General features: G+C 51.5%; 47 protein-coding genes and 2 tRNA genes (2 of these 49 cut by a window edge). 29 read left to right on the forward strand and 20 right to left on the reverse strand.

The window, feature by feature from the left end; translation table 11 throughout:
• Window positions 1–1410: the 3' portion of a UxaA family hydrolase gene (locus tag KKH3_RS01690; RefSeq protein ID WP_039355246.1), read on the forward strand. It extends 81 nt beyond the left edge of the window; only the last 1410 of its 1491 coding nucleotides appear in the window; the start codon falls outside the window, past its left edge; its stop codon occupies window positions 1408–1410.
• 89 nt (window positions 1411–1499) lie between these two features.
• Window positions 1500–2030: a YgjV family protein gene (locus tag KKH3_RS01695; protein ID WP_039355247.1), complete on the forward strand. Its 531-nt coding sequence runs from the start codon at window positions 1500–1502 to the stop codon at window positions 2028–2030.
• Between the two features lie 72 nt (window positions 2031–2102).
• On the opposite strand, the gene sstT is transcribed toward KKH3_RS01695, so the two are convergent.
• The 3 genes from sstT to KKH3_RS01710 all read right to left on the reverse strand — a co-directional run bounded on the left by sstT (window position 2103) and on the right by KKH3_RS01710 (window position 6009).
• Complete coding sequence (sstT, locus tag KKH3_RS01700) at window positions 2103–3350, reverse strand: serine/threonine transporter SstT (RefSeq protein ID WP_039355248.1); 1248 nt, start codon at window positions 3348–3350, stop codon at window positions 2103–2105.
• Between the two features lie 453 nt (window positions 3351–3803).
• Window positions 3804–4757: a TerC family protein gene (locus tag KKH3_RS01705; RefSeq protein WP_039313037.1), complete on the reverse strand. Its 954-nt coding sequence runs from the start codon at window positions 4755–4757 to the stop codon at window positions 3804–3806.
• 253 nt (window positions 4758–5010) lie between these two features.
• On the reverse strand, window positions 5011–6009 hold the full coding sequence (locus KKH3_RS01710; RefSeq protein ID WP_039355249.1) for a Gfo/Idh/MocA family protein: 999 nt from the start codon (window positions 6007–6009) through the stop codon (window positions 5011–5013).
• Window positions 6010–6170: 161 nt separating this feature from the next.
• Between KKH3_RS01710 and rlmG the strand changes: the two genes are divergently transcribed.
• Window positions 6171–7310, forward strand: a complete 1140-nt coding sequence (rlmG, locus tag KKH3_RS01715; RefSeq protein WP_039355250.1) for a 23S rRNA (guanine(1835)-N(2))-methyltransferase RlmG — start codon at window positions 6171–6173, stop codon at window positions 7308–7310.
• A gap of 141 nt (window positions 7311–7451) precedes the next feature.
• Here the strand turns inward: rlmG and KKH3_RS01720 are convergent, their stop codons facing one another.
• Complete coding sequence (locus KKH3_RS01720; protein ID WP_039355251.1) at window positions 7452–9491, reverse strand: NADPH-dependent 2,4-dienoyl-CoA reductase; 2040 nt, start codon at window positions 9489–9491, stop codon at window positions 7452–7454.
• Window positions 9492–9706: 215 nt separating this feature from the next.
• Here KKH3_RS01720 and KKH3_RS01725 point away from each other — a divergent pair, with 215 nt between their 5' ends.
• The 5 genes from KKH3_RS01725 (at window position 9707) to KKH3_RS01745 (ending at window position 15065) form a co-directional block, all read left to right on the forward strand.
• Window positions 9707–10003, forward strand: coding sequence for a hypothetical protein (locus tag KKH3_RS01725; protein WP_039355252.1), 297 nt, complete (start codon window positions 9707–9709; stop codon window positions 10001–10003).
• A gap of 233 nt (window positions 10004–10236) precedes the next feature.
• On the forward strand, window positions 10237–10725 hold the full coding sequence (gene spy, locus KKH3_RS01730; protein WP_039355253.1) for an ATP-independent periplasmic protein-refolding chaperone Spy: 489 nt from the start codon (window positions 10237–10239) through the stop codon (window positions 10723–10725).
• Window positions 10726–10934: 209 nt separating this feature from the next.
• Window positions 10935–12404, forward strand: coding sequence for a GGDEF domain-containing protein (locus KKH3_RS01735; RefSeq protein WP_039355254.1), 1470 nt, complete (start codon window positions 10935–10937; stop codon window positions 12402–12404).
• Between the two features lie 71 nt (window positions 12405–12475).
• Window positions 12476–12838, forward strand: a complete 363-nt coding sequence (gene copM, locus KKH3_RS01740; RefSeq protein WP_039355255.1) for a CopM family metallochaperone — start codon at window positions 12476–12478, stop codon at window positions 12836–12838.
• Between the two features lie 316 nt (window positions 12839–13154).
• Window positions 13155–15065: a beta-glucoside-specific PTS transporter subunit IIABC gene (locus tag KKH3_RS01745; RefSeq protein ID WP_039355256.1), complete on the forward strand. Its 1911-nt coding sequence runs from the start codon at window positions 13155–13157 to the stop codon at window positions 15063–15065.
• 69 nt (window positions 15066–15134) lie between these two features.
• Here KKH3_RS01745 and KKH3_RS01750 read toward each other — a convergent pair whose 3' ends face one another.
• Window positions 15135–16523 (reverse strand): glycoside hydrolase family 1 protein, encoded by a 1389-nt coding sequence (locus KKH3_RS01750; protein WP_039355257.1) that lies wholly within the window; start codon window positions 16521–16523, stop codon window positions 15135–15137.
• Window positions 16524–16594: 71 nt separating this feature from the next.
• Here KKH3_RS01750 and KKH3_RS01755 point away from each other — a divergent pair, with 71 nt between their 5' ends.
• The 3 genes from KKH3_RS01755 to KKH3_RS01765 all read left to right on the forward strand — a co-directional run bounded on the left by KKH3_RS01755 (window position 16595) and on the right by KKH3_RS01765 (window position 22141).
• Window positions 16595–16792 carry a hypothetical protein gene (locus KKH3_RS01755; protein WP_039355258.1) on the forward strand — a complete coding sequence of 66 codons (198 nt, stop codon included), beginning with the start codon at window positions 16595–16597 and terminating at the stop codon, window positions 16790–16792.
• A gap of 123 nt (window positions 16793–16915) precedes the next feature.
• The gene (locus KKH3_RS01760) at window positions 16916–17419 is read left to right on the forward strand and encodes a DUF1543 domain-containing protein (protein ID WP_039355259.1); all 504 of its coding nucleotides are present in this window, start codon (window positions 16916–16918) and stop codon (window positions 17417–17419) included.
• A 495-nt stretch (window positions 17420–17914) separates the two neighbouring features.
• Complete coding sequence (locus KKH3_RS01765) at window positions 17915–22141, forward strand: sulfite reductase subunit alpha (RefSeq protein ID WP_039355260.1); 4227 nt, start codon at window positions 17915–17917, stop codon at window positions 22139–22141.
• A 109-nt stretch (window positions 22142–22250) separates the two neighbouring features.
• Here KKH3_RS01765 and KKH3_RS01770 read toward each other — a convergent pair whose 3' ends face one another.
• Complete coding sequence (locus KKH3_RS01770; protein WP_039355261.1) at window positions 22251–23015, reverse strand: type 1 glutamine amidotransferase domain-containing protein; 765 nt, start codon at window positions 23013–23015, stop codon at window positions 22251–22253.
• Window positions 23016–23194: 179 nt separating this feature from the next.
• Here KKH3_RS01770 and KKH3_RS01775 point away from each other — a divergent pair, with 179 nt between their 5' ends.
• Complete coding sequence (locus tag KKH3_RS01775) at window positions 23195–24097, forward strand: LysR family transcriptional regulator (RefSeq protein ID WP_039355262.1); 903 nt, start codon at window positions 23195–23197, stop codon at window positions 24095–24097.
• A 70-nt stretch (window positions 24098–24167) separates the two neighbouring features.
• Here KKH3_RS01775 and KKH3_RS01780 read toward each other — a convergent pair whose 3' ends face one another.
• Window positions 24168–24533, reverse strand: coding sequence for a protease inhibitor I42 family protein (locus KKH3_RS01780; RefSeq protein ID WP_039355263.1), 366 nt, complete (start codon window positions 24531–24533; stop codon window positions 24168–24170).
• 19 nt (window positions 24534–24552) lie between these two features.
• Between KKH3_RS01780 and KKH3_RS22160 the strand changes: the two genes are divergently transcribed.
• Window positions 24553–24714 (forward strand): hypothetical protein, encoded by a 162-nt coding sequence (locus tag KKH3_RS22160; RefSeq protein ID WP_167371709.1) that lies wholly within the window; start codon window positions 24553–24555, stop codon window positions 24712–24714.
• 16 nt (window positions 24715–24730) lie between these two features.
• Here the strand turns inward: KKH3_RS22160 and KKH3_RS01785 are convergent.
• Window positions 24731–24806: transfer RNA gene (locus KKH3_RS01785), tRNA-Ile, on the reverse strand.
• Between the two features lie 140 nt (window positions 24807–24946).
• Between KKH3_RS01785 and mug the strand changes: the two genes are divergently transcribed.
• Window positions 24947–25450, forward strand: a complete 504-nt coding sequence (gene mug, locus KKH3_RS01790; protein WP_039355264.1) for a G/U mismatch-specific DNA glycosylase — start codon at window positions 24947–24949, stop codon at window positions 25448–25450.
• An 82-nt stretch (window positions 25451–25532) separates the two neighbouring features.
• On the opposite strand, the gene rpoD is transcribed toward mug, so the two are convergent.
• The 3 genes from rpoD to rpsU all read right to left on the reverse strand — a co-directional run bounded on the left by rpoD (window position 25533) and on the right by rpsU (window position 29647).
• Window positions 25533–27368, reverse strand: a complete 1836-nt coding sequence (gene rpoD / locus KKH3_RS01795) for an RNA polymerase sigma factor RpoD (RefSeq protein WP_039355265.1) — start codon at window positions 27366–27368, stop codon at window positions 25533–25535.
• 154 nt (window positions 27369–27522) lie between these two features.
• The gene (dnaG, locus tag KKH3_RS01800) at window positions 27523–29277 is read right to left on the reverse strand and encodes a DNA primase (protein ID WP_039355266.1); all 1755 of its coding nucleotides are present in this window, start codon (window positions 29275–29277) and stop codon (window positions 27523–27525) included.
• 154 nt (window positions 29278–29431) lie between these two features.
• Window positions 29432–29647, reverse strand: a complete 216-nt coding sequence (gene rpsU / locus KKH3_RS01805) for a 30S ribosomal protein S21 (RefSeq protein ID WP_001144069.1) — start codon at window positions 29645–29647, stop codon at window positions 29432–29434.
• A gap of 227 nt (window positions 29648–29874) precedes the next feature.
• Here rpsU and tsaD point away from each other — a divergent pair, with 227 nt between their 5' ends.
• Complete coding sequence (tsaD, locus tag KKH3_RS01810) at window positions 29875–30888, forward strand: tRNA (adenosine(37)-N6)-threonylcarbamoyltransferase complex transferase subunit TsaD (protein ID WP_039355267.1); 1014 nt, start codon at window positions 29875–29877, stop codon at window positions 30886–30888.
• Between the two features lie 98 nt (window positions 30889–30986).
• Here tsaD and argR read toward each other — a convergent pair whose 3' ends face one another.
• On the reverse strand, window positions 30987–31457 hold the full coding sequence (argR, locus tag KKH3_RS01815; RefSeq protein ID WP_039355268.1) for a transcriptional regulator ArgR: 471 nt from the start codon (window positions 31455–31457) through the stop codon (window positions 30987–30989).
• A 469-nt stretch (window positions 31458–31926) separates the two neighbouring features.
• Here argR and mdh point away from each other — a divergent pair, with 469 nt between their 5' ends.
• Complete coding sequence (gene mdh / locus KKH3_RS01820; protein ID WP_039355269.1) at window positions 31927–32865, forward strand: malate dehydrogenase; 939 nt, start codon at window positions 31927–31929, stop codon at window positions 32863–32865.
• 69 nt (window positions 32866–32934) lie between these two features.
• Here the strand turns inward: mdh and KKH3_RS01825 are convergent, their stop codons facing one another.
• Window positions 32935–33198 (reverse strand): helix-turn-helix domain-containing protein, encoded by a 264-nt coding sequence (locus tag KKH3_RS01825; RefSeq protein WP_039303153.1) that lies wholly within the window; start codon window positions 33196–33198, stop codon window positions 32935–32937.
• A gap of 187 nt (window positions 33199–33385) precedes the next feature.
• Here KKH3_RS01825 and KKH3_RS01830 point away from each other — a divergent pair, with 187 nt between their 5' ends.
• Window positions 33386–33772, forward strand: coding sequence for a DNA-binding protein (locus KKH3_RS01830; RefSeq protein WP_039355270.1), 387 nt, complete (start codon window positions 33386–33388; stop codon window positions 33770–33772).
• Between the two features lie 248 nt (window positions 33773–34020).
• Complete coding sequence (locus tag KKH3_RS01835; RefSeq protein ID WP_010283015.1) at window positions 34021–34395, forward strand: DNA-binding protein; 375 nt, start codon at window positions 34021–34023, stop codon at window positions 34393–34395.
• 76 nt (window positions 34396–34471) lie between these two features.
• Here KKH3_RS01835 and ispB read toward each other — a convergent pair whose 3' ends face one another.
• The gene (gene ispB / locus KKH3_RS01840) at window positions 34472–35443 is read right to left on the reverse strand and encodes an octaprenyl diphosphate synthase (protein ID WP_039355271.1); all 972 of its coding nucleotides are present in this window, start codon (window positions 35441–35443) and stop codon (window positions 34472–34474) included.
• 256 nt (window positions 35444–35699) lie between these two features.
• Between ispB and rplU the strand changes: the two genes are divergently transcribed.
• The 4 genes from rplU to cgtA all read left to right on the forward strand — a co-directional run bounded on the left by rplU (window position 35700) and on the right by cgtA (window position 38772).
• Window positions 35700–36011, forward strand: a complete 312-nt coding sequence (gene rplU, locus KKH3_RS01845; RefSeq protein ID WP_010283026.1) for a 50S ribosomal protein L21 — start codon at window positions 35700–35702, stop codon at window positions 36009–36011.
• Between the two features lie 19 nt (window positions 36012–36030).
• The gene (rpmA, locus tag KKH3_RS01850; RefSeq protein WP_005971498.1) at window positions 36031–36288 is read left to right on the forward strand and encodes a 50S ribosomal protein L27; all 258 of its coding nucleotides are present in this window, start codon (window positions 36031–36033) and stop codon (window positions 36286–36288) included.
• Between the two features lie 89 nt (window positions 36289–36377).
• Window positions 36378–37340 (forward strand): DMT family transporter, encoded by a 963-nt coding sequence (locus tag KKH3_RS01855; RefSeq protein WP_039355272.1) that lies wholly within the window; start codon window positions 36378–36380, stop codon window positions 37338–37340.
• 259 nt (window positions 37341–37599) lie between these two features.
• A complete protein-coding gene (gene cgtA / locus KKH3_RS01860) occupies window positions 37600–38772 on the forward strand; it encodes an Obg family GTPase CgtA (RefSeq protein WP_039355273.1) in 1173 nt (390 codons plus the stop codon).
• Window positions 38773–38839: 67 nt separating this feature from the next.
• Here the strand turns inward: cgtA and dacB are convergent, their stop codons facing one another.
• Window positions 38840–40273, reverse strand: coding sequence for a serine-type D-Ala-D-Ala carboxypeptidase (gene dacB, locus KKH3_RS01865; RefSeq protein ID WP_039355274.1), 1434 nt, complete (start codon window positions 40271–40273; stop codon window positions 38840–38842).
• 268 nt (window positions 40274–40541) lie between these two features.
• Between dacB and greA the strand changes: the two genes are divergently transcribed.
• Window positions 40542–41018 carry a transcription elongation factor GreA gene (greA, locus tag KKH3_RS01870; RefSeq protein WP_039355275.1) on the forward strand — a complete coding sequence of 159 codons (477 nt, stop codon included), beginning with the start codon at window positions 40542–40544 and terminating at the stop codon, window positions 41016–41018.
• Window positions 41019–41146: 128 nt separating this feature from the next.
• On the opposite strand, the gene yhbY is transcribed toward greA, so the two are convergent.
• Window positions 41147–41440: a ribosome assembly RNA-binding protein YhbY gene (yhbY, locus tag KKH3_RS01875; RefSeq protein WP_010283039.1), complete on the reverse strand. Its 294-nt coding sequence runs from the start codon at window positions 41438–41440 to the stop codon at window positions 41147–41149.
• A 143-nt stretch (window positions 41441–41583) separates the two neighbouring features.
• Between yhbY and rlmE the strand changes: the two genes are divergently transcribed.
• The 6 genes from rlmE (at window position 41584) to KKH3_RS01905 (ending at window position 47203) form a co-directional block, all read left to right on the forward strand.
• Window positions 41584–42213 carry a 23S rRNA (uridine(2552)-2'-O)-methyltransferase RlmE gene (gene rlmE, locus KKH3_RS01880; RefSeq protein ID WP_005971510.1) on the forward strand — a complete coding sequence of 210 codons (630 nt, stop codon included), beginning with the start codon at window positions 41584–41586 and terminating at the stop codon, window positions 42211–42213.
• Between the two features lie 56 nt (window positions 42214–42269).
• Complete coding sequence (ftsH, locus tag KKH3_RS01885) at window positions 42270–44210, forward strand: ATP-dependent zinc metalloprotease FtsH (RefSeq protein WP_039355277.1); 1941 nt, start codon at window positions 42270–42272, stop codon at window positions 44208–44210.
• Window positions 44211–44331: 121 nt separating this feature from the next.
• The gene (gene folP / locus KKH3_RS01890) at window positions 44332–45165 is read left to right on the forward strand and encodes a dihydropteroate synthase (RefSeq protein ID WP_039355279.1); all 834 of its coding nucleotides are present in this window, start codon (window positions 44332–44334) and stop codon (window positions 45163–45165) included.
• Window positions 45166–45172: 7 nt separating this feature from the next.
• Window positions 45173–46510 (forward strand): phosphoglucosamine mutase, encoded by a 1338-nt coding sequence (gene glmM, locus KKH3_RS01895; protein WP_039355281.1) that lies wholly within the window; start codon window positions 45173–45175, stop codon window positions 46508–46510.
• 249 nt (window positions 46511–46759) lie between these two features.
• Window positions 46760–47092: a preprotein translocase subunit SecG gene (secG, locus tag KKH3_RS01900; RefSeq protein WP_010302573.1), complete on the forward strand. Its 333-nt coding sequence runs from the start codon at window positions 46760–46762 to the stop codon at window positions 47090–47092.
• A gap of 24 nt (window positions 47093–47116) precedes the next feature.
• Window positions 47117–47203: transfer RNA gene (locus KKH3_RS01905), tRNA-Leu, on the forward strand.
• Window positions 47204–47265: 62 nt separating this feature from the next.
• On the opposite strand, the gene KKH3_RS01910 is transcribed toward KKH3_RS01905, so the two are convergent.
• The 4 genes from KKH3_RS01910 to KKH3_RS01925 form a co-directional block, all read right to left on the reverse strand.
• The gene (locus KKH3_RS01910) at window positions 47266–48282 is read right to left on the reverse strand and encodes an NADP-dependent oxidoreductase (protein ID WP_039355283.1); all 1017 of its coding nucleotides are present in this window, start codon (window positions 48280–48282) and stop codon (window positions 47266–47268) included.
• A 52-nt stretch (window positions 48283–48334) separates the two neighbouring features.
• Window positions 48335–48961 (reverse strand): hypothetical protein, encoded by a 627-nt coding sequence (locus tag KKH3_RS01915; RefSeq protein ID WP_039355285.1) that lies wholly within the window; start codon window positions 48959–48961, stop codon window positions 48335–48337.
• 64 nt (window positions 48962–49025) lie between these two features.
• Window positions 49026–53099, reverse strand: coding sequence for a non-ribosomal peptide synthetase (locus KKH3_RS01920; RefSeq protein ID WP_039355287.1), 4074 nt, complete (start codon window positions 53097–53099; stop codon window positions 49026–49028).
• Between the two features lie 77 nt (window positions 53100–53176).
• Window positions 53177–57671: the 3' portion of a type I polyketide synthase gene (locus KKH3_RS01925; protein WP_039355289.1), read on the reverse strand. Its footprint extends 1001 nt past the window's final position; 4495 of the gene's 5496 nt are visible here — the last part of the coding sequence; its start codon lies off the right edge, out of view; it ends in the stop codon at window positions 53177–53179.

Genomic DNA, 57671 nt, shown 5'->3' on the forward strand with positions numbered 1-57671 from the left:
GTGGATAGCCATACGGTGACACTTCAGCAACCTGTCGTGCGCGGGCATAAGTTCGCGCTGGAAACCATCGCACCGGGAGAAATGATTACCAAGTATGGCCTGCCAATCGGCCATGCTCTGGTGTCTATTGCTCCCGGAGAACACATCCATTCCCAGAATGCGAAAACCAATCTGAGCGATCTGGATGAATATCAGTACCAGCCTGAATTTCTCGAACTGCCACCGCAGATGGGCGATCGGGATGTACAGCTCTATCGTCGTCAAAATGGCGATGTCGGTATCCGTAATGAGCTGTGGATCCTGCCAACCGTCGGTTGTGTGAACGGAATTGCGCGTCAGATTCAGCAGCGTTTCCTCAAAGAAACCAACGATGCGGAAGGGATTGACGGTGTTTATCTGTTTAGTCATACCTTCGGCTGCTCACAGCTTGGTCAGGATCACGAAAACACCCGTACGATGCTGCAAAACATGGTGCGTCATCCGAATGCGGGTGCGGTACTGGTGATCGGTCTGGGATGTGAAAACAATCAGGTTGATGCATTCCGTACGACGCTGGGTGATTTTGATTCCGATCGCGTGACGTTCATGGTGTGCCAGCAGCAGGACGATGAAGTCGAAGCGGGTCTGGAGCGGCTGCATACGCTGTATGAGGCTATGCGCCATGACAAACGCGAGCCGGGTAAGCTGAGCGAGCTGAAGTTTGGTCTGGAATGCGGTGGCTCCGATGGGTTATCCGGTATTACTGCTAACCCGCTATTAGGCCGTTTCTCCGATTATTTGATTGAGAACGGTGGTACCACCGTGTTGACCGAAGTGCCGGAAATGTTCGGTGCGGAACGTATTCTGATGAGCCGTTGCCGTGACGAAGCCACGTTTGAGAAAACCGTGCACATGGTCAATGACTTCAAACAGTACTTCATCGCCCATAACCAACCGATCTACGAGAATCCATCGCCGGGTAACAAAGCGGGGGGGATCACCACGCTGGAAGAGAAATCACTGGGCTGTACGCAAAAAGCCGGACAGAGCAAAGTGGTGGACGTACTGAAATATGGTGAGCGCTTACATACCCCCGGGCTCAACCTGCTTAGTGCTCCGGGGAATGATGCCGTGGCAACCAGCGCGCTGGCGGGAGCCGGTTGCCATATGGTGCTGTTCAGTACTGGGCGCGGCACACCTTACGGCGGATTCGTGCCAACCGTAAAACTGGCGACCAACAGCGAACTGGCGAAGAAGAAACCGCACTGGATTGATTTCGATGCGGGGCGTTTGATCCACGACATGCCGATGGATGAACTGCTGAGCCAGTTCGTTGATCTGATTGTCGAGATTGCTGATGGCAAGCGTACGAAGAATGAGGTGAATGACTTCCGCGAATTAGCGATCTTTAAGAGCGGCGTGACGTTGTAAATACAATTCATTCCAATTAAAATAAAACGGTGTTTCATTTTTATAATGGCACCGTTTTTTTTCGCCACAACTTTTTAGAGGCAGGGATCATGACACATTATTGGATTGCCCAGTCTGTTGGTGTACTGGCATTTGTCGTCGGTATCACTATGTTTTTCAACCGTAACGATAAAAAATTCAAAATACAGCTCTCGGCATACAGCGCCGTCATTGGCCTGCATTTCTTCCTGATGGGAGCAAATGCCGCAGGTGCCAGCGCATTATTGAACTCGGCACGTACGCTCATTTCACTGAAAACACACAACATCCTTGTGATGTTTGTCTTTATCTCACTGACGTTGTTCTTTGGTTTATCAGGCATGAAGCATGCGATGGAACTGCTGCCGATAGCGAGTACGGTCGCCAGTACCTGGGCGCTGTTTCGTACTTCTGGGCTGACGACACGCTGCGTGATGTGGTGCTCAACCGCTTGCTGGGTTACGCATAATATCTGGCTGGGATCGATTGGCGGATCGCTGATCGAAGGCAGTTTCTTGCTGATGAATGGTTTTAACATCATCCGCTTCTGGCGTATGCAGCAGCGCGGTATTGATCCTTTTAGCGCGGAGAAGAAAGCGTAATTTCAGGTGTTTCTTGTCACGTTAACGCCGCTCGTTTTTAAACGAGCGGCCTGATAATCAATCCCAAATCGGTTACAGCAGATTCAAGCGCTCTTTTTCCGCCAATTTGGCGTCTTCCGCGTGACACACGGCGGCGATAAACATCACATCCGTTGAGGAGTTGACGGCGGTTTCTGCGGAATCTTGCAAGACGCCGATGATGAATCCGACCGCCACTACCTGCATGGCGATATCGTTGGAGATACCAAACATGCTGCACGCCAGTGGAATCAACAGCAGTGAACCACCCGCTACGCCCGATGCGCCACAGGCACACAGCGATGCGACGACGCTGAGCAGCAGCGCGGTCGGCACGTCAATCTGAATACCCAAAGTATGGGCGGCGGCTAGCGTCAGCACCGTGATGGTAATGGCGGCGCCCGCCATATTGATGGTGGCACCCAGCGGGATGGCAACAGAATAGGTGTCTTCATCCAGATTCAGCTTGCGGCACAGTTCCATATTTACCGGAATGTTAGCGGCAGAACTGCGGGTGAAGAATGCCGTCACGCCGCTCTCGCGCAGGCAGCGTAGCACCAGTGGGTAAGGGTTACTGCGAATCTTCCAGTAAACGATCAGCGGGTTGACCACCAGCGCGACCAGCAGCATACCGCCAATCAGCACCATCAACAGATGGGCATAGCCCCAGAGTGCGCCGAAGCCCGTTTCCGCCAGTGTTGATGCGACCAGACCGAAAATCCCCAGCGGCGCGAAACGAATCACCACGCGCACAATCATGGTGACCGCGTTCGAGGCATCAGTAATCATGCTTTTCGTACTGTCTGAACCGTGGCGGAACGCAATGCCCAAACCAACAGCCCAGACCAGAATACCGATGTAGTTCGCATTCAGCAGGGCGTGAATTGGGTTGGCGATGACGCTCATCAACAGCCCTTTCAGCACGTCGACAATGCCTGATGGCGGCGTGATGTCGGTGGCCTGGGCGCTGAGCGCCAACGTAGAAGGGAAGAGGACGCTGAGCACGACGGCAATCAGCGCTGCTGAGAAGGTGCCGATGAGGTAAAGAAACAGGATCGGGCGGATATTGGTTTTCTGCCCTTGCTGGTGGTTAGCGATAGACGCCATGACCAGCACCAATACCAGAACAGGCGCGACGGCCTTCAGGGCACCAACGAACAGGGTGCCCAATAAACCAGCGGCCAACGCGGCCTGCGTGGACAGAGAAGCCAGAATAATACCGGCTGCCAGCCCCAGAAGGATCTGTTTAACCAAACTGCCATGAGCAATGTACTGCAAGAAACGAGACTGTTGAGTGTTCATAATATTGACGGCGTAACCGTTCCGCTAAGTGGTTGTCTGTACGGATCTGGCACCTCTGGCATGAACCGGGTGACTTTTTATTTCCGTAACGAAATGTGTTTGCACGTGTCAGTATATGAAAATTTGTTTTTGAGAAAAGCGATGATGTGATTTTTTATGACGGACATCCTTGTCCGTCACCCTACGGGCCGTTGCTACGCAACGTTGAAAAACGCTCCTGACGTTTTTTTATGACGGGCATTTTTGTCCGTCACTCTGCGGGCCGTTGCTACGCAACGTTGAAAAACGCTCCTGACGTTTTTTTATGACGGGTATTTTTGTCCGGCACCCTGAGTGCCGTTGCGCTGCGCTGATTTTTGCCTGGCGCGTGTATAGGGACGGTTGAATATAGAAACGCGTGAATGAGGAAAGAGTCTCCACACGGTAGGAACCGTGCGGAGAGAAGGGGAAACATTAACGTTCGGCGCGCTTGTTCACCCAGACGTTGATCAACATGGTGATGATCAGAATGCTGGCAACAACGCCCAGAGAAATCGCCACCGGAATATGGAAAATATCGATGAGCATCATCTTGGTACCAATGAAGATCAGGATGACGGCCAGGCCATATTTCAACAGCGAGAAGCGTTCAGCCACGCCAGCCAGCAGGAAGTACATCGCACGCAGACCCAGAATAGCGAACAGGTTTGACGTCAGTACGATAAAGGGATCGGTCGTGACGGCGAAAATAGCCGGGATACTGTCGACGGCGAAAATCACGTCGCTGATTTCAACCATAATCAGCACCAGAAACAGCGGCGTGGCATACAGTATACCGTTACGACGGACGAAGAATTTTTCATTCTCGATGCTATCCGTCATGCGCAGACGGCTACGTAGCCAGCGCACCAGCGGCTTGTCGCCTATCGCTCCACCATCTTCTTTAGCCAGCGCCATTTTAAGGCCGGTGAACAGCAGGAACGCACCGAACACGTAGAGTAGCCACTGGAACTGCGTGACGAGCCAACTGCCGCCAAACACCATCAGCGTTCTGAGAACGATGGCACCCAACACGCCGTAAATCAGCACGCGACGTTGGTATTGCGGGGGAACGGCGAAGTAGCCGAATAGCATCAGCCAGACGAAGACGTTATCGACGGCAAGCGCTTTCTCGATCAAATAACCGGTCAGGAAAGCCAGAGACTGGGCGTTGGCAACCTCGCGACCCATCGTGCCATCCAGATACCACCAGAAACCGGCGTTGAACAGCAGAGAGAGCGTGACCCAGATGATAGACCAGACGGCAGCCTGTTTGAACGTCATTACCGTCGACCCTTTGCGCCCTTGATAGAGCAGGTCGATGGCCAGCATCACTATAACAATGGCAGCGAAGCTGCCCCATAACCATGGCGTGCCGATGGTGTGCATAGCAAGATCCTTAAATAGAAACAAAAACGGCCAACATCGGAAGGACGCTGGCCGCTTGTTATTAAAGCTGCAAATGCACCTCGCCTTCCGGCAAGGTCTCACTTACAACATTAATGAAGCTGTTTCATCAAGGTTGCCCAGTAACCGGATGCGGAACGCATCGTAATGACGATTAGCTGGCGGAAAAGTTACTCCCCTTTGCCTGACTGAAGATAGGTGAAAAGATGATCTTGGTCAAATAATTATCGCCGTCTTACTCCACATTTCCCGGCGTGGCGGCATCGGCAGGAAACACGACCCCGGTTTGGCGGCGAATTTCTGTCAGCAGCCCCGCGACGGTACGTGAGCGCGCCAGTTCCGCATGGTTAATGTCGCTATCGTTCACCAGCGTGGCGAAGACGTCAGCTTCGTACAGCATGCTGTTGATATGCTGCGGTTGGGTGAGATCCAGTTGCTTGCCTTCACGCGGGATGAATTTCACGTTATGGCATTCAGACACTTTTTCAATCACCAGCGAACCGTCTTCTCCCTGTATTTCGCTGGGAATAGCGGAGTGGCTGACTTTGGAGTGAACGATGGTCACATCGAAATCGCCGTAATTCAGGATGATACTGCCATGTGCGTCGACGCCGCTTTCCAGCAGTGTCGCGCTAGCCTGCGTGGTGCACGGTTCTCCCCACAGCGCGACGGCGAAGGCTAGACAGTAGTAGCCGATATCCATGATGGAGCCGTTGGAGAAGGCTGGATTGAACGTATTCGGGTTTTCACCAGCCAGATAGCGCGGGTAGCGCGAGGAATACTGGCAGTAATTCAGCACCACTTTACGCAATCTGCCGACTTTCGGCAGCGCCTGTTGTACCACGCTAAAGTTGGGCAGGCTGGCGGTTTTGAACGCTTCAAACAGCACGACCTGATTTTCTCTGGCACAGGCGATCATCTGTTCGACTTCATAACGGTTGGAAGCCAGCGGTTTTTCACAGATGACGTGCTTGCCGTGGCTGAGGAAGAGCAGAGCCTGTTCGCAGTGCAGGGAATTCGGGCTGGCCAGATACACTGCGTCGATAAGATCGGATTTCGCCATGGTTTCCAGTGAATCAAACAGCGTATCCACCATGTAATCGGCTTGAAACGGCTGTGCTTTTTCTGCCGTGCGTGAATAGATCGCGGTGAGCTTCAGTTTGCCGGTTTCATGGGCGGCATCAACAAACTGACGGGTGATCCAACTGGTTCCTACAATAGCGAAGCGAATCATAAGCGTTTGGTATCCTGAAGGCATTGGCGATGACTATGCAGATTATCACGGTGAAATGACAAGGCAACGTCAATCATTTCCCGTTCTGGCAGAGAAAAGCATTTACTGATGGGCTATTTTAAGGGATAAACAGCGCAAATTTTATGATGCAGGAGAGGCTAATGAGCCAACTCGAATTGGAAACGTGCAACCTGACGTTGGTGCGTTACCCTCAGGTCGCTGAAAACTCGGCGTTACAGGCGTGGGATGCCGCAGATGAATATCTGCTGCGTGAGCTCGCTACGATGGAAATTGCGCCGGGTCCACGCCTGATTTTCAATGATACGTTTGGCGCGCTGGCCTGCGGTTTACAGGCGCAATCGCCCGTCAGTATCAGTGACTCTTACCTCAGCCAACTGGCGACGCGGCACAATCTGGAATTGAACGGTTATGATGCCGATGCGGTAACGCTGTTAGATAGCATGGCGGAGTTGCCCGCGGCACCCGCGCTGGTAGTGATTAAAATTCCTAAAACGATCGCGCTGCTGGAACACCAGTTGAGAATGTTGCGTAAGGTCGTTACGCCGCAAACGCGCATCATCGCCGGAGCGAAAGCGAAAGATATTCACACCTCTACGCTGCAACTGTTTGAACGCGTGATGGGGCCGACGAAAACCTCGCTGGCCTGGAAAAAGGCGCGTCTGGTTCACTGTGAGTGGGCGGAACTAAAAGTCAGTGAGCAGTCACTTACTACTGAGTGGGAGCTGGATGGTTACGGCTATCGCATTCAAAACCATGCTAACGTGTATTCACGTAATGGGTTGGATATCGGCGCGCGTTTCTTTATGCAGCATTTGCCGGAACAGCTAGACGGTAAGATCGTCGATCTTGGCTGCGGAAACGGCGTGATTGGGCTGGCGGCGCTGAAAGCTAACCCGGAAGCCACTGTGGGTTTCTTCGATGAATCCTATATGGCGGTGGCATCGAGCCAGATGAACGTTGACGCCAACTGCCCGCAGGATGTCGAGCGCTGTAGTTTTGTGGTAAATAACGGATTGGCACGTGTTAAGCGCGATACGTTACAGGCCGTGTTGTGCAACCCGCCATTCCACCAGCAACATGCGGTGACGGATGAAATTGCCTGGCAGATGTTTATGGATGCCCGCCGCTGTCTTCAGGTTGGCGGAGAACTGCGCATTGTGGGGAATCGCCATCTGGACTATTTCCACAAGTTGAAGCGTCTATTCGGTAATTGTGAAACCCTCGCCAGCAACACGAAGTTCGCTGTTCTGCGTGCGGTGAAAACGGGGTCGTCCCGCTAAACTGAATTTGTCTATACCCTAAATAATTCGAGTTTCAGGCAGGCGGCAAGAGAAGGAATCCCGATGAGCTTACTCAGGTAAGTGATTCGGGTGAGTGAACGCAGCCAACGCACATGCAACTTGAAGTATGACGGGTATAAACTACAGCGTTAACGCCAGCCGGGTAGCCTGATCGATCGCCCGGCGAGCGTCCAGCTCCTGCACCACATCGGCGCCGCCAATCAGGTGAACGTGACATCCAGCGGTCAGTAAAGGCTCATACAGCTTACGATTAGGTTCCTGACCGGCACAGATAATGATGTTGTCCACAGGCAGACAGCGCATTTGCTGGTCGTGGATAATGTGCAGTCCCTCATCATCAATATGGTGATATTCCACGCCGCCCAGCAGCGTGACGCCGTGGCGCAGCAGCGTCGTGCGGTGTATCCAGCCTGTCGTTTTCCCCAGATTTTCACCGGGCTTGCCGGATTTTCGCTGTAATAACGTAATGTCCCGTTGGTGGGGAAGTTCACCAGATTGATGAGGCAGCAGTCCGCCCCGGTGCTGCAACTGCGTATCGATGCCCCATTCCGCATAAAAACTGCCGTGATGCTTGTTTTTCAGCAGATCGTTGTTGTGAAGAAGGTTGTTGTGAAGAAGATAGTGCGCGGTATCAAAACCGATACCTCCTGCGCCGATAATCGCTACCCGCTTGCCGACGGGCTTTTTGTCGCGCAGCACGTCCAGGTAGCTCAGCACGCGAGGGTGATCGATGCCTGCAATCGCGGGAGTTCGCGGCACGATGCCACAGGCCAGAATCACGTCATCAAAACCGAGTAAATCGGCAGCGGTTGCCTGCGTACTTAGACGCAGTGTGACGCCGAGCAATTCCAGTTGCCGACGGTAGTAGCGCAGCGTTTCATAAAATTCCGCTTTTCCGGGTACCTGTTTGGCAATATTGAACTGTCCGCCGATATAGGAAGACGATTCAAACAGCGTGATCTGATGGCCGCGTGCGGCGGCGTTGACGGCAAAAGCCATGCCCGCAGGCCCCGCGCCGACCACCGCAAAGCGTTTACCGACTCTGGCGGGTTGGATCGGCAGTTCGGTTTCGTGGCAGGCGCGCGGGTTGACCAGACAGGACGTGATCTTGCCAGCGAAAATCTGATCGAGGCAGGCCTGATTGCAGCCGATGCAGGTATTGATTTCATCGGCACGTCCCGATTGCGCTTTTGCCACTAGTTCTGCATCGGCGAGAAAAGGACGTGCCATCGACACCATGTCAGCACAGCCTTCGGCCAGCAGTTGTTCGGCCACGCCGGGATCGTTGATGCGGTTGGTGGTAATCAGCGGGATGCGGACTTTCCCCATCAGCTTCTGCGTCACCCAGCCGAAGGCACCGCGCGGCACCAGCGTGGCGATAGTCGGAATGCGCGCTTCGTGCCAGCCGATGCCCGTATTGATGAGGGTCGCGCCCGCCTGTTCAATGGCCTGCGCCAGTTGCACAATTTCTTGCCAGCTTGAGCCTTCTTCTATGAGGTCGAGCATGGATAAACGATAAATCAGAATGAAGTTCGGCCCTGTTCGCTCCCGCACCGCGCGAACAATCTCAAGCGCGAAGCGGCTACGGCGCTGAAAATCGCCGCCCCATTCGTCGTCGCGATGGTTGGTGTGCGTCACCAGAAACTGATTAATCAGGTAGCCTTCCGAACCCATGATTTCCACGCCATCGTAACCGGCCTGCTGCGCCAATGCGGCGCAACGAGCAAAGTCGTTGATGGTTTGCACAATCTCCTGCGTACTCATTTCTCGTGGCGCAAAGCGGTTAATCGGTGCCTGAATGGCTGATGGCGCGACTGGCTCGGGCTGATAGCTGTAGCGTCCGGCGTGGAGAATTTGCAGCGCGATTTTCCCGCCTGCGTTGTGTACCGCCTGCGTCAGTGCCCGATGATGCGTCAGCTGCGCCTCGTCATGTAAGGTCGCGCCGCCTTTGGCAACGGCACCTTTCGCATTGGGCGCGATTCCACCTGTGACAATCAGGCCAACGCCGCCTTGCGCTCGTTCACGGTAAAATGCCGCCAGCCTTTCGGTGCCGTCTGGGTGTTCTTCCAAACCCGTATGCATGGATCCCATCACTACGCGGTTCTTTAACGTCGTGAAGCCAAGATCGAGTGGGGAAAGCAGCGTAGGGTAGGCAGTCATTGCACTCTCCGGTGAAGTCAACTGGTCTGATGAGTTATAGTGTTCAATCTAGCGGTAATTGAGAGAGTTGTGAAATTTATGTTTATTTATTGTGATTGATGTCATTGCTAACCATGGGGAGAAGCGTGTGCAGACAAGGGATCGTGCGCTGGAGTGTTTGTTGTCGGGGGCGTGTGACATTATAATCCGCGAGTTTATTGGGCAAAGGTATCGTTATGCGGGTGGAAGAGTTGGAATATCGGCTGGATAGCGCACTTCGGGCGTTAGAGCAAAGCGTTCAGCGTCAGCAGCAGACGTGGCGTCAGGAACATCAGTCCCTCCAGCAGCAGTTGCTTCAGGCGAAAGAGCGTGACGTTTACCTTTGTGCGCAGATTGAACGGCTCTCTGCGCAACTGAGTGTCATGGATAGTTCGCCGGAGCGCAATCCACTGATTCAGAAAATGAAGGTCATTCATGCCCATCTTGATGTGTTGGCACAAGAAGCTAGCGCTTTTAGACGTTCACTGCGGTAATCGCACCGCAGTATCAGTATTATGATGATGCGTCGTTAACGCCCTATTTCGTTAACGTAATGCTTCCGCTTCCTTACACAATTCTTCCTCATTCTCCATAATTGCCGCAAATGTGGAGCCGACACTTGCAGAGATTTACCCTTGCTCTAATTAACTGAAGGTGTCGAGCCTATACTTTCTCTCGTAGCACGGCACTCGCCGTCGACAAATCAATTCAGAGAGAGGAATAGAATATGCGTAAACTCACTGCAATGCTGGTTGCTTCTTCTTTGGCATTGGGCGCGGCAGGTATCGCGCATGCTAATGACGCACCGAAAGGTCCTGGCCCGGAACACAAGATGATGATGAAAGAGGGTCGGGAGCATCGTGGCATGATGGGGCCGGATGCGATGTTTAAGGAGCTGAATTTGACAGAAGCGCAGAAGCAGCAAATTAAAGACATCATGAAAGCGTCTCGTGAGAAAATGCACAAAGCGATGCAGGATGACCGCCGTGATATGCATAGCCTGGTCGCCTCCGATACGTTTGATGCTGCAAAAGCCCAGGCGCAGTTGGATAAAGCCGACGCAGTGCACAAGGCCAGAATGCTTAACGGACTGGAAACCAAAAACAAAATTTACAACGTTCTGACGCCAGAACAGAAAAAGCAGTACAACGACAACTTTGAAAAACGGCTGACTCAACCGCCAAAACCTGACGACAAGCCTGTCCCAGCGGAATAACGCGTTATTTCATGAATTGACGCGATAGCTAAAATACCCAAGTTAGTAGACCACCGGATTGACGTATTACCTCATCGGTAATGCTTCGACCCGGTGGTTTTTTTATTTATTTTCACTCCAGCATCATACTGTGAGTAGGGAAATGATTAATGCTATTCTCATGCGGAGACAGCAGGTGAAATGATCGGACAGCGGGCGGTAAAGGACAGATGAATCAGGATTTGATGTTGAAAACGATAAAGTTCATGCCGTTTTTGTTCCTGACTACCCTGATAGTGAGCTGTCTGGGATTTCGGTTTCGAGTGTTGGATGAGCTGTCGCTGTTTTGGCCTGCCAACATTCTGGTTTTTTGCCTCATGATTAGTTTCAGAACCAGAAAAGGGGCGATAAAAGGTAAAACGCTCTCTGTCTGTATCGGTTTTCTGGTGAGTTATGCGGCGATGCTGTCGGCCGCGTTACTGATGGACAATAACTCACCGTTAAAAACCAAGGTGTTGTTATGTTTGTGCAACATGGTCTTTGTGGTATCGGCCTGGTGCGCCTTTTGCCTGTTGTGTCGGTTTACCGGAAAGTGGTCGACCTTTGAAAAATTCAGCAAATATTACGTCTATATTATTTTTGCTTCGACGTTTGTCGGTGCGTTCTTATCCGGCGTGGCGTATGGGTTGTATGCCTATGTCTATGATACGGGGAACCGCTATGCCGAGTTTATGGACTGGTTCAGCGAACAGTTGGGAACCGGCATTATCCTCGCGTTCTTTTTCCTACGCGGCAAAGATATCCTGCGTGCGCTACGGAATATTCCGCTGTGCCCTAAGCACATCAGAGAAAATATCTTTCCCCTTCTGCTCTTCATCATCTTCTTATTAGTGAGTCTGTTTTTTCTGGATGCCAGCCTGATTACGCTGTCCGTTATTCCACTCACGTTGTGTGCGTTCAATTACTCTTTTCCGGTCATGTCGTTGCTCTGTGCGATTACCGGCGTGATACTGAATTATCTCTATATTAATCAGGTCGGTATACTCATCGATTCGAATTCCGAAGCTTACATTAATTCGTTTCTGACCACGGCGCGGCTGAACATCGCGATGCTTATTATGGCGATGTTAAGCGTCTCCCATTTTGTCTCGATGAACCGGCGACTGATTAAAATTATTGAAAGCGGTAGCCGGAAGGATGCGCTCACCAATACTTTCAATCGTCGGGCGTTTCTCAGCATGTTGAATGGGAAGCAGAATGCACTGGAGTATAAGAAAAAGCGCCAATTAACACTGCTATTTCTGGATATCGACTATTTTAAGCAGGTCAACGATACCTACGGCCATGCCAGCGGTGATGAACTGATCGCTAGCTTTTCCCGTATGCTGAGCGCAAATATTCGGGCGAGTGACATTCTTTGCCGCTGGGGTGGCGAAGAGTTTGTCATTGCGGCTTATGATCTGACGGCTGAGCAATCTGAAGCGATGGCCGAAACGCTGCGGCATCTTACGGAATCCACAGCGCTTACGCTGCCGGATGGGCGGGAAATCCATTTTACGGTCAGTATTGGTGTTGCCGTATTTGCCCAGTATGAAGGCGATAATATTGACGATCTGATCGGGCTGGCGGACGAGCAACTGTACAAAGCGAAGGCGCAGGGGCGTAATCGTATCTGCATGCGTCTGGTCGAGGACGCTTGAATCTTCCCTTGACCTTCCCCTTACTGGAACGTCTACCCTCAAAACGTACTGTGACTGATTGAGAGGTTGTGATGAAGAAAGTCCATTTGTTATTAACGGCAGCATTGCTGGTTCCGTTTCTCTCGTTTGCCGCCGACAGCGCGCACAGCGGCCATGGTTCTGCGAACGACGCGTCGTCTTCCCAGCAGGCGTATAAGAAAGGGATGGATGCGATGCATAGCGAGATGATGGAAGGGATGCAGGCTACCGATCCTGATATTGCCTTCGCCAAAGGGATGATTGCGCACCATCGTGGCGCGATTGATATGGCGAAGACGGAACTGCAATATGGCAAAGATCCGGAATTGCGCAAGCTGGCGGAAGAGATTATTAAGGCCCAGCAGCCAGAGATCGACCAAATGGAAGCCTGGCTGAAGAAGCAGAGTAAGCCGTAACATTGCTGATGGTGCTTCTTTTGGGAAGCGCCATTCCGTTTTTACGGCGCCATAGGCAGGGCCATGTTGCCTAATGGGTAAAAATTTAGTGACTGTTTTCACAGAATAAAACGTGGAGATAGCTTTCTTCACATTAACTTGTTAGAAAACAGGAAAGGACGTCACCAGAATATTCTGGGCGAGACCTGGATAAAGCAGCGTATAGCACGTTGCTTTATCCAGGTTTTTTTTTGCTTATTTTCCAGCTGTCCAGCGGACAACAAGCGGGATGACGTGTATTAGGCAGTTGCAGCCATTGACGAAACGGGAAGTCATTATGAATAGCAAAGTGCTCGCTGAAAATATTCTGGAGTTAGTCGGAGGAGAGACGAACGTTTCTACTCTGGTGCATTGTGCAACACGCCTGCGCTTTAAGATTGTTGACCACAGCAAAGTGGATGTGGCTGCGCTGGAGGCGCTGGACGGCGTCATTACGGTGGTCAACGCGTCAGGACAATTGCAGGTGGTGATTGGTAATCGGGTGCCCGAGGTTTACCGCGCCTTTGGTTCAATCTCCAAACTGCTGGAGGACGGTGACGGTAAACGTCAGGCGACGGAAAGCGAGCAATCGACTTCAGCTATGGGACGACTGATTGATCTGGTTGCGGGGATCTTTACCCCATTGCTGGGGGCGATGGCGGCAGCGGGGGTGCTGAAAGGGGCGTTGTCCATCGTGCTGGCGCTCGGGTGGCTCAATGCCAAAGAAAGTACCTATGTCATCCTACATGCGGCGTCCGATAGCCTGTTCTACTTCCTGCCGATGCTGCTGGCGATTACCGCCGCGCGTAAATTTGAAACTAACATCTTTGTGGCCGTTTCGGTGGCTGGCGCACTGGTTTATCCGACGATTCAGGGGCTGTTTGATGCCGGTCAGCCTGTGACGTTCTTCGGGTTGCCCGTCGTGATGATGAAATACACCTCCTCGGTGATCCCGATTATCTTCAGCGTATGGCTGATGTCATATATCGAGCGTTTCCTGAATCGCCATATTCACGAAAGCGTGCGCAATATCCTGACACCGTTCTTCCTGCTGGTGCTGATGGTGCCGCTCACGCTGATGACCATCGGGCCGATTGGTATTTCGGCCAGTAAGCTCATTGCGTCGGTGTTCGTCGGTATCTATGAGTTCAATCCTATTCTTGCCGGAGCGCTGATGGCGGCGTCATGGCAGATCTTGGTGATCTTTGGCGTTCATTGGGGATTTGTCACCGTCTTCATCAACGATCTTTCCGTCATGGGGCACAGCTACCTTAAAGCGGCCTCCAGCCCGTCAGTCTTTGCCCAGTCTGGCGCACTGCTGGGTGTTATGGTGCGTACCAAAGATAAAAAGCTCAAAGCGTTGGCGGGCAGTACCTTTATCGCGTCGCTGTTTGGCATCACGGAACCCGGTGTATACGGCGTGACGCTGAAGCTGAAAAAACCGTTTATCTGCGCGGTAATCGCCGCTGCCATCGGTGGCGCTATCGTCGGCTATGCGAAAAGTTCAGCGGTCTCGATGGGAATGCCAGGCTTGCTGACGCTGCCGATTTTCTACGGAGAAGGCTTTGTCGGGTTCCTCATCGGGTGTGCGATTGCTTTCGTGGTGAGTTTTGTGCTGACGGTTATTGTTGGGTTTGACGATCCCGCTCAGCCTGTTGAGAAAACGCCCGCCCCAACGCACTCACCAACGGTTAAGCCTGCTGCGTCAGTATCACGCCAACACGCTAATGCCCAACCGCTGAAAGAAGCACCGGCGACGGCTGAACAGTTGGGATCGCCAGTAAAAGGTGAACTGCTCCCACTGGAAGAGGTAAATGACAAGGTATTTTCTTCCGGTGTTGTCGGTCAGGGCATTGCTATTCTGCCGCAGGAAGGCCGTATCTATTCGCCGGTGGATGGCGTGATTGCCAGCACGTTCACCAGCGGCCATGCCGTCGGCATCCTCTCGCAGAATGGGGCGGAAATCCTGATTCATGTCGGCATCAACACGGTACAGCTGGAAGGTCAGCATTATGAAATGCACGTTGCGGAAGGCGACAAGGTGAAGAAAGGCCAACTGCTGCTAGCGTTCGATCTGGAAGCTATCCAGAAGGCAGGCTACGACACGGTGACGCCGATGGTGGTGACGAATGCGGATGAATACCACCTATTCAGTTCAGGTTCCGCACGTCCGTTGGTGGTGGGAGAGACGGTGATCGCGTTGGCGTAATCCAATCAATCAGACGGTGAGGCATGAGCTTACCGTCTGATTTCCTCTATCACCTTATGTTCTATAGCGTTACAACGATTTCCCGTTGCTGTTAATCACATCCTGATACCAGTAGAAGCTGTCTTTACGCCGACGCTCCAGCGTGCCGTTGCCTTCGTCATCACGATCGACATGAATAAAGCCATAGCGTTTTGACATTTGCGCGGTTCCCGCGCTGACCAGATCGATCGGGCCCCAACTGGTGTAGCCCAGCAGCTCAACACCATCGTCAATGGCTTCACGTACCTGAATCAAATGGCGACGCAGGTAATCAATGCGGTAGCTGTCGTGAATGCTGCCATCCTCTTCGACTACGTCGCGTGCACCCAGCCCGTTTTCCACGATGAACAGCGGCTTCTGATAGCGGTCATACAGCTCGTTAAGCAGGAAGCGCAGGCCTTCCGGGTCGATCTGCCAGCCCCATTCGGACGCCTCAAGATGCGGATTTGGAATCAGGCGGATGATATTGCCGCGTGAAGACTGATATTTTTCCGGCTCGAAGGTCGCGCAGCCGCTCATGTAATAGCTGAATGAGACAAAGTCTACGGTGTGGCTCAGGTCGTCTTTATCCTGCGCGGTAATCGTGAGTTCGACGTCATTTTCCCGGAAATAACGCTGAATCCAGGCCGGATAGGTGCCACGTACTTGCACGTCACCGAAGAACAGCCATTCGCGGTTCTTGCTCTGCGCTTCCAGCACGTCTTTCGGGTGGCAGGTCATGGGGTAGCGCACCGCGCCCAACAGCATGTTGCCGATTTTGGCATCCGGTATGATCTCGTGACAGGCTTTTACCGCGCGTGCGCTGGCAACCAACTGATGGTGGATGGCCTGATAAATCTCTTGCTTCGTAGGCTCGCCGCTCAGCCCGATTCCCGTAAAGGGCGAGTGCAGTGCCATGTTGATTTCATTGAAGGTCAGCCAGTGCTTCACTTTGTCTTTGTAGCGGCTGAAAACGGTACGCGCATATTTCTCAAAATGGTCGATGACGGCGCGGTTGCCCCAGCCTCCCAGTTTTTTCACCAGACCGTAAGGCATTTCATAGTGCGACAGCGTAATCAGCGGCTGGATCTGATGCTTTGCCATTTCATCGAACAGGCGATCGTAGAAGGCCAAACCGGCTTCACACGGCTCTGCTTCGTCGCCTTCGGGATAAATGCGCGTCCAGGCGATGGAGGTGCGCAGCACCTTGAATCCCATTTCGGCGAACAGTTGAATATCCTGCGGGTATTGATGATAAAAATCGATTGCCCGATCTTTGATGCAGCTAATGCTCTCATCGCGCTCCGTCACCGGACCATGCACGCCCTTTAGCTGAAGATCGGAGGTGGATACGCCTTTACCGTCTTCATTCCATGCGCCTTCGACCTGGTTTGCTGCGACTGAACCGCCCCATAAAAATCCGTCGGGGAATGCTTTCATGGTATTTCTCCTTATCGTTTTTTACATCATTACGCTGCGCCGGACGCTGGTTCCGCTCAGGGAACTACCGGATGACAGGCAAAAAAAAACTTGGGCAGAAGAGAGTAGTGCTACTCACCTCTGCCCAAGTCTCGCCCGCCATTCGCGGTAACGTCTTGTTAGTACACTATACAATCCTGAATTTCTGCGGCAATGCCCCCGTCTGGTTATGTGACTGCGATCACGACATCTCTGCTGACGCCACATTGGCACAGGGCGGGATGCGATAGCGGAAAGGGTAGGGGCATTTTGGGTTCTTATCCTTGCGTATAAAATCGCTGTATATAAAAAAACATAGCGATTGTGGGATAATGCCGTCCGGTGCCTGACGTCATATTAAGGAGAAAAACAACGTGCATCTGTATATGTTTTATCTGGGAGGCAATGCTGGGAAGTCCAATATCGAAGTTCATGATATCCAGTTTGCAGCGGCTGAGAAGCCAGAGGAAGCTTGGCCCGCACTCCGGGAGGCGTGGTTTGGCGATCCTGATAAAGTGCATATTGACGGATATGCTCGGATCACATGGGCTGATGGTTACAGCGTGACCCTTTCTGAGACGCGACCAACGGACGGTAATAGGCTCTTTTTTGTCAACGCGGGGGCTTATCACCCGTCAACATTGGCAGAGCTGCATGCGTTCGATCTCTTTGTGGCGAAGACGGCACAAGAAGCGAAATCGAAAGGGTTGGCATCATTGCTAAATGGTGCGCTACACCAGCATAAAGACAACCTCAAGGACGTAGATGACTGCCTGTTGCTTGAGAAAATTGGCGGTCTGTATATCCATCTGACCCCTTGTGCAACGGGTGTACCATTCACACCAGAATGGCAAGGCTATCAACCCATCGGCCTCTGATTACCGCATCTTGCCTGTCCTTTCATGAAGCCGGTAGAACGTACTGTAATGGCATACCGGCTTTTCCTCATCGACGTGCATCGCTGAAGCAGCAGATGAACCAGAAGTGAACGGCTGTCCTCCGGTTCTGCACCACCGTGATGCAGCCACGCGGCAAAAAATGCCATCGTTTTCCCTCTCCCACGTTATATCTGGCTGTGCATAACGGTGGCACGCAACTTGCTTCTTAACCTATAGCGATTCCGTCGCTTTGCCTCAACGGTGAGCGAAGCCTCGGTCAGGACAATGGCGTCCACACAATCATGCTTTTCGCATCAAGGCGAGAGCAGGGTTCTGTGGACGTTTTTTTATGGCGTGCCATCTCTGGCCGCCACCCTTATAGGCCGTTGCTCACGCAACGTTAAAAATTTCTCCCGGAAATTTTTTATGCCTGAATTCGCTCAGTGCAGCCCTTCTTTTGGCGGCTGTTGCAACTCAGTCCTACAGGAGTCAGTCATGGATGCCAAATCCTCAGCGTGTGTAAAGAGTGTTTGCCCTTACTGTGGGGTCGGTTGCGGTGTGGTGATGGAAGTAAAAGATAATCGTGTGATCAAGGTATCAGGTGACAAAACGCATCCCACCAACTTTGGTCGACTGTGTACCAAGGGCAACACCAGCGGTCAGGCTCTTGCTGAATCAGGACGGCTGGAGAATGCCTACCTGCGTGCCGATCGTCAGCACGAATCGGTCAGGGTCGATATGGGGCAAGCCATCAAGGAAACCGCGCGACGGTTACGGGCTATTATTGATGTCCACGGCCCCGATGCGGTGTCGCTTTACGTCTCCGGCCAGATGTCGCTGGAATCCCAATATCTGGCGAATAAGCTCGCCAAGGGTTTTATCGGTACGAATAACATAGAATCAAACTCCCGTCTGTGTATGGCCAGTGCAGGTAGCGGCTACAAGCTCTCTTTGGGATCGGACGGGCCGCCGGGTTCCTATCAAGACTTTGACCACGCCGACATCTTTTTCGTTATTGGCGCGAACATGGCCGACTGCCATCCCATTCTTTTTCTGCGCATGATGGATCGCGTTAAAGCAGGGGCTAAGCTCATTGTGGTTGATCCACGTCGCAATGCTACGGCGGACAAAGCGAATCTGTTCCTGCAAATCAAGCCCGGTACGGATTTGGCTTTGCTCAACGGCCTGCTGCATCTGCTTGTCCAGAATGGGCACACCAATCCCGCTTTTATCGCTGAGTTCACCGAAGGATGGGAGGCGATGCCTGAATTCCTTGAAGACTATCCCCCGGAGAAAGTCGCGGAGATCACCGGGCTGCCGGAGGCGGATATCCGCAAGGCGGCGGAGTGGATTGGTACGGCACCGGAGTGGATGAGTTGCTGGACGATGGGGCTTAACCAAAGCACACATGGCACCTGGAATACCAATGCGATCTGCAACCTGCATTTAGCCACTGGCGCGATTTGCCGCACGGGAAGCGGCCCGTTTTCCCTGACGGGGCAGCCCAATGCGATGGGCGGGCGTGAAATGGGCTATATGGGGATGGGATTACCGGGGCAACGCTCTGTGCTGGTGGAGAAAGATCGGGCGGCCATTGAAGCGCTCTGGGGAGTTCCCGCTGGCACGCTGCGCACCGATCTCGGCGGCGGCACCATCGCCATGTTTGAAGACATGATGGCGGGCAAGATCAAGGCGTGCTGGATTATCTGTACGAACCCAGTGGCTACGGTTCCCAACCGCAAGAATGTGATCGCGGGGCTGCAAGCGGCTGAACTGGTTATCACGCAGGATGCGTTTCTCGATACCGAAACTAACCGCTATGCCGATATCCTGCTGCCCGGCGCACTGTGGGCGGAAGCGGAAGGTGTGATGATTAACTCCGAGCGGAATTTGACGCTGATGCAACAGGCCGTTGATCCGCCCGGTGAGGCGATGGCCGATTGGCAAATCATCGCCAGCGTGGCTTGCGAGATGGGCTATGAGCAGGGTTTTCGTTACGATTCGGCATCCGAGGTGTTTGAAGAAATCAAGCAGTTCTGGAACCCGAAGACAGGATACGACATTCGTGGTGCCAGCTATGAACGCTTACGGCAGGCTCCCTTACAGTGGCCTTGTCCCCCTGATGATAAGCACGATCGTCACCCCATTCGCTACCTCAATGACGGCGTGAGCCAGACGCGTAAAGACCTGCCGGACGGCACCCAGCCGTGCCTCGTTTTTGCGACCGAAAGCGGTAAAGGAATATTCCTCCCCCGACCGCATATGTCGCCCGCCGAAATGCCGGATGACGACTTTCAGTTTGTGCTGAATACCGGCCGCTTGCAGCACCAGTGGCACACGATGACGAAAACCGGAAAGATTCCAACGCTCAACAAGCTCAATCCAGGGCCTTTTATCGAAGTGCATCCCGAAGATGCTATCGCGCTCGGTATTCAGGATAAGGATCGTGTGGAGATCCGCTCGCGACGCGGGCGCGCGGTACTCCCCGCCGTGGTGACCAGCCGGGTTCGCCCCGGTAACTGCTTTGCTCCCTTTCACTGGAATGATGTCTTTGGTGACGATCTGGCGATTAACGCCGTCACCAGCGATGCCATTGACCCCATGTCTCAACAGCCTGAATTCAAATTCTCTGCGGTAGCGTTGGCGCGGATTGCTGAACCACCAGCGCCTATTTCTCCTGAACGGGAGAGCCATCTGACTACGGTTCCCGTATCGGAGCAGGCCGAGGCGGGTACGCCGAAAAACGACATCAAGGAACTCGACATGAAACACATTGATGCGCTGACCACGCTACTTGGCCTTGATGCCGCTCCGGCAATGACACTCAGCGCGCCCGAACAGCATTATCTGCAAGGCTATATTGCGGCTCTGCGCACGGACGCATCGAGACTGGCTGGCGGTGTGCCTGTCCTGCCTGCTACGGTACCGCTGGAACCCTCACGACGCCTGATGCTCGACGGCATGCTGGCGGGGCTTTTTGCCCGCACCTGGCTACCCAGTGAGGGTATAACGTTGCTGCCTGCTTCTTCTCCCAGTGTGGCGGCGGCAACCGCGCCATCATCGTCACCTGTGTTGATTTTGTGGGCATCGTCGACCGGCAATGCGGAAGGTTTCGCGGCACAGTGCGCCGAACGTCTGAAGACGGAAGGGCATGCTGTCACCTTGTCCGATATGGACAGCTTCAACAGTGCCAATCTGCCTGCGATGCCGCGTGTGATTTTCATCGCCAGTACATTTGGCGACGGCGATCCTCCCGACAATGGCACCAATTTCTGGACGGCATTACAAGCGGAGACTGCGCCCAGACTGGCGGACGTGTCGTTCTCCGTGCTGGCATTCGGTGATTCAAACTACGATCAGTTTTGCGGTTTTGGCCGTCGGCTCGATGCACGGCTGGAGGCGCTGGGCGCGCAGCGTCTGTCAGCACGAATCGACTGTGAGCCTGACTATGAGGATGCAGCGAAAGCCTGGCTGGACAGCATGGTTAATGTGCTGGCGGGAACGCATACGCCAGTGGCAAGCAAGGTTGCTACGCCCGCGGCAGCCGTACTGGCTGACGGAAATGAAGCATACACGACGATACCTGCGGCTTCGGTGCCTATCTTTAGTCGAAATGCACCTCTGCCCGCATGTCTTGTCATCAACCAGTTGCTTAATGCGCCGGGAGCGGAAAAGGAGACCCGGCAATTCGCCTTTGATATTTCAGGCAGCGATGTGAGCTACGACGCAGGGGACGCGCTTGGCATCTGGCCGACTAACCGCCCTGAGCTGGTGAGCGAGATGCTTTCCGCCCTCAAACTCTCGCCTTCTACCGTCGTGACCGTCAAAGACAAGGGCGATATGGCGATTGCCGAAGCGTTATCCCAGCATTTTGAGATAGCCCGCATCACGCCGGAAATCTTGCAGTTTATCAGCGCACGTTCGAGCCATGCTGCGCTGGCCGATCTGCTGAAAGAAGAGCGTAAAGAGGAACTCAAACAATGGCTGTGGGGACGGCAGATTGTCGATTTGCTACAGGATTTTCCGATTCAGGTTCAGGCTGATGAATGGTTGCATGTGCTTAAACGGATGCAGCCGCGTTTGTACTCGATTTCGTCCAGCCCGAAAGTCACGCCGCACCAGATCCATCTGACCGTGTCGACGGTGCGCTATGGTGTTGAGGGCAAACTGCGAGGCGGCGTGTGCTCGACCTTTCTGGCTGACCGCGTAGCAGAGTCAATCGGGGTGCCGATCTTCATTCAAAAGTCAGCCCATTTCCGCACGCCTAAAAACCCGGATACGCCAATCATCATGGTAGGGGCGGGCACGGGTATCGCACCTTTCCGGGCTTTTTTGCAAGAGCGTCGGGCGACAGGAGCACAAGGTAAAAACTGGCTATTCTTTGGCGAGCAGCGTGCGGCGACCGATTTCTACTATCGTGAGGAGCTGGAAGCGCTGCAACGCGATGGTTACCTGCATCGGTTTGATACGGCCTTTTCGCGTGACCAACGTGAGAAAGTTTATGTTCAACACCGCATGTGTGAGCAAGGGGCTGAACTATGGCGCTGGCTGGAGGCGGGGGCACATTTTTACGTGTGTGGTGACGCCAGTCGCATGGCGAAAGATGTGGATTCGGCGCTCCGACAGGTTGCGCAGGTTCACGGGAATATGAGCAGTGAAGAGGCGGCAGCCTATATTGCCAAAATGGCGCAGGACAAACGCTATGTTCGCGATGTGTACTGAGTTTGCAGTGACTGTTGCTGTTATCAGGCGCATTGCCTGATGTGTGACATTATTCTTGAGGTTGATGCGTTAGGTGTTTTACCACCTAACGCGTCTGATAAGGCGAGGATTACGCTTTGGTTTGCAGAGCTTTGACAACCGCTTCGCCAAGCCCTTTCGCTGATGCAGGGTTTTGACCGGTAATCAGTCGGCCATCTACGACGATTTTATTTTCAAAGATCGGTGCTTCTTCGAATTTTGCGCCATCTTTTTTCAGCGCGGCTTCGAGTTCAAACGGAACGATCTTGTCGTAATGGCGGAAAGCCTCTTCTTCTGCGGTAAAGCCGGTCAAGCGGCGGTCTTTAATCAGCAGTTGACCATTGCTGAGCTTCACATTCAGCAGACCCGCCGGGCCGTGGCAGACGGCACTGACAATTTTGTTGTTTTCGTACATAGTACGTACGATATTGATTAATTGAGGGTTGTTAGCGAAATCCCACATTGGTCCGTGTCCGCCGACCAGCAGGATCGCGGTGTACTTCGCTGGATCAACCTTGTTGAGCGGGATGGAACTAGCGAGTTTGTTGCGGTGCTCTGGGTTAGTCCAGAAATCCAGATTTGCCTGATCTTTAAGATCGAAGCCGTCAAACGGAGGTAACCCTCCTTTAGGGCTGGCGATATCGTAATCCAGTCCGGCTTTATCGAAGACTTCAACTGGGTGGGTCAGTTCTGGGAACCAAAAACCGCCAACCAGTTCCGGCGTCTTTTTATCCAGACTGGAGACGACGATCAGTACCTTCTCTTCTTTTAGATTGGCCTGAGCAAAAACAGGGGAGGCTGTGGCAAACACAGCCATCGCGGCGATAAGACCCGCACAACGCTTTATTATTGACATAAGAAACTCCTTTCAGCAGGTGGTGTCTGCCGACTATATCTGTGATAACTGATTGAAAATAGATAGTAATAACGGGATGCATTGTTTAATAAATCGATGTAATAGTTTTGTATTGACGTGAGAAACTGTCGTAAAGTGCGTTTAATGATCCTGGTATTGCATGACGACGAGGAACCCTGATGGGGCAATCTGATAGCTTTGATGGACTGGCAGAATTTCTGGCGATAGCGAAACGATTGAGCATTCGTAAAGCCGCGCTCGATCTGGGTAAGACGCCGGGTTCTGTCAGTCTGGCGCTCCAGAGGCTTGAGCAGCGGCTGGGTGTTCCACTTTTCCATCGCACGACACGCAAAATGGCCTTGACGGAAGCAGGAGAAGATCTGCTGCTGAGAATTGGGCCCGCGGCACAGGTTATTACCATCGGTTTTGAAGATATTGCACAATCGGCCAAAAAACCTTCAGGGACGTTGAAGCTGCTCGTAGAACGTTTGGCATTACCTCATGTCATCGAACCTCTCATTCCTGCATTTCGTCAGGCGTGGCCGAATTTGAATGTCGATATCACGGTGAATAATCGGCACGATGATTTCGTTTCTGGAGGTTATGACGCTGGCATCATGATCGGTTCCTATATCGAACAGGATATGATTGCGATACGGCTTTCTCCCCCCTTTAAGTGGGCGGTATTTGGTTCGCCGGACTATTTCAAAATGAACGGCAAGCCTAAAGTCACCAGCGATCTGGTGTATCATGAATGCATTCGCTTTCGCCGCCCTGAAAAGGGGGATATTTATCGGTGGGAATTTATCGAAGATAAAGAAAGCGTCAGAATTGAGCCAACGGGTACGGTCACCGTTAACGATGGGGAACTTATGCGCAGCCTTGCCGTCAGAGGCGTAGGGCTGATTTACTCATCCACCTTCCATACCTCACGCGAACTGGAAAACGGCACGTTGGAAGCGGCGTTACTCGATCTCTCACCGGGAAACGACGGCCTCTTTTTGTATTTCTCCAGAGCGGCGCGAAACCAACCCAAACTGCGCGCGTTTATCGATGTATGTTCACAGATCATTAAGACGTGAATGGGATTCTGCATCGTTGTTCTATGCCAATAACCCTGTAAAGCCCCTTTATCAGAGGGCGAAAGTGTAATCACTTAATTTCAACGCTGACCTTATGCTCTTTCCATGTCGATTTATCGAAAGGCTGACCATAAATCAGTGTCAACGTACCTTTGCCAGATTTCTTACCAATGAAATAGAAGGTCTGTTCACCTCCACAGCCGACCATTCCCTCTTTGCAATCCTTCGACTGCTGGTAGGCACTGGAAACGAGGATGAGCTCGCTGGGAAGGCTTTCCAGCATCCAGCTGTAGCCTGTCGTCGGGTTGGCTTCGAGCGATAATTTGACCTCTTTGCCCGCTGCACCGTCCAGATTGTTAGCTTTTTCATCAGCATATACGCCAGAAGCGACAAGCATCATCATGCCGCTTAATACGCAGGTTAATATTTTACTCATGAGTTCCTCTTAGGTTGTAATGGTAAGTCAGGCTACTTTTATAGTGTATAGCCCTAAAAAGGAAAGTGATAACGGCACATTAGAAAACTATACGGGTGTGGGATTTTTTGAGGAAGGTTTACTGGAACGAGCTAAAGCCAATAATGGCGTTGCACAAAAAGTAAAGGCGCTGCGCTATTAACGCAACGCCTTGAATCTGGTGGCCCCTGCTGGACTTGAACCAGCGACCAAGCGATTATGAGTCGCCTGCTCTAACCACTGAGCTAAGGGGCCGAATGGGCGATGATTATACGGTAATGTACGGGGAAAGGTCTATAGGTTATCTGTCGGGTGGTGGTTTTATACTCAAGATAGCTTGTTGTTATTCTTATCAGAATTTACGATGGGCGTAGTCAATGGCAGTAGGGAAAAACATGATTACCGATATTCTGGCAATGCATCTTCAGGTTGTTTTCTGCGGCATTAACCCCGGGCTGTCGACGGCGCATCATGGTTACCACTTCGCGAATCCCAGTAATCGCTTCTGGAAAGTGATTCATCAGGCAGGTTTTACTGAACGCTTGCTCACACCGGCGGAAGAGCAGCATCTGCTGGATACCGGATGCGGTATCACCATGCTGGTGGATCGCCCCACGGTTGAAGCCACCGAGCTGGGGCGAGACGAGCTGCTGCAAGGCGGGAATGCGATAGTGGAGAAGATGACGCACTATCAGCCGCGTGTGCTGGCGGTGCTAGGGAAGCAGGCGTTCAGTCAGGCGTTTGGTATCAAGAAAGTTTCGTGGGGGCGTCAGGAACTGCGTATTGGCGAGACTCAGGTTTGGGTGCTGCCGAACCCAAGCGGGCTGAATCGTGCGACGCTGGAGTCGCTGATTGCGTCGTATCAGGAACTGCATCAGGCGTTGCAGAATAAGGTGTAAATTCAGGCTGAATGTTCTGACAGGTAAAAAATAACCCCGGCGAACCGGGGTTATCTGTAGTCTGGCTTAGCTGAGGAATGAATTAATCATCCAGGAAGCTACGCAGCACTTCGGAACGGCTTGGGTGGCGCAGTTTACGCAGCGCTTTCGCTTCGATCTGACGAATACGTTCACGCGTAACGTCAAACTGTTTGCCCACTTCTTCCAGCGTATGGTCGGTGTTCATATCGATACCGAAACGCATGCGCAGGACTTTCGCTTCACGTGCGGTCAGGCCAGCCAATACGTCGTGTGTCGCAGAACGCAAGCTTTCCGACGTAGCGGAATCCAGCGGCAGCTCCAGCGTCGTATCTTCGATGAAATCGCCCAAATGTGAATCTTCATCATCACCAATCGGGGTTTCCATTGAAATCGGCTCTTTCGCGATTTTCAGCACTTTACGGATCTTGTCTTCCGGCATCAGCATACGTTCAGCCAGTTCTTCCGGCGTCGGCTCGCGACCCATTTCCTGCAACATCTGACGAGAGATACGGTTCAGTTTATTGATCGTCTCAATCATGTGTACCGGAATACGGATGGTACGCGCCTGATCGGCGATAGAACGGGTGATCGCCTGACGGATCCACCAGGTCGCATAGGTCGAGAATTTGTAACCACGGCGATATTCAAACTTATCTACCGCTTTCATCAGACCGATGTTGCCTTCCTGAATCAGGTCGAGGAACTGCAAACCACGGTTGGTGTATTTCTTCGCGATAGAAATAACCAGACGCAGGTTTGCTTCCACCATTTCTTTCTTGGCGCGACGCGCTTTCGCTTCACCAATCGACATACGGCGGTTGATGTCTTTAACCTGTTCGATAGTCAGACCCGTTTCTTCTTCGATCTGCTGTAGCTTTTGCAGGCTGCGGGTGACGTCTTCTTCAACATCATTCAGCTTTTCAGACCAAGGCTTGCCCATTGCGACTGCTGCGGCAAACCAGGTGCTGTTGGTTTCATTGCCAGTGAACATGGTGACGAAGTTTTTCTTCGGCATTTTGCACTGTTCAACGCACAATTTGATGATCAAACGTTCCTGAGTACGGACGCGATCCATCATGGAACGCATGCTGTTAACCAGGAAATCGAACTGTTTCGGCACCAGACGGAACTGTTTGAAGACTTCGGACAGGTTCAGGATTTCCTGTGCTGCCAGCGCATGGCTACGACCGTGGGCTTTGATAACCTGACGGGTCGTTTCGTATTGTTCACGCAATTCGGTGAACTTCTCACGCGCCAGTTCAGGATCGATGCTGTTGTCGTCTTCTTCTTCCTCGTCGTCTTCTTCCTCGTCGTCATCGTCCATTTCTTCGCTCGAAAGCTCGGAACCAACGTGAGTCGCGGTAGGCGCAATGTCCTCTTCCGCATTAGGATCGACGAAGCCGGTAATCAGGTCGGACAGGCGGCTTTCGCCCGCTTCGACACGATCATACTGTTCCAGCAGGTAAGTAATGGCTTCAGGATACTCTGCAACAGAGCACTGAACCTGATTGATACCGTCTTCAATACGTTTGGCGATATCGATCTCGCCTTCACGCGTCAACAGCTCAACGGTACCCATTTCACGCATGTACATGCGAACCGGATCGGTGGTGCGACCAATCTCCGATTCAACACTGGATAGAACCTGCGCAGCAGCCTCTGCCGCATCTTCATCGGCATCATTGGTGTTTTCGGCCAGCAACAGATCGTCTGCATCCGGTGCTTCTTCCATCACCTGGATGCCCATGTCGTTAATCATCTGGATGATATCTTCGATCTGATCCGAGTCGATGATATCTTCCGGCAGATGGTCATTGACCTCAGCATAGGTCAGGTAGCCTTGCTCCTTACCACGGGTGACAAGCAGCTTCAGCTGTGACTGCGGGTTTTGCTCCATAAGACGGTATCCACACTTCAGAGTATTTGGGTTGGTGTCGGTCAGCGTAGTTCGCTAACAATAGCATTAGGGGTATTTTTCTTATCGCCGCGGCCCCTGTAGCGGCTCTTTGCAGGGCTCAACCCTGCTATTTATCGGCAATTAAGCCTCTGTATCAGTGTTTTCTGGTCAACGCCAGTTGCAACGACCAAAGCTCTTTTTTTTCTTTGGCGTTGAGCCCATGCGTTCTGTCACGGGCAATCAATGTTTCTTGTCGCTGTTTCAACAGCTGATCGTAGAGCTCTGCCAGACTGATTCTGAACTTCTCGTCGAGCTCTTCTTCTACGATCATATGGTTCCATGAAGCCATCGTTTCAAGCTGTTTGCGGTACTTGCTGTCGCGATATTTTTCCAACAGCAGACCCATGTTCATCCCAGGGCTGACATTGCAGGTTTTCACCAAGTCCTGAAACAGCGATAAACCAGCCACTTTGTCTTCTTCAATACCTTCCAGCGCGAGGTCAGGCACCTCTGCCGCCAGTCTTGGATTTTGTACTAAAAGCCCTATAAGTATACGCATAGTTGTGACTTTTAGTTGCGGCGGCTGGTAGGATTGAGCCTGCTCAGCCACTTTTGGGAGCAGTCTGTCCAACTGGCTGTCGTCCAAAATGCCTAGCTTGTTGCCGAGCTGCTGGCGCAAATACAGCCGCAGCGTTTCTCCCGGAACCTGGCCTATTAGCGGCAGCACCAGCGTGCTGAGCTTGGTACGGCCATCGGGTGAACTCATGTCCACCTGTTGTTGCAGTGTCTCAAACAGAAACTGCGACAGCGGCAGGGCTTGTTCCATGCGCTGTTCAAAGGCGACTTTGCCTTCTTTACGTACCAGCGTGTCGGGATCTTCACCGTCCGGCAGGAACATAAAGCGTAGCTGACGACCATCGTTCAAATAGGGTAGCGCAGTTTCCAGCGCGCGCCATGCCGCTTCGCGTCCGGCACGGTCTCCGTCGTAACAACACACCACCAGATCGGTGGCGCGAAATAGTAACTGAATGTGATCGGCGGTCGTGGACGTACCTAGCGATGCCACCGCATAATCAATACCAAACTGCGCCAGCGCCACCACATCCATATAGCCTTCGACAACCAAGAGTCGCTTTAGCTCAGCGTGGTTTTGCTGTGCTTCATACAGGCCGTACAGCTGGCGACCTTTATGAAAAATTTCTGTTTCCGGCGAGTTAAGGTACTTTGGGGTACCGTCACCTAATACACGTCCGCCAAAGGCAATCACTCGCCCCCGCTTGTCGCGGATGGGGAACATCACACGCTCGCGGAAGCGGTCATATGTTCGACCCTGATCGTTAGTCACCAGCATGCCAGCATCGTTCAATGTACTGCGGTCATCATTATTGCGGCCAAAGCGCTTTAAAACGTTATCCCAGCCGGGTGGGGCGAAGCCAATTGCAAAATGGCTGATCACTTCTGCGCTTAAACCGCGCTGTTGCAGGTACTGCAACGCTGGTGTACCCACTGATTGACTTAGGGCTTGTTGATAGAACCCGCTGAGCTGTCCCATCAATTCGTACAGACTTTGCCGTTGATGACGCTCTAACTGGGTTGGGCCTGTGCCGGTTTCATAAGGCACTTCGAGGCCGTATTGGGTGGCCAGTTCTTCAATCGTTTCAACGAATTCGAGACGATCGTAATTCATCAAAAAGTCTATGGCGTTGCCGTGTGCGCCACAGCCAAAACAGTGATAGAACTGTTTGTCACCGTTTACGGTGAATGAAGGGGTTTTCTCGTGATGGAACGGGCAGCACGCATGGTAGTTTTTGCCCTGCTTTTTCAGTTTGACGCGCGCGTCAATGAGATCGACGATGTCGGTGCGAGCCAGCAGGTCATTAATAAATACGCGTGGGATTCGTCCAGCCATAAGCCCCTGGTATATACCCTTCTGTAAGGTGGTTACATTGGATATAGCTTATAAACGACAACAAGCCGCGCTTCCTTTCGGAAAGCACGGCCTTACGTATGCAACTGCTAAGTCTGCGGATTAATCACGCGTTGGAGGGAAACCCTCCTGAAAATTAATACAGACGAGTGCGGCGTGCGTTTTCTCGAGCCAATTTCTTCGCGTGACGTTTCACTGCAGAAGCTTTAGCGCGCTTACGTTCAGTCGTTGGTTTTTCATAAAACTCACGACGACGAACTTCAGCCAGAACGCCCGCTTTTTCACAGGAACGTTTGAAGCGACGCAGAGCTACGTCGAACGGCTCGTTTTCACGTACTTTAATTACCGGCATGTGCCTCTCACCTCAATAAATTCGGTTTGCCGCTGGCCTTGTGCCAGCCTTTTCAAAATGGTGCGGAATTCTACTGCAAACGTGACGCCTTTGTAAAGCATTGCGGTGATCATAAAACACCCAACCGCGGCCAGCGCAGAAATCAGGTCGGTTATGGTAGACTATCCGCAGTTTGAAGCAAGCGGCATTTAACGAATGCTTGTATCGTCATCAAAGTAGGAACAGCAATGCGCGTATTGGGTATCGAAACATCCTGTGATGAAACCGGCGTGGCCATTTATGACACAGAGACCGGTTTGCTCGCCAATCAGTTATACAGCCAGGTCAAATTACATGCTGATTACGGCGGTGTCGTGCCTGAACTCGCCTCACGCGATCACGTGCGTAAAACGGTTCCGTTGATTCAGGCGGCGTTGCGCGAAGCTGGGTTACAGGCTGACGATATCGATGGCGTGGCTTACACCGCTGGCCCTGGTTTGGTTGGCGCGCTATTGGTGGGGGCGACTGTCGGCAGGTCGTTGGCATTTGCATGGGGAGTACCAGCGATTCCTGTTCATCATATGGAAGGGCACTTGCTGGCACCGATGCTGGAAGATAATCCGCCAGCATTTCCTTTTGTGGCGCTGCTGGTTTCTGGTGGTCATACGCAGCTCATCAGCGTGACGGGCATTGGCGAGTATCGTTTGCTGGGCGAGTCCATTGATGACGCGGCGGGTGAAGCATTTGATAAAACGGCGAAATTACTGGGATTAGATTATCCAGGTGGTCCAATGTTGTCGAAAATGGCGCAGGCGGGGGATTCCCAGCGCTTTACGTTTCCGCGCCCGATGACCGATCGCCCGGGGCTGGATTTCAGTTTCTCTGGGCTAAAAACGTTTGCTGCTAATACGATTCGTAGCAACGGTGATGACGATCAAACGCGTGCCGATATCGCTCGTGCGTTTGAAGATGCCGTTGTGGATACGCTGGCGATAAAATGTCGTCGTGCGTTGGATGAGACTGGCTTTAAGCGACTGGTCATGGCTGGTGGGGTGAGTGCAAACCGAACGTTGCGCCAGCGCTTAGGTGAAGTGATGGTTAAACGCGGTGGTGAAGTGTTTTATGCACGCCCCGAATTCTGCACAGATAATGGCGCGATGATTGCCTATGCGGGCAGTGTACGTTTGGTTCATGGTGCGAGCCAGACGCTGGGCGTATCCGTTCGGCCACGTTGGCCGTTGGCTGAATTGCCTGCTGTGTGAGACTTCAAAAGCAATAGTCGCTACGTGTAGCTCGTTCACACGTAGCGAAGAAAATCGAGTAAACAACGAGTAACAAAAAACGGCAGCAGACGAGCGAATTACAGCTCTTGTTCGAATAGCACCAGAATAGCTTCGTAAAGTTGTTTGACGCTGAAGCCTCTTGCCGGGGTGGTAAAGATGGTGTCATCACCCGCGATGGTGCCGAGAATACCTTCTGATTTCCCAAGTGAGTCCAGCAGGCGTGCAATGAGCTGCGCGGCGCCAGGGCTGGTATGAATCACGATAACCGCGTCGTTGTAGTCCACGTCTAGCACAAGGTTCTTCAGCGGACTGGACGTAGTCGGGACGCCAAGCTCGGCTGGGAGACAATACACCATCTCCATTTTTGCATTGCGCGTGCGTACGGCACCAAACTTCGTTAGCATGCGTGACACTTTGGATTGATTGATGTTTTCAAATCCTTCGTCTTGCAGTGCCTGAACAATTTCACTTTGAGAGCTGAACTTCTCTTCCTTTAACAGCGCTTTGAACGCTTTAACGAGGTCTTCTTGTTTTGTCGGATTTCGCATTCTGCACCGGATTAATTGTTATGGTTAATCTTCCCATTATGCAGTTGTGTGAATTTTTATGCAATTAAATCGCGTATAATTCCAATCCATTTCACCAGATATGCGTTAGTCGCTGTTTTCCAAAAAAATCGACTCTCAAGTAGTCCGAAAAATGCGTCCTGCGTCACATAAAAGTAAATCAAATGTTATCAGAATGATGTTGTTTGGACGCCGTTGATCGGTGTAATGTAGCCCATAGGTTAATCACACGTGAATGAACACCGCGTTATAGCTCAATAGCTTATTAACTTTACTTACCTTTCAAACGAATGGTTGTTTTTGATTTATTATTAGAGACATAGCGTATTTTTTGTCTCTCATGTCATTTGTAGAAAGATAAGTAGGTTACTCTTATCCCCATTTTTATATTCTGTTGATAACCAAATGAATTCACGGCACTTTTTTATTTTATGATAATAAGGAGTTTAGGATGAAAGTTGCAGTTCTCGGAGCAGCAGGTGGTATCGGTCAGGCACTCGCACTCCTCCTCAAAACCCAGCTTCCTTCAGGTTCAGAACTATCCCTTTACGATATTGCTCCGGTCACACCGGGCGTTGCCGTCGATCTGAGCCATATTCCTACAGCAGTGAAGATCAAAGGCTATAGCGGTGAAGATGCTAAACCGGCGCTTGTTGGTGCTGATATCGTGCTGATCTCTGCGGGGGTGGCACGTAAACCTGGTATGGATCGTTCCGATCTGTTCAACGTCAATGCTGGCATTGTGCGTAATCTGGTTGAGCAAATTGCGGTGACTTGCCCGAAAGCCTGTATCGGTATCATTACCAACCCAGTGAACACAACCGTTGCCATTGCAGCCGAAGTGCTGAAAAAAGCCGGCGTGTACGACAAAAACAAACTGTTTGGCGTAACAACGCTGGATATCATCCGTTCCAACATGTTTGTTGCTGAGCTGAAAGGCAAACAGCCGCAGGATATTAATGTGCCGGTTATCGGCGGACACTCTGGCGTGACGATTCTGCCGCTGCTGTCTCAGGTTCCTGGTATCAGCTTCAGCGAGCAGGAAGTGGCCGATCTGACCAAGCGTATCCAGAATGCCGGTACTGAGGTTGTTGAAGCCAAAGCTGGTGGCGGATCGGCAACGCTGTCTATGGGTCAGGCTGCGGCACGCTTTGGCCTGTCTCTGGTTCGTGCGCTGCAAGGCGAAAGCGGTGTGGTGGAATGTGCATACGTTGAAAGTGATGGCAAACATGCTCGCTTCTTCGCTCAGCCGATTCTGTTAGGCAAAGACGGCGTCGCCGAGCGTAAAGAGATCGGCACATTAAGCGCTTTTGAGCAAAACGCGCTTAACAGCATGCTGGATACGTTGAAGCAGGATATTGAGTTAGGCGAGACGTTCATCAAGAATTAATCATTGAGATTCTTGTGATACGTGACGTTGAATGAAAAGCCGGAGATGTCGATCTCCGGCTTTTCTTTTTTAATCAGGACGGATGAGTTTTTTTCTGTCGATAAGCTCATTGGTTTCTGGATTGTAATACCGGCTGGGCCAAATCTCTGAAGGATGAATATTCAGCGCATCGGCAATAAGCCATTCCCCTTTGGGCCAAGGGCGTGAGAGCGCATTAGCTAATGTAGATGAGCTTAATCCGGCCGCTCGCGATACTGCCGCCAGCGTCGTGTTTTTCTTGCGCAGTGCAGCAATGATATCAGCGGGATGCCAGTCTTGTTTCCTTAAAATCATAATCCTTCCCTTATTTGCTATAAGACGACTGTCGATTAGTGGTATAAATAACGGATGTTAGTTATATGCCGAACTAACATGACATTATTATTTGGAAATAATATAGCATTAAATTTCTTTAAAATTCTCAATTAATTTCCAAATAAGCGCGTTTTTGTTAGGGATGGCACGATCAGGATGAAAGGTAATGAAAAAAGAGTGGTTTGCTACCAGCGAATTGGTTGGAGTCGGCGGCCTTCCGAAATCAAGACAAGGATTAAATAAGCGCGCCCGCGAGGATGGATGGGAGAAGCGTCGCCGTAAAGGTGTCCAGGGAAGAGGAGTGGAGTACTCAATTCATAGTTTGCCGGATACGGTAAAGAAATCCCTATTACTCGAAATCGAGCCTTCCGCCTACTCGGCGAAACAGCCTGCGGCACTGGCCGTATGGATGCAGATTTATCAGCAACTATCTGAAAAAGAAAGAGATGAACTAATCGCTTATATTCTGCGAGTCGGGGTATCTACCACACTGAGCCAGTTAGGTATTACGCCGTCGGATGAGGAACCTATTTCCTCCATGGTCATTGACTGATTCGCTACTGCGATCTTTTCGAACGTTAATCGTCAGTGACGAAAAGGAACCTATATTTTCTGTCGCTTGTCGCGCTTTTTCTGGCCGCGCTGTTTGGGCATCGCGCTAGATTTCATCATTTCTTCTATTACTTAGGTGTGTCGGTAACACGTAAAAGTTAGCGGTTTAGGTAATTATAGTCTATTATATGGAAACTTTTGGGCGAGTTGACGTAATGCCTGTTCAAAACAAACAAGGGAGTGACGAGTATGGACAAAGAATGGTTTGCAACAAGTGAGCTGGTTGGCGTAGGTGGATTGCCTAAGTCGCCGCAGGGGTTGAATAAACGTGCGCGAGACGACGGTTGGGAAAAGCGCAGGCGGAAAGGGGTTCAAGGGCGCGGTGTCGAATATTCTATTCGCAGTTTACCGAACGAGGTCAGGAACTCTCTACTCGTAAAAGAGAATCCGCCAACCGAATATTATCGTATCGATAATGAGCCGACGCTGCTGTCATCGTGGGTGCATATTTTCCATCAACTTTCCGTTGATGAAAGAACCCGGCTGATTAATTTCATCTTACGTGAAGGGACAATCGCGATGCTGTCCCGGTTGGATGATGTCACAATCGATCAGACTGCCTAAGTCTGGCGAACGAGTAGCGCTGCAAGGCAGCGCTACTTATGAATCAACGATCTTTCTGATAAGAACCGCACACGCGTCAGAAGTCTCGTTGCACGGCTAAGTGGGCAAGGCCTTCTAGCGCAGCACGGTATGGCGTTTCAGGTAACTGTTGTAGTGCACTGATCGCTTTATCTGCCTCTTCTTCGGCACGCTGACGCGTGTAGTTAAGCGAACCGCATTGCTGCATAGCGTTAAGTACGGGTTCCAGCAGATGACGCCCGTTTCCTTCTTCAATCGCTTTGCGAATCAGCGAGCTTTGTTCTGCATTTCCATGACGCATTGCGTGCAGTAACGGCAGTGTTGGCTTGCCTTCATTGAGATCATCGCCCGTATTTTTACCCAGCGTTTTGCCGTCCGCGCTGTAGTCGAGTAGATCGTCAATTAACTGGAATGCGGTACCCAGGTAGCGGCCATAGTCCTGAAGCGCTTTTTCTTGCTCTGGCGTCGCGTTGGCAAGAATGGATGAAGATTGCGCTGCGGCTTCAAATAAACGCGCTGTTTTGCTGTAAATGACGCGCATGTAGCTTTCTTCAGTGATATCCGGGTCGTTGCAGTTCATTAGCTGCAAGACTTCGCCTTCAGCAATCACGTTTACCGCTTCTGACATCAGCGCCAGTACGCGTAACGATTCGAGGCTGGTCATCATCTGGAAGGCGCGTGTATAGATAAAATCCCCAACCAACACGCTCGCGGCGTTGCCAAAGGCGGCATTGGCTGTCGCTTTACCCCGGCGCATGTCGGATTCGTCTACCACATCATCATGCAGTAGTGTTGCGGTATGGATAAATTCGATCAGTGCTGCGACAGTGACATGTTTATCACCGTTATAGTCGAGGGCTCTGGCTGCCAGTACAGCAATCATCGGGCGTATACGTTTTCCACCACCGCTGATGATGTAATGTCCAAGCTGGTTTATCAAAACGACGTCGGAATTCAGCTGTTCAAGAATGACGTTATTAACAGCCGCCATATCCTGCGCAGTTAATGTTGTAATTTGTTCTAGATTCATGGTTTGTGCCAACGTATCTCTTCAACACTGCCGTAAGATTGCGGTTGCATATCGGCAAGACGGAACTTATTGCGCCGATTGTACTTGAAAAATGAGAGAGATAAACGGCAGTTGATACGTTGTATTCTTTTTCTTCACATCCGTTGATTATGCACTTGTCATCCTCAGTATTTTTGCGTAGAATTCGCGCCCTATTATGAATATTTATAGCGCGCTCTGAAACCTATTAACGGGTGCGCGGAAAGCGGAGTTTTATATGTACGCAGTTTTCCAAAGTGGTGGTAAACAACACCGAGTAAGCGAAGGTCAAACCGTTCGCTTGGAAAAGCTGGACATCGCAACTGGTGAAGCCGTTGAGTTTGACCAAGTTCTGATGGTTGCCAATGGTGAAGAAATCAAAATCGGCGTTCCTTTCGTCGATGGCGGTAAAATCAAAGCTGAAGTTGTTGCTCATGGTCGTGGCGAAAAGGTGAAGATCGTTAAGTTCCGTCGCCGTAAACACTACCGTAAGCAAGCGGGCCACCGTCAGTGGTTCACTGACGTGAAAATTACCGGCATCAGCGCTTAAGATTAGGAGAGCGGATTAAATGGCACACAAGAAAGCTGGCGGTTCAACCCGTAACGGTCGTGACTCTAACGCACAACGTCTGGGCGTAAAACGTTTTGGCGGCGAAAGTGTACTGGCTGGTAACATCATCGTTCGTCAACGTGGTACTAAATTCCACGCGGGAACTAACGTTGGTTGCGGTAAAGACCATACTCTGTTTGCTTTGACTGATGGTAAAGTTCAGTTTGAAGTTAAAGGCCCGAAAAACCGTAAATTTATCAGCATCGTTGCTGAATAATTTTCCGCGTTAGGTCTTACGGATTTAAGCCCCGCAATTCTTTGCGGGGCTTTTTACATTCTGATTCTGAGTAAACCATCTGGATAAGTATGAATACTAAACAACAGACGGGTATCGGTCTTTGTCTGGCGCTTACTACAGCGGTTTGCTGGGGGGCGTTACCGATAGCCATGAAACAGGTTCTGGTGGTGATGGAACCTTATACAATTGTTTGGTATCGCTTTTTTATTGCTTCGATTGGACTCGGCATCATTCTGTCATCCCGTAAGAAGTTGCCGCCAATGCGGGTTTTCCGGCATCGGCGTTGGTGGGTTCTGCTGTTGATTGCGACGGCTGGACTACTGGGTAACTTTGTTTTTTTTAGCTCGTCGCTGCAATATCTGAGCCCGACGGCGTCTCAGGTTATCGGGCAGCTTTCCCCTGTAGGCATGATGTTCGCCAGCGTACTGATCCTAAAGGAAAAGATGCGCGGTACGCAGGTTATTGGCGCGATCATGCTGATCTGTGGTCTGATCCTGTTCTTTAATACCAGCTTGATTGAGATTTTTACCCGACTGACGGACTACACGTTGGGCGTACTGCTGGGTGTTTGTGCCTCGGCGGTGTGGGTATCCTATGGTGTAGCGCAGAAAGTTCTATTGAGACGTCTGACATCGCCGCAGATTCTGTTTTTGTTATATGTACTGTGCGTCGTTTTTATCACGCCTTTTGCCAAGCTTGAGGTAATTTTCCAACTGAGCAACTGGCAGCTGATTTGTCTGCTATTTTGCGGTGCAAATACGTTGATTGGTTATGGTGCGCTGGCGGAGGCAATGGCTCGCTGGCAGGCGTCGCAGGTTAGTGCGGTTATTACGCTGACGCCACTGTTTACGCTGCTGTTTTCCGATCTGCTGGCGTTAGGGTGGCCGACTTTCTTTGCTGCGCCAGTACTGAATTGGGTTGGCTATGTCGGTGCGTTTGTGGTTGTTGCAGGCGCCATGTTTTCTGCTATTGGACATCGCCTATTACCCAGTAAGAAAGAGCCTGTGCTGCCATTGGTAGTGAAAAAGTAGCTTAAGAGAAAGCGCATTGCAGTGCTCACTACCCTCTTTTGACAGCCTGTATGTGTTGTTTATTTTTAATACAGATGAAATTATTGGAGCAGGCAGGTACAATCCGCTCCTTTGCTGGAATGCGTTCTGGTGCGTCAGTTTTTTAATGGTGAGTAGAAACACGCTACATGCCTTAAAATCAAAAAGTTACGCCAAGAAGAACCAATAACAAGCCTAAAACACGTAGATATTCTCTATTGGTTTTTTGCGGAGAGAATCAATGAAGTTTGTAGATGAAGCCACAATTCTCGTTGTGGCAGGCGATGGCGGTAACGGTTGTGTCAGCTTTCGCCGTGAAAAATATATTCCCAACGGCGGTCCGGACGGTGGTGACGGCGGCGATGGCGGTGACGTTTATCTGCTGGCAGACGAAAACCTGAACACGCTGATTGACTATCGTTTTGAGAAATCCTTCCGCGCTGAGCGTGGACAAAACGGGCAAAGTCGTGACTGTACGGGTAAACGCGGCAAAGATATTACGATTAAAGTCCCTGTTGGTACCCGTGTTCTGGACCAGGGAACTGGCGAAGTGCTAGGTGATATGACGCGTCATCAGCAGAGTCTGATGGTGGCGAAAGGCGGCTGGCATGGTTTAGGTAACACGCGTTTTAAATCGTCCGTCAACCGTGCTCCTCGTCAGAAGACCAGCGGCACGAAAGGCGAAGAGCGTGAGCTGACGCTGGAACTGCTGTTGCTGGCTGACGTAGGCATGCTTGGTCTGCCTAACGCGGGTAAATCGACATTTATCCGCGCGGTATCGGCAGCGAAGCCGAAAGTGGCTGATTATCCATTTACTACGCTGGTGCCGAGTCTTGGTGTTGTCCGTATGGATAGCGAACAGAGCTTCGTTGTGGCGGATATCCCTGGTTTGATTGAAGGGGCATCCGAAGGCGCTGGATTGGGAATTCGCTTTCTGAAACATCTTGAACGCTGTCGTGTTCTGCTGCATCTGGTTGATTTAGCACCGATTGATGAGTCAGATCCGATTGAAAATGCCAAGATCATTATCAATGAGTTAGAGCAGTATGGCGCGGGTTTGGCAGACAAACCGCGTTGGTTGGTTTTCAACAAGGTTGATTTGATCGATAAGGCTGAAGCGGAAAAACGTGCCAAAGATATTGCGGCTGCGCTTGGCTGGGATGATAAATACTATCTGATTTCTGCAGCGAGCCGTGAAGGCGTCACGCCACTTTGCTGGGACGTTATGGGCTTCCTGAAAGCCAATCCGAAAGTGACGGCAATTGCCGAAAGCGCACCGGAGAAAGTGGAGTTCATGTGGGATGATTACCATCGCGAACAGCTGGCTGAAATAGAAAAAGAAGCCGAAGAAGAGTGGGATGATGACTGGGACGATGAAGATGATGAAGGTGTTGAAATCATCTATCAAAAGTAATCCGTTCTCCTGTTAGTCAGAGCTCGCCAACGCGGCCTTACCCTCAAAGTAAGGCCGCGTTGTTGTTTTAGTTGCTCTGATAAATATCTTTGTAGAGACGGCTTTCAAATCTCACCAGAGGAACGCGGCGTGCGCGCTGGTCTTCTGGTGGCACGGCATAGCCGGACAGGAACTGGACGAATGCCATACGCTGGCCGCTCGCGGTAGTAATGAAGCCTGCCAGATTGTATACGCCCTGCAATGCCCCGGTTTTAGCCGAAACCTTACCATCAACGCCTGCTTCATGCAGGCCGCCACGATAACGCAGTGTGCCGTCATAGCCGGAAAGCGGAAGCATTGTGATGTAATTCAGTTCATTATCGTGCTGTGCGATGTACTGCAAGACCTGCATCATCGTTTCCGGTGAAATCAGGTTGTGTCGTGACAAGCCTGAACCATCTACAACAATGCTGTTTCCTAAATCTACACCCGCCTTCTGACGCAGTATTTGCCGCACAGCATCGGCGCCAGCACGCCATGTACCCGGCACACTAAAACGCTCATGCCCAATGGTACGAAAGACCGTATCGGCAATCATATTGTCTGATTTTTTCAGCATGATAGTGAGGAGGTCGTGCATGGGAGGCGATTGTGTCTGAGCCAGCACACTCCCCGCTGCTCCTGGCTGCGTCTGGCGACGAAGGCTGCCCTTGATGCGAATATCTGCCTGCTGTAGCTCATCTTTAACGATAGCGCCCGCATAGCTGGCTCCATCCTGAATCGCGAATGCCAGCGGAAGCGGCTCTGTGCGCTGGGTCAGACAGCCAGTAAGCGTAAAGCGATTCAATTCTCCAGGAACCACATCCAGCTCGCAGTATTGGGCATCGGCGGAGCCTTTCGCCAGCGTGCGAACCTCGCTGAACATTTGCACCGGATAATAGGAAGCGACGCGGATAAACGCATTATCACCCGCTTTAGGCGCACTGTAGAGGGAGACGGAGAAACAGTTTCGATCGACAATCGCGGCACCTGGCGGGGCGCTGAAGCACTGTGTCATGTCGTTCCAGGGCCAGCCCGGCGCTTTATCGTGGCTGGCGAACACGGAGGTGTCGATCAGCACATCCCCTGCGATTTCCTGTATCCCGCGCTTTCTTAATTCCTGCACCATATTCCGTATTTGCTGGCGCTTAAGCGTAGGATCGCCGCTAAACCGTACGATGAGGTTACCGTTGAGAATACCGCTAGTGATAGGCCCGTGGCTTTCCATCGTGGTGATGAATCGATAATCTGGACCCAATTGCAGTAATGCAGCTAATGCGGTTATCACCTTTTGTGTACTGGCCGGAAGCGCCATTTGCTGGCTATTGAAGGCCATACTGGGTGTTGTTGCGCCAACTTTTTGTACCAATAGCGCCAGATTGGCTCCGTCTGGTAAATATTGGCGATGATCCTCAACTGAAGCTGCATTGGTATGCAGAACAAAAGCGCAGGCAAGTCCGGTAACAATCGATGAAAAACGCATAATCTCAGCTAATAACGGGGTAACGTGTGGTCATACTACGGTGCAACAAGGCCTAAAGTAAACGATGACCCTCATTGAACTCTGGGGTAAAATACGTATCAAAATGCAAAACCGCTACCAGCCTGGAAATTTTATTCCGGGGCTGGTTGCTTTTGCTTTATGTCCAGTGAGGACTGGCACGTTGCAGAGACTCCGTCGCCTTTGATTTTTAGCGCGTCAGGATGACGATTATTTGAGTCTTACGGACTTTTTTAGAGGTATAGACAATATGAAACAATTTCCGATGACCTTGCGTGGTGCTGAAAAATTGCGCGAAGAGCTTGACCACCTGAAATCTGTGCGTCGACCTGAAATTATTGCGGCGATTGCCGAAGCGCGTGAGCACGGCGATCTGAAAGAAAATGCAGAATATCATGCCGCACGCGAGCAGCAGGGCTTCTGTGAAGGCCGTATCCAAGATATCGAAGCAAAGCTGTCTAACGCACAGGTTATCGATGTCACGAAGATGACGGCGAACGGACGGGTTATTTTTGGTTCGACGGTAACGGTCATGAACCTGGATAACGAAGAAGAACAAACTTATCGAATCGTTGGCGATGACGAAGCCGATTTTAAGCAGAATCTGATCTCGGTAAATTCCCCGATCGCGCGTGGTCTGATCGGTAAAGAGCAAGATGACGTTGTGGTCATCCGTACGCCGGGCGGCGACGTGGAATATGAGATCCTGAAAGTCGAATATCTGTAAATTTTGCTGAGTTGTTGATTAAAACAGCAAAAATTGTAAAGAAAAGAAAAAGGCCGCTTGCGGCCTTTTCTCTAACAGAGAGGCATGGCACCTTTCCGTTAAAACCGAGTATCCTGAAATAAAAAGTGTTATCGTGGTAACACAATTTTACGTTCTTTCGCAGGACGGTAGAGCACCAGCGTATGGCCGATGACCTGAACGTTAGCGGCACCCGTTTCACGAACAATCGCTTCAACAATCAAGGCTTTGGTTTCGCGATCTTCTGTCGCTACTTTTATCTTGATCAATTCGTGATGCGCCAATGCTTGTTCGATCTCAGCCAGAACACCTTCGGTGAGACCGTTATTGCCTAGCATGACAACCGGTTTTAGCGGATGTGCCAAGCCTTTTAGGTGTTGTTTTTGTTTATTACTTAGGTTCATTGTCTTTTTTACTTAGGTTGGGATTGAAAACGGTTCATTCTACCGCCATCTCATGATTATAACCAATTTGACTGTTCTGATTGGTAATATGTGAGAAGTTTCTCCCCACCACGAGCGTGTTACTGAGAATAGTTGGAAAATCGATGGCGAATAAAAAGCGTTCTGCAAGCTCCAGTCGCTGGTTGCAGGAACACTTTAGCGATAAATATGTGCAGCAAGCCCAGAAAAAAGGGCTGCGCTCCCGTGCTTGGTTTAAACTTGACGAAATACAGCAAGGCGACAAACTGTTTAAACCCGGTATGACCGTTGTGGATTTAGGCGCTGCGCCGGGCGGTTGGTCACAGTATGTGGTCACGCAAATTGGTGGAAATGGTCGAATTATCGCGTGTGATATTTTACCGATGGATCCGATTGTCGGCGTCGATTTCCTGCAAGGGGACTTTCGTGATGAATTAGTCCTCAAGGCCTTGCTCGAAAGGGTTGGCGATAGCAAAGTTCAGGTGGTGATGTCTGACATGGCCCCTAACATGAGTGGTACACCAGCCGTTGATATTCCGAAGTCGATGTATCTGGTTGAATTAGCACTTGGTATGTGTCGGGATGTATTAGCGCCAGGCGGAAGTTTCCTGGTGAAAGTGTTTCAGGGAGAAGGTTTTGATGAATACCTGCGGGAAATTCGCTCCCTGTTTACGAAAGTGAAAATTCGTAAACCAGACGCCTCACGTGCCCGGTCTCGTGAAGTGTATATTGTAGCGACAGGGCGGAAACTGTAGTACCCTAACGCTGTTTTTTAACACAGTTGTAATATGAGGTTAATCCCTTGAGTGACATGGCGAAAAACCTAATTCTCTGGTTAGTCATCGCAGTGGTGCTGATGTCTGTTTTCCAGAGCTTTGGGCCCAGCGAGTCGAATGGCCGTAGGGTGGATTATTCAACCTTCTTGACTGAAGTGAATCAGGATCAGGTCCGTGAAGCACGTATTAACGGGCGTGAGATCAGTGTTATCAAAAAAGACAGCAACAGATACACGACTTACATTCCTGTCAATGACCCCAAGCTACTGGATAACCTGCTAACGAAGAACGTGAAAGTCGTTGGTGAGCCACCGGAAGAGCCGAGCTTACTGGCTTCTATCTTTATTTCCTGGTTCCCGATGCTGTTACTGATTGGCGTCTGGATCTTCTTCATGCGTCAAATGCAAGGCGGTGGCGGTAAAGGTGCCATGTCCTTCGGCAAGAGCAAAGCGCGTATGCTGACTGAAGATCAGATTAAGACGACGTTTGCTGATGTAGCCGGTTGTGACGAAGCGAAGGAAGAGGTTAGCGAACTGGTCGAGTACCTGCGCGAACCTAGCCGTTTCCAGAAACTGGGCGGTAAAATCCCGAAAGGCATTCTGATGGTCGGCCCGCCGGGAACCGGTAAAACGCTGCTGGCAAAAGCGATTGCCGGCGAAGCGAAAGTGCCTTTCTTTACGATTTCCGGTTCTGACTTCGTTGAAATGTTTGTGGGTGTCGGTGCTTCTCGTGTCCGTGACATGTTCGAACAGGCGAAGAAAGCCGCGCCTTGTATCATCTTCATCGATGAAATCGACGCCGTTGGCCGTCAGCGTGGCGCAGGTTTGGGCGGTGGTCATGATGAACGTGAACAAACGCTGAACCAAATGCTGGTTGAGATGGACGGCTTTGAAGGCAACGAGGGTATCATTGTCATTGCGGCAACTAACCGCCCTGATGTTCTTGACCCAGCACTGCTGCGTCCAGGCCGTTTTGACCGTCAGGTTGTCGTTGGCCTGCCAGATGTTCGCGGTCGTGAACAGATTCTGAAAGTTCACATGCGTCGCGTACCGCTGTCTCCAGATATCGATGCGTCAGTGATTGCGCGTGGCACACCAGGCTTCTCTGGTGCGGATTTGGCTAACCTGGTTAACGAAGCTGCATTGTTCTCCGCGCGTGGCAACAAACGCGTTGTATCGATGGTTGAGTTCGAGAAAGCGAAAGACAAAATCATGATGGGGGCCGAGCGCCGTTCCATGGTTATGACTGAAAAGCAGAAAGAATCGACGGCGTATCATGAAGCAGGGCACGCGATCATCGGTCGTCTGGTGCCAGAGCACGACCCGGTCCATAAAGTGACGATCATTCCGCGTGGCCGTGCACTGGGTGTGACGTTCTTCCTGCCTGAAGGCGATGCGATCAGCGCCAGCCGTCAGAAGCTGGAAAGCCAGATCTCTACGCTGTACGGTGGTCGACTGGCTGAAGAAATCATTTACGGCGTGGAGCATGTTTCTACTGGTGCGTCCAATGACATCAAAGTGGCAACGTCGATTGCGCGTAACATGGTAACGCAGTGGGGCTTCTCTGAAAAACTGGGTCCATTGCTTTATGCGGAAGAAGAAGGCGAAGTTTTCCTCGGTCGCTCCGTGGCAAAAGCGAAGCACATGTCGGATGAAACCGCGCGTATTATCGATCAGGAAGTAAAATCTCTGGTTGAACGTAACTACGTGCGTGCTCGCGAACTGCTGATGGCAAACATGGATATCCTTCATTCAATGAAAGATGCGTTGATGAAGTATGAAACCATTGATGCGCCGCAGATCGACGACCTGATGGGGCGTAAGAAAGAGGTTCGTCCACCAGCAGGTTGGGAAGAGTCCCGCTCTGACAACGATTCTGGTAACGGTGGCGGTACACCTAAAGCCCCTACACCAGTAGATGAGCCACAGACGCCTAACCCCGGTAACACGATGTCTGAGCAAGTGGACGATAAGTAATTCGCCCGCGATCGACATCTGTAACTTATGAAACCCCAGCTCAGGCTGGGGTTTTTTACTGGGAATGTTCTTCGAATCACATTTCACGCTAACTACATACACCAGAATGCGGAGGTAAATCATGCAACTGGTTGCCAGAGACTCAACGCTGGATCTTTCCTGCCCACACATTATGGGCATTCTTAACGTCACGCCTGACTCTTTTTCCGATGGCGGCAAACACAACAAGCTCGATACTGCATTACTGCACGTTCAGGAGATGATTACCGCTGGTGCGACCCTGATCGATATTGGCGGTGAATCAACACGCCCCGGAGCCGCTGACGTGAGCACGGAAGAAGAGCTGAGCCGTGTGGTACCCGTGGTGGAAGCCATTGCTAAACGCTTTGACGTATGGATCTCAGTCGATACCTCAAAGCCGGAAGTGATGACGGCGTCGGCGCAGGCGGGGGCGCACCTGATTAATGATATTCGCGCTTTGCAAGAGCCGGGGGCTCTGGAGGCTGCGGCGGCAACAGGTTTGCCTGTGTGTCTGATGCACATGCAGGGTATGCCGAGAACCATGCAGCACAAGCCCCATTATGACGATCTGATGCAGGACATTGGCGATTTCCTGCAACAGCAGATTGAACGCTGTGTGAACGCCAATATTCCGAAAAATAAGCTATTGCTGGATCCCGGGTTCGGATTCGGTAAGAATCTTGCCCATAATTATACGCTTCTGGCTCGCCTGAGTGAGTTACATCGTTTTGAACTGCCTCTTCTGGTTGGCATGTCGAGGAAATCCATGATTGGGCAGATCCTCAATGTACCGCCTGCACAGCGTGTTTATGGTAGCGTCGCTTGCGCGGTGATCGCCGCGATGCAGGGAGCACAGATTATTCGCGTTCACGATGTTAAAGAAACGGCCGATGCCATGCGCATTGTTGAAGCTACCCTTTCTGCGAAGGAATAAAAACGAGATGAGTAACCGCAAATATTTTGGTACCGATGGCGTACGCGGCAAGGTTGGCGATACGCCGATTACACCTGATTTTGTGCTTAAACTGGGTTGGGCCGCCGGGAAAGTTCTCGCGCGACATGGTTCTCGTAAGATTATTATCGGCAAAGATACCCGTATTTCTGGCTACATGCTGGAGTCTGCGCTGGAAGCTGGGCTGGCTGCTGCGGGGTTGTCGGCTTCTTTTACCGGCCCGATGCCAACGCCTGCGGTTGCTTATCTTACCCGTACGTTCCGTGCTGAAGCAGGCATCGTTATTTCGGCTTCTCATAACCCGTATTACGACAACGGTATTAAATTTTTCTCAATTGACGGCACCAAGCTGCCGGATGATGTAGAAGAAGCGATCGAAGCTGAGCTGGAAAAACCGCTGACGTGTGTTGAGTCAGCTGAATTAGGTAAAGCCAGCCGCATTGTTGATGCTGCCGGACGCTACATCGAATTTTGCAAAGGGACATTCCCGAGCGAACTGAGCCTGAATGGCTTAAAGATTGTCGTCGATTGCGCCAATGGTGCTACCTATCATATCGCCCCCAGCGTATTGCGCGAACTTGGTGCTAAAGTCATCACGATTGGCTGTGAGCCGGATGGGATGAACATCAATGAAGAGTGTGGCGCGACGGACGTCAGACAGCTACAGGCGCGTGTACTGGCTGAAAAAGCGGACGTTGGGCTAGCGTTTGACGGCGATGGCGATCGGCTCATCATGGTCGACCATCTAGGCAACAAAGTCGATGGCGATCAGATTCTATATATCATCGCCCGTGAAGGTTTACGTCAAGGGCAACTGCGCGGTGGCGCGGTGGGCACGCTGATGAGTAACATGGGGCTTGAGGTTGCGTTAAAGCAACTGGGTATCCCGTTTGCTCGTGCCAAAGTGGGTGACCGCTATGTATTAGAAACGATGCAGGCAAAAGGGTGGCGCATCGGGGCAGAAAACTCCGGTCATGTGATCCTACTGGATAAAACCACGACAGGCGACGGTGTGATTGCTGGTTTGCAAGTCCTTACCGCGATAGTGAAAAACCATATGAGCCTGCATGATTTATGCAGCGGTATGAAGCTGTTTCCACAGATTCTGGTTAACGTGCGGTTTACGGGCGAACACGATCCGCTGGAAGATAAAAACGTGCAGCAGATTACGCAGGATGTGGAAAAAGAATTGGCTGGACGCGGGCGGGTATTGCTACGTAAATCCGGCACTGAGCCACTCATCCGTGTCATGGTTGAGGGTGAACACGAAGAGACGGTCATCGCGTTGGCGAATCGTATTGCTGATGCGGTGAAAGCCGTCGGCTGAGGGCTTTTTTGATTCGCCAATCAGGTAGATAAGGCTTTCTATAGCTATCTTGTGTCGAAAGCCGCTGTTTTTTTCTGCAATCAACCTGCGGCGACTAAATTACCCTTGCGTACGCTACATCCTTTGGTTAGTATTCAGACCCGCTTGATAAGGGATGTTCTACATCCTGCTTAGCGGAATGACACGCGGTTTACCGCCAGAATATAGCATCTCCATGAATCATGGGGAAAACGGTTAACGGGTACGACTATGTACGAAGCTCTATTAGTAATTTTCCTGTTAGTATCGATCGGGCTTGTTGCCTTGATCATGCTTCAGCAGGGTAAAGGTGCTGATATGGGAGCGTCGTTCGGAGCAGGTGCTTCTGCCACTTTGTTCGGTTCGAGCGGCTCTGGTAATTTCATGACCCGCATGACGGCGATACTGGCGACCCTGTTCTTCATCATCAGTCTGATTCTGGGCAACTTAAGTTCGCTGCAGAAAAAAGGCGGTGCATGGGATAACCTGAGCCAGCCAGAAAAAGCTGAGCAGACGACAACGCCTGCTGCGCCTTCAACACCGGCGAGTGACATTCCGAAGTAAGCGTTTTAAAGCAGTAATTGTGATGCCGTGGTGGTGGAATTGGTAGACACGCTACCTTGAGGTGGTAGTGCCCGATTGGGCTTACGGGTTCAAGTCCCGTCCTCGGTACCAACATAAAAAATAGACGTCAATGGACGTCTATTTTTTTGTCTTTAATTTACTCTCTCAGCGCCTTACAGGCGTACCAACTGCTTGCCAAAGTGTTTGCTGTCTAATAGGTCGATAAAGGCTTGGGGCGCATTCTCTATTCCCTCAACAATGTTCTCTCGATATTTTAATCGTTCTTTCTCAACGGCATCCAACAGCCAGATGTTTGCTTCCGCATAGTCTTTGAACCATTCTGTCACAAGAAAAAAGCGGCTTAGCGGGGCATCGGGTAGCGAAGAGAAAAATGCTACCGTGCTGGATGCGTCAACGTCAGGATCCTGATTGTATTGTGCCGCACTGCCACAGACGGGGACTCTTGCGCCTTCGTTAAGCAGTTTGGCAACGAAAAGTGAAACTCTGCCGCCAACGTTTTCAAAATAGATATCAATTCCGTTAGGGCAGGCAGCCCGCAAGGCGTGATTTAAGTCATCTTCTTTATAATTAATGCAGGCGTCGAAGCCTAATGTCTCAACGACATAGCGACATTTCTCTTCGCTTCCAGCCAGACCGACAACCCGGCATCCAGCTTGTTTACCTAACTGACCGACGACGGAACCTACGCCCCCTGATGCGGCGGAGACCACCAGCGTTTCTCCCGCTTTAGGTTTGGCAATTTTGTTCATGCCAAAATAAGCGGAACGTCCCGGTGTACCCACCACGCCGAGAAAAATAGAGGGGGATAGGGTCGTTGACGGCAGGCGATGTGTAATAAAATCTTGAGGTGTACCGACATAGTATTTCTGCCAGCCTGAAAAGGTGAACACACAATCTCCAACCTTAAAGTGTGGGTTCTTCGTTGCCACGACGTAGCCTACCGTTTCGCCTTGAATCACTTCTCCCTGTTTGATTGGGCTCACATAGGCTGTGTTCTTGTTAAGCCGTGGGCGTGTATAAAGATCAATAGATAGCCATTTGTTTTCAACCAGATATTCGCCGGGCTGTAGTGCATTGATATGGCGTTCTTCGAGCCTGAAATCCTCTAACTGTGCGGGGCCATCAGGATGACGATTCAATACAATCAGCTTGTTTTCTAACGGATTCATAATATTCCCTATATTTATCATTCATGATGTTATGCACTACCTGTCGCGCTGATCAGGCAGCGTTATCGTGTGCGAGTGAGGACCAGCGATGCTTTGGCCATCGGAAACTGAAGATCACCAGCAGTAGCGTAAGCGGCCATCCGCTGATGAGGACAATCGTATCCATCGGTAGCCCAGGCTGGCGGGAAAGGAGGTAGATAATGATGGCTTTCACCAGATAAACCAGAATCCAGACCAGTGATACCTCGTTCCAGACTCGGACGTACTGCGGTGTGCCATAAACGGGGAGCGTCTTAAGCGCTGGCGTAGCTTGTTCCGCCAATGTTTGTATGACTGGACGCCCCTTGAGGCTGTAAAGGGTAAAAATAATCACGGTTGATATTGCGCCGCTGATCGACAAAAAGACGCTCTCCTGATGCATATCAAACAGGATGACGCCTTCCAGATAAAGGTAGTGGCTAAGCCCCGACACAAGGATGAGAGCAATGATTGGCAGATAGCCTTGCCAACGGCTGATGAGTTGCAGTACACCGGAATAGATCGCGGTTATTAACAGCGCGACGCCCGCCCCCCATTGTAAAAATGCGATGTTGTAAATAATGACCGGTATGATGATGGTCAGAAGCGCATCGCGCGATACCAGATATCGCCAAACGGTTAACGACGGGGGATGGCCCATGTTCTCTCCTCACTTACGTCATAAAATCGCCGTTCTGCGTTGGAAACCGCAGACGGCGAATGTGTTATTGCCATACTTTTTTGAGCTGTTCGGCTATGCGAGAAATATGTGGGGCGTTCATCATTGAGATATGATCGCCGGAAGTTGGCAGTACCGTCAGGCAACCTGAAGTGAGGCGACGCCATCCCAGTCCAGTCTCTGGCAGACGGATACGACCGGGTAAAATATCTTCCGCTTCGACGACCAGCACATCACCTGAGTAGCACTCGCCACGGTAAGCATCTGTCGCATAGATATGGGTTTGCAGGATATTGATAAAATCCTGAAATGCTCCAGGCCCAATCGACTCAGGAACCAGTCCCACACGTTTGAACTCAGCCAGAAAGCGCGACGTTCGTTGCGCATTGCTCATGTCTGCAAGCGACTGCTCCGAAAGATCGAAAGACGCACCGGTAAACAACGCCACTTTATGTGCGAAATACGCCAGACGTTCCGCCTCATTCATGCCTGCTGAGTCGTCGATGTTGATCTCTGGTGCTGGTTGGTCCAACACGAGTACCGTCGGTGTTATGCCTTTTCTCGTGAGCTGCTGCGCCATTTCAAAAGCGATAGTTGCGCCGAGAGACCATCCTCCTAATACCAGACGAGAATGATGAACGATGTCGCCAGCTTCTGAGAGATAGAAAGCGGCGAGTGTTTTGATGTCGGCGTTATAAGGCTGGTTAACGCTGAAATCGGGCACCTGAATGCCATAGATCGGATAGCGCTCGCCCAATTCACGCGCCAGCGCGGAATAGCACAGCACGTTACCGCCTGCTGGATGGATCAGAAGTAAAGTGGGTTTATCTTCAGGCTGCCCACGATTGATCGTCACTCTTGCGGTTTGAGTCTGTGATCCCTTTTCTTCAATCACTCGGGCCAATTGGGCAATGCTGCTATTTTCGAACAACTGCCCAAGAGACAGTGATGTCCCAAAGTGCTGGTTAACGCTCAGGATGAGCTTTAATGCGCTGAGAGAATTCCCGCCAAGGGTAAAGAAGTTCTCCTGCGTATCAATCGTCTCGCTTTGTAAAATGTCGCGATAAATTTCATGCAGGTCGTGTTCGCGCTGATTTTCCGGCGCATGGAGTGCTACGCGCTTTTCTGCTGAGGGCAGGGGTAACGCGGCATAATTTATCTTACCGCTGGCGGTTAATGGCATCGCCTCTAGCCATACCCAGCGTTCGGGATGCATATAGTCTGGCAGTTTTTTTTGCAGCGCCGTTTTTACCGTGGTCTGGCTGGGTTCATCAATGCCGCACAGGTATGCGGTTAAGACGGTTTCCCCGTGGTGCAGCGTGTTTTGTTTAATGGCAACGTGGGTCGCATTAGCAACCTGTTGCAATGCCTGCTCAATCTCCGTCAGTTCAACACGATAGCCGCGCACTTTAACCTGACGATCCAAACGCCCCATAAATTCAAGATTGCCATCAGGCAGGAGGCGACCTTTGTCACCGCTGCGATAGAGCCGTTCGCCCTCCAGATAAGGGTGAGGAATAAAGCGGGCGTTATTTTGATCTGGCAGGCCGATGTACCCTTCTGCGACATGTGAACCGCCCAGATAAATTTCGCCCGGTAAGCCCGTCGGAACGAGCTGGTGATAAGCATCAAGTAGCAGGACATGGCTATCGGACAGAGGCTTACCGATGGGCAAATAGTCACCTGAAAGGCGACAGAGATCGTCCGGCACTGGATAGGTGGTGACGCCGACGGTGCATTCTGTTGGACCATAATGGTTGAGGATGCGACAGGACGTTTGGAACTCGCGTACGCGCTTGATGAGTGACAGAGGAACGCGTTCTCCGCCGATAACCAGCAACTGGCGAGGCAACAACGCGTTAGCCTGCGGTGACGTTAGTAACGTCGCTAAATGCGACGGCGTGATTTTTATGCAATCGACCGGATAGTGCGCCAGATAAGCGAACAGCTCCTGTGGGGAGCGGAGTAATTCCGTGCTGATCACCTCTAACTGACCTTGGTGAATCAGTGCAGGGAACAGAACCGTGTGTGCCAAATCGGTTGTGAAGGATGAAAACATGCCGTAGCGGGCATCGGGCGGCAGGTTGAGCACGGATCGAATGGCCTGACAGTAGTGGCTAAGCTGTGAGTGTTTGACACGAACGCCTTTTGGTTTGCCGGTACTGCCCGAGGTATAAATGATGTAAGCTGGGCCATCCGTAACCTGTGGTTGTGATGGATTGCTCACCGGCATCCTACTGCGATTTTGTCTTACGTAGAGGCAGGGGAGCGTGTCACCGGGTGACTGTTTGTCGATGATGACGCAACGGGCGGCGGAGTTTTTCAGGATGAACTCAACCTGCTGTGCAGGAAGATCCATATCGACCGGGACATAGCATCCGCCAGCTTTTAACACGGCCAGAATCGCGACGACGTAATATTCGCTTTTCGGCATGAACAGTGCGACACACTCCCCCTGCGCAATGCCGTCTTTCTGGAGCTGATGTGCCAGTTGGTTTGCCCGTTCATTGAGCTGAGCATAGCTGAATGCGCGCCCTTCACAACGAACGGCGATGGCATCGGGATTTTGTCGTGCCTGTTGTTCAAACTGCATATGCACCGCAGGCGGGAACGCGGTAGCGGTCGGGTGGCACTGTGCAATGGTCGCACTACGTTCTTCACCGCTTAGCAGTGAGATATCCCGGACGGTTAATTGCGGCTGGGTGATTAAGGTTTCGAGAAGAGTCCGCAGATCGTTCAGCATGCGCTGGATAGTGCTGCTGGAAAATAATGCGCTGCTGTAGTTCATGGTGAACAACAGGCCGTCACTATCTTTGTCTTCCTCTACCCATAAGTTCAGATCCAGTTTAGCGGTACCGTAATCCACTTTTAACGGCTTATATTTGAACCCGCCATGGCTACTGTGAAAATGAGGGAAGACCTGATACGTCAAGATTGCCTGGAAGATCGGATTGATCTGGGGATTACGCACATAGGTAATTTCGTCCAGAATATAATTGAACGGTACATCCTGGTATCTCAAGGTTTCTTCACACTCGGCGCGCGCGCCCTCGATCAGGGAGGCGACACTGGCATTAGGATCGATATCAAAACGCAATGGCAGGGTATTCATGAATAGCCCCATCATGTTTTGCGTGGCAGGTAAATTGCGATTGGCAAACGGTGCGCCGATGATGATTTCCTGCTGCCCGCTGTATTTGTGCAGCAGGAGTTGGTATGCCGTGAGGATAACGTGGAATTGTGTTGCCTGATGCTGTGTTGCACAGGTTTGCAAGCGCTGGCAGAAAGACGCATCAAAGAACTGGCTGACGATTCCCCCGGTGGTGCTCATTTTGGCTGGGCGAGGGTAGTCCGTTGCCAGATCTAACTGCCCTGTGATGCCATCCAGCTTTTTTGCCCAATAGGCCAACCCGGTCTGGTATTCGCCCTCGGTATACCATCGATCTTCCGCCAGCGCGTAGTCGGCGAACTGGAGCGTTTTTTCGATGGGTAATGTCCCACCCTGTAGCAGACGAAAGTAGTTTTCCATCAGCATTTTGAAGAACACATTGACCGTCCACCCGTCGGAAATAATGTGATGAAAGGTCAGGAACAGGACATAGTCGTGCTGATGGGTTTTGACCATATGGAGATAAACCAGCGGGCCATTCTCCAAATCAAAAACGGTATTTCCTTTCGCCTTGGCCGTCTCCGAGACATATTTTTCAATGTCTTCTTCGCTGAATGCGGAGATATCTTCAAAGCTGAACGAGAAAGACATATCGTCAGCAATGCACTGGTGTACATCGTTATCGACTAGCCGGAATGTTGTACGCAGAATGTCATGCTGTTGCATCAGATAGTTGAGTACCTGCTGTACTCGTTGCGGCTCCATATCGTGCTCGATCCTGCAGGCAAGCACATACGGATTGTTATAGACCTGGCTATCATCAAGATATTGGGAGAGCATCCAGATGCGCTTCTGCGCGCTGGTCATGGGGAAATGTACTCTGCCGGGTGTCGCGTGCGGAGCAATGGTTTTACCTGATGGTGTCTTGCTCGTTCTCTTCTTTTCTCTCGCCAGCTTTTTGAGTTCATCCAGACTAAGCGAGGTCAGTTTTGCGGTGGGAAGCTGCGTCATTATCGAGTCTCATTTTGTGGCATTCGGTTTTACATTTGTGGCCGCCTTCGATAGGCCTACTGAAGGCGGCCGTTCCCTTATTCCTGTAATAAGGCTTCCAGCTCGGTAAGGATCAGCGTTGCTAACCCTTTCACGGTCTGGTTCTGGTAAAACAGATCAACGCGAATATCGATTTCAAATATGCCGGAAACGGTAGACACGACCTGTACTGCCAGCAGCGAGTTACCGCCCAGTTCAGTAAAGCTATCGTTAACGCCGATCCCCGAGATCCCCAGAATGGACTGCCAGACTTTGACGATCTCCTTCTCAATGTCATTTTCTGGCGCGACGTAATCCACAGAGAGGACTGGTCGGGCATACCCTTCCGTTGCTTCGCTATCCTGCAAGATGAATTCAGGCGTTTCCTGTTCAGGAATCGACTCATAAATGAGCTGGTTCAGATCGCTGGTAACAACCACCAACTGTGCAAATTCCAGATGCGCGAGCTGGCGTTTGATTGCGTCCAGCCCTTCTGGCAACAGAATGTCTTTATCTGCCAGATTTACTTTTACTGCTGCTGTGGTTGAGGCGCTTTCTGACGTAGCGAGCTGATTGCCCATCGTCATCTTCATCAGCGTGTAGTTTTCCAGGACCAGCAGCGGAACGCCCTCTGATGACAGGAACGTGATATCCATGACGATGGCGCTATCCTGCGGCTGATAGGCCTGCTTGAGCCTGGCGTGGACGTAGCACTCTTTCCCCAGTGGCGATAAGAAGGTCATCTTGCCATAGCTGATAGGCAGGAAATTTTCCTGTGTAATCAATGACAGGCAGGAGATGGCCGTGGCATCAATCACTGCGGGATGGTACGGGTAGCGGGTAAGATCGTGCGTATAGTCGCTCCCCAATACTTTGTGTATCAGCCATTCGTTATTACCCTGAACGATCTCGCGGTGGTTGTTCCAGCGCTGGCTGAACGACAGGAAATTTTCGCCCGTGTTGGCATTTCCCAGCTCGGTGATAAACGGCGCATAGGGAACCTGCGTGGTGCAGCGCTGTTTGATGGTGTCAATCGATTGTGGCGTGAGGTCAGCCGTTGCAGTGCTGTGGCCTATGCCTCCGAACGCGTGTTCCTGCCATGCCAGTTCAAGTACGCCCTGAGTTTTGAGGCTGAATTTATAGCCTTTCCCCTCTGGCGTGATGAATAGCCTCATCTGACGCGGCCAGGCGTCGGTATAGATCACCGGCTTGGTCAGCATCAGGTTTTTGACCTGAAGACTTTCCTGAGGCTTAAAGCACGTCATGAACTCATGCAGCAGCGATAAGATTGTCGCGCCCACCAGTGAGGGCTGCTTCGCGAGGCGGTGCTCATCGATGACCCAGTCTTGCACGGTGAGATTAACCTGATAGCTTTCCTGCATACCTTCGCGCTCAAGGTACGTAAGCAGGTCGCCTTTGGTTTCCTCAACCGCCGCCAGCTTGCTGTTTTTCTTCTCCTGCAACTGCTTGCCCCAACGGACAGCCATTCCTACATCGCCCCATTTTCCCCAGTTCAGCGAGACGGTGCGTCCGCGGCGGTGCTGGTTGCGGTAATGTGCAAAGGCATCCATAAAGGCGTTACCCGCGCAGTAATCGATGCGGGCTTCGTCACCGACGATGGAGGTTATGGAAGAGAATAAAATAAAGAAGTCAGGCTGTTTGTCCTGTAGCAATTCATCCAGAATGAGCGATCCTGCGACTTTGGGATCGAGCACGTTGGCGCAATCGGCGTCATTCTTCAGAGGAATGATGCCGCCACCAGCCACGCCTGCCGTATGGAACACCCCGTCAATCTGCGGAAACGCGGACAACATCTCGCGCATACCGTGGTAATCATTCACGTCAACCTGTGCCAGATGGATCGTGTTGCCACGGGCTTCCAGACGTAAAACGCTCGCCAGTTTCTCACTGATAGGATCGTCAACCGGATGCTGTTGGATCCAGGCTTGCCACTCTTCACGCGGTGGTAACGCGGCGCGGTAAGTCAGGATGATCGCTGCATTGCTTTTTTCAGACAGGTGGTTGGCGAGCAGGATCCCCAATCCGCCGAGGCCACCAGTGATGAGGTAAACGCCGTCATCTTTCAATTCGGCAGGTAAACCGAGAGTGTCCTGCTTCAGATGTACGGCCTGATAACTTTCTTCCCAGCGTTGGTTTCCACGGTAAGCCACCAGATTGCCGTGTGTGGCGATATGGCTTTCTGCAATCAGATTGTGGGCAACTTCATCAAGCTGTTCGGCATTCTGTTTGAGATCGATATCCACCAGGTGACATTGCACTTCAGGATACTCGTGGTAGAACACGCGCGAAGGCCCGACCAGTAACGCATTCTCTGGTGAGCTAATGCGCTCACCCATCACGCTGAACGTGTTGCTGGTAGCGAAGGTCACATGCAGGTCGTCCAGCACATTCTCGTTCACCAGCGCTTGCTGGAGATAGAGGGCAGGGTAGAACGTGTTCAGCGGTGAGGAGAGATAGGTGTGATCAAGCGGCTGGACCTGTTCCTCGGCCGTCAGGTTCCATAAATACAGGATACGTGATGGACGTAATCCTTGTTCTGTCAGGCTTTTCAGCAGCCGGACATAGTCGGCGCGCGAGGATACGTTGAGGGTGTATCGGCCTTCGGAAAGCGTTTCCTGATACTGCGTTCCCGGGCTGACAAAAAAGACCTTATGCCCGTCTTTTTCCAGTAGCGGTTTCGCACGTTCGGCGATACCCAGCGTATCGGCCAAAAGCAGCCAGCAGGTGTTCTCCGCTTCAACGCGTTTGCCCGCCATGTATTTCGCTGGAATCGTTTTCTTCCAGGTCGGCATATAGAACCAATCGCCGATATCGGCCTGTTTGCGCTTTTTAGCCTTAACGGATTGCTCACTCTGCATGTCATGACTGGCTGACGACAGGGCTGGCAGGGCGAAGCGTTTTCGCTCGAAAGGGTAGCCCGGCAGCGGGATGCGGCGACGGCGCTGTTCTGAATGATGCTGATGCCAGGGAACGTTTACGCCGCTTGCCCAAAGTGCGCCGAGCGTCGAGAGGAGGTACTCGCCGGATAAGGCAACGTCTTTCGCCGTTGGCAGGGAGGCATAAATCAATGCACCATCTTCTGCGCTGAAATGCTGCTTGGCGGACGATTCCAGCGAGCGTCCCGGTCCGACTTCAAGGAATACGAAATCGTGATACTCGTCAGCCATCAGCGTTTTAAAAGCATGAGAGAACATGACTGTGTTGCGAACATGTCCAACCCAATAATCGCTGCTTTTAGCGACATCTTCACTCATCCATTCCCCGTTGACGGTCGAAACAATAGGGATTTTCGGTGCATGTAACTCGATGCTGTCAATGACCTTTTTGAAGGCGGGCAGCATAGGTTCCATCATGTGTGAGTGGAATGCGTGTGAGGTGTCCAGATGTTTACAGAAGATATTACTGTCTTCCAACTGCTGTTGGAAACGTGCGACATCGTTTGAAGCACCAGCGATGACGCATAATCCGGGGTAGTTAACCGCCGCAATTTCCAGCTTGCTGCCGTGAAGTTTGGCCTTCAGACTTTCTTCATCAAGCAGAACGGCAAGCATATCTCCCGCGGGTAAAGCCTGTACCATTTTGCCCCGCATCGCGACGGCTTTCAGCGCATCTTCCAGTGAGAATACGCCGGACAGGCAGGCTGCCACGTATTCCCCCACGCTGTGGCCGATCATGACATCCGGCTGAATGCCCCACGACATCCACAGTTTTGCCAGACTGTACTCCACCACGAACAGTGACGGCTGGGTAAACTGGGTTTCATTGATGCGGGACTCGGCGATATCGTCGCTGTCCTGAAAGATAATCGACGTCAGGTTGACGTCCAGAATGGGTTCCAGATAGTCACAGCATTGATCCATGCTCGCGCGGAAAACATCGTAGGTGTCGTACAGTTCACGCGCCATATTGACGTACTGGTTGCCCTGTCCTGGGAACATAAACACGACGGATTTTTGGTTTTTTCCCTGCTGCGTCACTACCAGCGACGGCTGATCCAGCTTGGTCAGCAGTGAATCGCGATCCTTCCCGATAATGGCGGTGCTGTGCGAGAACTTTTGTCTCCCAACCTGTAGGGTGTAGGCGATATCTGCCAGATTGGCGTCGTCATGCGCACTGAGATAATCGCGCAGGCGGCGTTTCATGTCTTCCAGCGCTGTGCGGCTTTTGGCAGAGAAAGGCAAAACCAGCAGACTGTCGTCATGGGTATCGCCCGCGTTGAGCGGGGGAGCGGCTTCCAGAATGACGCAGGCATTGGTGCCGCCGACGCCGAAAGAGTTCACCAGCGCGCGGTGCGGTGTCTCCGACGGTTCGAGCTCGCTGAGTTCGGTGTTCATGATGAACGGGCTGGTTTCAAACTCAATGTTGGGATTTGGCGATTCGAAATGGAGCGAGGCTGGCAGCTTGCCGGTTTCCAGCGCCAGCGAGGCTTTGATGAGGCTGGCCATGCCTGATGCCGCGTCAGTATGGCCGATATTGGTTTTCACCGACCCCAGACGGCAATACTGGGTTTTATCTGTATATTCCTGAAACGTT

The sequence above is a fragment of the Pectobacterium actinidiae genome (genome assembly GCF_000803315.1).
GTDB classification, from domain to species: domain Bacteria; phylum Pseudomonadota; class Gammaproteobacteria; order Enterobacterales; family Enterobacteriaceae; genus Pectobacterium; species Pectobacterium actinidiae.

What these genes read in the sequence shown, in the direction of transcription:
- KKH3_RS01695 (WP_039355247.1), top strand. Translation starts at nt 1,500, where the DNA reads ATGACACATTATTGGATTGCCCAGTCTGTTGGTGTACTGGCATTTGTC.
- sstT (WP_039355248.1), bottom strand. Translation starts at nt 3,350, where the DNA reads ATGAACACTCAACAGTCTCGTTTCTTGCAGTACATTGCTCATGGCAGT.
- KKH3_RS01705 (WP_039313037.1), bottom strand. Translation starts at nt 4,757, where the DNA reads ATGCACACCATCGGCACGCCATGGTTATGGGGCAGCTTCGCTGCCATT.
- KKH3_RS01710 (WP_039355249.1), bottom strand. Translation starts at nt 6,009, where the DNA reads ATGATTCGCTTCGCTATTGTAGGAACCAGTTGGATCACCCGTCAGTTT.
- rlmG (WP_039355250.1), top strand. Translation starts at nt 6,171, where the DNA reads ATGAGCCAACTCGAATTGGAAACGTGCAACCTGACGTTGGTGCGTTAC.
- KKH3_RS01720 (WP_039355251.1), bottom strand. Translation starts at nt 9,491, where the DNA reads ATGACTGCCTACCCTACGCTGCTTTCCCCACTCGATCTTGGCTTCACG.
- KKH3_RS01725 (WP_039355252.1), top strand. Translation starts at nt 9,707, where the DNA reads ATGCGGGTGGAAGAGTTGGAATATCGGCTGGATAGCGCACTTCGGGCG.
- spy (WP_039355253.1), top strand. Translation starts at nt 10,237, where the DNA reads ATGCGTAAACTCACTGCAATGCTGGTTGCTTCTTCTTTGGCATTGGGC.
- KKH3_RS01735 (WP_039355254.1), top strand. Translation starts at nt 10,935, where the DNA reads ATGAATCAGGATTTGATGTTGAAAACGATAAAGTTCATGCCGTTTTTG.
- copM (WP_039355255.1), top strand. Translation starts at nt 12,476, where the DNA reads ATGAAGAAAGTCCATTTGTTATTAACGGCAGCATTGCTGGTTCCGTTT.
- KKH3_RS01745 (WP_039355256.1), top strand. Translation starts at nt 13,155, where the DNA reads ATGAATAGCAAAGTGCTCGCTGAAAATATTCTGGAGTTAGTCGGAGGA.
- KKH3_RS01750 (WP_039355257.1), bottom strand. Translation starts at nt 16,523, where the DNA reads ATGAAAGCATTCCCCGACGGATTTTTATGGGGCGGTTCAGTCGCAGCA.
- KKH3_RS01755 (WP_039355258.1), top strand. Translation starts at nt 16,595, where the DNA reads ATGACAGGCAAAAAAAAACTTGGGCAGAAGAGAGTAGTGCTACTCACC.
- KKH3_RS01765 (WP_039355260.1), top strand. Translation starts at nt 17,915, where the DNA reads ATGGATGCCAAATCCTCAGCGTGTGTAAAGAGTGTTTGCCCTTACTGT.
- KKH3_RS01770 (WP_039355261.1), bottom strand. Translation starts at nt 23,015, where the DNA reads ATGTCAATAATAAAGCGTTGTGCGGGTCTTATCGCCGCGATGGCTGTG.
- KKH3_RS01775 (WP_039355262.1), top strand. Translation starts at nt 23,195, where the DNA reads ATGGGGCAATCTGATAGCTTTGATGGACTGGCAGAATTTCTGGCGATA.
- KKH3_RS01780 (WP_039355263.1), bottom strand. Translation starts at nt 24,533, where the DNA reads ATGAGTAAAATATTAACCTGCGTATTAAGCGGCATGATGATGCTTGTC.
- KKH3_RS22160 (WP_167371709.1), top strand. Translation starts at nt 24,553, where the DNA reads ATGGTAAGTCAGGCTACTTTTATAGTGTATAGCCCTAAAAAGGAAAGT.
- mug (WP_039355264.1), top strand. Translation starts at nt 24,947, where the DNA reads ATGATTACCGATATTCTGGCAATGCATCTTCAGGTTGTTTTCTGCGGC.
- rpoD (WP_039355265.1), bottom strand. Translation starts at nt 27,368, where the DNA reads ATGGAGCAAAACCCGCAGTCACAGCTGAAGCTGCTTGTCACCCGTGGT.
- dnaG (WP_039355266.1), bottom strand. Translation starts at nt 29,277, where the DNA reads ATGGCTGGACGAATCCCACGCGTATTTATTAATGACCTGCTGGCTCGC.
- rpsU (WP_001144069.1), bottom strand. Translation starts at nt 29,647, where the DNA reads ATGCCGGTAATTAAAGTACGTGAAAACGAGCCGTTCGACGTAGCTCTG.
- tsaD (WP_039355267.1), top strand. Translation starts at nt 29,875, where the DNA reads ATGCGCGTATTGGGTATCGAAACATCCTGTGATGAAACCGGCGTGGCC.
- argR (WP_039355268.1), bottom strand. Translation starts at nt 31,457, where the DNA reads ATGCGAAATCCGACAAAACAAGAAGACCTCGTTAAAGCGTTCAAAGCG.
- mdh (WP_039355269.1), top strand. Translation starts at nt 31,927, where the DNA reads ATGAAAGTTGCAGTTCTCGGAGCAGCAGGTGGTATCGGTCAGGCACTC.
- KKH3_RS01825 (WP_039303153.1), bottom strand. Translation starts at nt 33,198, where the DNA reads ATGATTTTAAGGAAACAAGACTGGCATCCCGCTGATATCATTGCTGCA.
- KKH3_RS01830 (WP_039355270.1), top strand. Translation starts at nt 33,386, where the DNA reads ATGAAAAAAGAGTGGTTTGCTACCAGCGAATTGGTTGGAGTCGGCGGC.
- KKH3_RS01835 (WP_010283015.1), top strand. Translation starts at nt 34,021, where the DNA reads ATGGACAAAGAATGGTTTGCAACAAGTGAGCTGGTTGGCGTAGGTGGA.
- ispB (WP_039355271.1), bottom strand. Translation starts at nt 35,443, where the DNA reads ATGAATCTAGAACAAATTACAACATTAACTGCGCAGGATATGGCGGCT.
- rplU (WP_010283026.1), top strand. Translation starts at nt 35,700, where the DNA reads ATGTACGCAGTTTTCCAAAGTGGTGGTAAACAACACCGAGTAAGCGAA.
- rpmA (WP_005971498.1), top strand. Translation starts at nt 36,031, where the DNA reads ATGGCACACAAGAAAGCTGGCGGTTCAACCCGTAACGGTCGTGACTCT.
- KKH3_RS01855 (WP_039355272.1), top strand. Translation starts at nt 36,378, where the DNA reads ATGAATACTAAACAACAGACGGGTATCGGTCTTTGTCTGGCGCTTACT.
- cgtA (WP_039355273.1), top strand. Translation starts at nt 37,600, where the DNA reads ATGAAGTTTGTAGATGAAGCCACAATTCTCGTTGTGGCAGGCGATGGC.
- dacB (WP_039355274.1), bottom strand. Translation starts at nt 40,273, where the DNA reads ATGCGTTTTTCATCGATTGTTACCGGACTTGCCTGCGCTTTTGTTCTG.
- greA (WP_039355275.1), top strand. Translation starts at nt 40,542, where the DNA reads ATGAAACAATTTCCGATGACCTTGCGTGGTGCTGAAAAATTGCGCGAA.
- yhbY (WP_010283039.1), bottom strand. Translation starts at nt 41,440, where the DNA reads ATGAACCTAAGTAATAAACAAAAACAACACCTAAAAGGCTTGGCACAT.
- rlmE (WP_005971510.1), top strand. Translation starts at nt 41,584, where the DNA reads ATGGCGAATAAAAAGCGTTCTGCAAGCTCCAGTCGCTGGTTGCAGGAA.
- ftsH (WP_039355277.1), top strand. Translation starts at nt 42,270, where the DNA reads ATGGCGAAAAACCTAATTCTCTGGTTAGTCATCGCAGTGGTGCTGATG.
- folP (WP_039355279.1), top strand. Translation starts at nt 44,332, where the DNA reads ATGCAACTGGTTGCCAGAGACTCAACGCTGGATCTTTCCTGCCCACAC.
- glmM (WP_039355281.1), top strand. Translation starts at nt 45,173, where the DNA reads ATGAGTAACCGCAAATATTTTGGTACCGATGGCGTACGCGGCAAGGTT.
- secG (WP_010302573.1), top strand. Translation starts at nt 46,760, where the DNA reads ATGTACGAAGCTCTATTAGTAATTTTCCTGTTAGTATCGATCGGGCTT.
- KKH3_RS01910 (WP_039355283.1), bottom strand. Translation starts at nt 48,282, where the DNA reads ATGAATCCGTTAGAAAACAAGCTGATTGTATTGAATCGTCATCCTGAT.
- KKH3_RS01915 (WP_039355285.1), bottom strand. Translation starts at nt 48,961, where the DNA reads ATGGGCCATCCCCCGTCGTTAACCGTTTGGCGATATCTGGTATCGCGC.
- KKH3_RS01920 (WP_039355287.1), bottom strand. Translation starts at nt 53,099, where the DNA reads ATGACGCAGCTTCCCACCGCAAAACTGACCTCGCTTAGTCTGGATGAA.